Source organism: Nocardiopsis sp. B62 (genome assembly GCF_018070675.1).
Lineage (GTDB): Bacteria > Actinomycetota > Actinomycetes > Streptosporangiales > Streptosporangiaceae > Nocardiopsis > Nocardiopsis prasina.
The window spans coordinates 344,739-390,831 of the sequence record NZ_JAGPXK010000004.1 but is presented as its reverse complement, the minus strand read 5'-3'; the positions used below and the strand labels follow the sequence as shown (position 1 = coordinate 390,831).

Annotated in this window: 33 protein-coding genes (1 of these 33 running past the window's edge); 18 read left to right on the top strand and 15 right to left on the bottom strand. The window is 68.4% G+C overall.

Annotation, left to right across the window (positions count from 1 at the left end; genetic code table 11):
• Positions 1-115 precede the first annotated feature (115 nt).
• Positions 116-817 carry a FadR/GntR family transcriptional regulator gene (locus KBX21_RS07395; RefSeq protein ID WP_026129287.1) on the bottom strand — a complete coding sequence of 234 codons (702 nt, stop codon included), beginning with the start codon at positions 815-817 and terminating at the stop codon, positions 116-118.
• A 168-nt stretch (positions 818-985) separates the two neighbouring features.
• On the opposite strand from KBX21_RS07395, the gene KBX21_RS07390 reads away from it, so the two are divergent.
• The gene (locus KBX21_RS07390) at positions 986-2,257 is read left to right on the top strand and encodes an MFS transporter (protein ID WP_049567008.1); all 1,272 of its coding nucleotides are present in this window, start codon (positions 986-988) and stop codon (positions 2,255-2,257) included.
• A gap of 9 nt (positions 2,258-2,266) precedes the next feature.
• Here KBX21_RS07390 and KBX21_RS07385 read toward each other — a convergent pair whose 3' ends face one another.
• The 3 genes from KBX21_RS07385 to aceA all read right to left on the bottom strand — a co-directional run bounded on the left by KBX21_RS07385 (position 2,267) and on the right by aceA (position 5,085).
• On the bottom strand, positions 2,267-3,115 hold the full coding sequence (locus KBX21_RS07385) for a type II CAAX endopeptidase family protein (protein WP_210841419.1): 849 nt from the start codon (positions 3,113-3,115) through the stop codon (positions 2,267-2,269).
• A 111-nt stretch (positions 3,116-3,226) separates the two neighbouring features.
• Positions 3,227-3,490, bottom strand: a complete 264-nt coding sequence (locus tag KBX21_RS07380) for a hypothetical protein (protein WP_049567015.1) — start codon at positions 3,488-3,490, stop codon at positions 3,227-3,229.
• 296 nt (positions 3,491-3,786) lie between these two features.
• Entirely contained in the window at positions 3,787-5,085 is a 1,299-nt protein-coding gene (gene aceA / locus KBX21_RS07375) for an isocitrate lyase (RefSeq protein ID WP_210841418.1), read from the bottom strand.
• A gap of 217 nt (positions 5,086-5,302) precedes the next feature.
• On the opposite strand from aceA, the gene KBX21_RS07370 reads away from it, so the two are divergent.
• Positions 5,303-6,742 (top strand): helix-turn-helix domain-containing protein, encoded by a 1,440-nt coding sequence (locus tag KBX21_RS07370; protein WP_082206267.1) that lies wholly within the window; start codon positions 5,303-5,305, stop codon positions 6,740-6,742.
• 91 nt (positions 6,743-6,833) lie between these two features.
• Here the strand turns inward: KBX21_RS07370 and KBX21_RS07365 are convergent, their stop codons facing one another.
• Positions 6,834-7,994 carry an alpha-hydroxy-acid oxidizing protein gene (locus KBX21_RS07365; RefSeq protein ID WP_210841417.1) on the bottom strand — a complete coding sequence of 387 codons (1,161 nt, stop codon included), beginning with the start codon at positions 7,992-7,994 and terminating at the stop codon, positions 6,834-6,836.
• A gap of 160 nt (positions 7,995-8,154) precedes the next feature.
• Between KBX21_RS07365 and KBX21_RS07360 the strand changes: the two genes are divergently transcribed.
• Positions 8,155-9,105, top strand: coding sequence for an ATP-dependent DNA ligase (locus tag KBX21_RS07360; RefSeq protein WP_049567026.1), 951 nt, complete (start codon positions 8,155-8,157; stop codon positions 9,103-9,105).
• Positions 9,106-9,108: 3 nt separating this feature from the next.
• Here the strand turns inward: KBX21_RS07360 and KBX21_RS07355 are convergent, their stop codons facing one another.
• Positions 9,109-10,062 carry a Ku protein gene (locus KBX21_RS07355; protein ID WP_210841416.1) on the bottom strand — a complete coding sequence of 318 codons (954 nt, stop codon included), beginning with the start codon at positions 10,060-10,062 and terminating at the stop codon, positions 9,109-9,111.
• 182 nt (positions 10,063-10,244) lie between these two features.
• Here KBX21_RS07355 and KBX21_RS07350 point away from each other — a divergent pair, with 182 nt between their 5' ends.
• A complete protein-coding gene (locus tag KBX21_RS07350; protein ID WP_210841415.1) occupies positions 10,245-11,474 on the top strand; it encodes an acyl-CoA dehydrogenase family protein in 1,230 nt (409 codons plus the stop codon).
• A 62-nt stretch (positions 11,475-11,536) separates the two neighbouring features.
• Here the strand turns inward: KBX21_RS07350 and KBX21_RS07345 are convergent, their stop codons facing one another.
• From KBX21_RS07345 to KBX21_RS07325, 5 genes are all read right to left on the bottom strand, one after another.
• Positions 11,537-12,550: an ABC transporter ATP-binding protein gene (locus KBX21_RS07345; RefSeq protein ID WP_210841414.1), complete on the bottom strand. Its 1,014-nt coding sequence runs from the start codon at positions 12,548-12,550 to the stop codon at positions 11,537-11,539.
• On the bottom strand, positions 12,547-13,701 hold the full coding sequence (locus KBX21_RS07340; RefSeq protein ID WP_210841413.1) for an ABC transporter ATP-binding protein: 1,155 nt from the start codon (positions 13,699-13,701) through the stop codon (positions 12,547-12,549). Before KBX21_RS07340 ends, KBX21_RS07345 begins: the two co-directional genes overlap by 4 nt.
• Positions 13,701-14,717, bottom strand: coding sequence for an ABC transporter permease (locus tag KBX21_RS07335; protein WP_049567039.1), 1,017 nt, complete (start codon positions 14,715-14,717; stop codon positions 13,701-13,703). Before KBX21_RS07335 ends, KBX21_RS07340 begins: the two co-directional genes overlap by 1 nt.
• Positions 14,718-14,733: 16 nt before the next feature.
• Positions 14,734-16,245 carry an ABC transporter permease gene (locus KBX21_RS27080; protein ID WP_049567042.1) on the bottom strand — a complete coding sequence of 504 codons (1,512 nt, stop codon included), beginning with the start codon at positions 16,243-16,245 and terminating at the stop codon, positions 14,734-14,736.
• Between the two features lie 135 nt (positions 16,246-16,380).
• Complete coding sequence (locus tag KBX21_RS07325; RefSeq protein ID WP_049567044.1) at positions 16,381-18,108, bottom strand: ABC transporter family substrate-binding protein; 1,728 nt, start codon at positions 18,106-18,108, stop codon at positions 16,381-16,383.
• Between the two features lie 525 nt (positions 18,109-18,633).
• Here KBX21_RS07325 and KBX21_RS07320 point away from each other — a divergent pair.
• The 7 genes from KBX21_RS07320 (at position 18,634) to KBX21_RS07290 (ending at position 26,689) form a co-directional block, all read left to right on the top strand.
• A complete protein-coding gene (locus KBX21_RS07320) occupies positions 18,634-19,404 on the top strand; it encodes a hypothetical protein (RefSeq protein WP_210841412.1) in 771 nt (256 codons plus the stop codon).
• 56 nt (positions 19,405-19,460) lie between these two features.
• On the top strand, positions 19,461-20,114 hold the full coding sequence (locus tag KBX21_RS07315; protein WP_017544755.1) for a TetR/AcrR family transcriptional regulator: 654 nt from the start codon (positions 19,461-19,463) through the stop codon (positions 20,112-20,114).
• A 626-nt stretch (positions 20,115-20,740) separates the two neighbouring features.
• On the top strand, positions 20,741-21,148 hold the full coding sequence (locus KBX21_RS07310; RefSeq protein WP_210841411.1) for a MerR family transcriptional regulator: 408 nt from the start codon (positions 20,741-20,743) through the stop codon (positions 21,146-21,148).
• Complete coding sequence (locus KBX21_RS07305) at positions 21,148-22,119, top strand: aldo/keto reductase (RefSeq protein ID WP_210841410.1); 972 nt, start codon at positions 21,148-21,150, stop codon at positions 22,117-22,119. Before KBX21_RS07310 ends, KBX21_RS07305 begins: the two co-directional genes overlap by 1 nt.
• A gap of 141 nt (positions 22,120-22,260) precedes the next feature.
• Entirely contained in the window at positions 22,261-24,531 is a 2,271-nt protein-coding gene (locus KBX21_RS07300; RefSeq protein WP_210841409.1) for a hypothetical protein, read from the top strand.
• Positions 24,532-24,581: 50 nt separating this feature from the next.
• Positions 24,582-25,289: an SEC-C metal-binding domain-containing protein gene (locus KBX21_RS07295; protein WP_210841408.1), complete on the top strand. Its 708-nt coding sequence runs from the start codon at positions 24,582-24,584 to the stop codon at positions 25,287-25,289.
• Positions 25,290-25,384: 95 nt separating this feature from the next.
• Complete coding sequence (locus tag KBX21_RS07290; protein ID WP_210841407.1) at positions 25,385-26,689, top strand: DUF5685 family protein; 1,305 nt, start codon at positions 25,385-25,387, stop codon at positions 26,687-26,689.
• Positions 26,690-26,730: 41 nt separating this feature from the next.
• Here the strand turns inward: KBX21_RS07290 and KBX21_RS07285 are convergent, their stop codons facing one another.
• A complete protein-coding gene (locus tag KBX21_RS07285; protein WP_049567067.1) occupies positions 26,731-27,066 on the bottom strand; it encodes a hypothetical protein in 336 nt (111 codons plus the stop codon).
• A gap of 396 nt (positions 27,067-27,462) precedes the next feature.
• Here KBX21_RS07285 and KBX21_RS07280 point away from each other — a divergent pair, with 396 nt between their 5' ends.
• Positions 27,463-28,671 carry a PLP-dependent cysteine synthase family protein gene (locus tag KBX21_RS07280; protein ID WP_210841406.1) on the top strand — a complete coding sequence of 403 codons (1,209 nt, stop codon included), beginning with the start codon at positions 27,463-27,465 and terminating at the stop codon, positions 28,669-28,671.
• Positions 28,672-28,805: 134 nt separating this feature from the next.
• On the opposite strand, the gene KBX21_RS07275 is transcribed toward KBX21_RS07280, so the two are convergent.
• The gene (locus KBX21_RS07275; RefSeq protein ID WP_307869168.1) at positions 28,806-30,647 is read right to left on the bottom strand and encodes a DUF2075 domain-containing protein; all 1,842 of its coding nucleotides are present in this window, start codon (positions 30,645-30,647) and stop codon (positions 28,806-28,808) included.
• Between the two features lie 304 nt (positions 30,648-30,951).
• On the opposite strand from KBX21_RS07275, the gene KBX21_RS07270 reads away from it, so the two are divergent.
• The 4 genes from KBX21_RS07270 (at position 30,952) to KBX21_RS26535 (ending at position 39,618) form a co-directional block, all read left to right on the top strand.
• Positions 30,952-31,893: a hypothetical protein gene (locus KBX21_RS07270; protein WP_307869167.1), complete on the top strand. Its 942-nt coding sequence runs from the start codon at positions 30,952-30,954 to the stop codon at positions 31,891-31,893.
• On the top strand, positions 31,893-33,776 hold the full coding sequence (locus tag KBX21_RS07265) for a DNA/RNA helicase domain-containing protein (protein WP_210841404.1): 1,884 nt from the start codon (positions 31,893-31,895) through the stop codon (positions 33,774-33,776). Before KBX21_RS07270 ends, KBX21_RS07265 begins: the two co-directional genes overlap by 1 nt.
• Before the next feature lie 1,555 nt (positions 33,777-35,331).
• A complete protein-coding gene (pglW, locus tag KBX21_RS26540) occupies positions 35,332-37,812 on the top strand; it encodes a BREX system serine/threonine kinase PglW (protein ID WP_247665338.1) in 2,481 nt (826 codons plus the stop codon).
• 12 nt (positions 37,813-37,824) lie between these two features.
• Positions 37,825-39,618: a hypothetical protein gene (locus KBX21_RS26535; RefSeq protein ID WP_247665337.1), complete on the top strand. Its 1,794-nt coding sequence runs from the start codon at positions 37,825-37,827 to the stop codon at positions 39,616-39,618.
• A gap of 66 nt (positions 39,619-39,684) precedes the next feature.
• Here KBX21_RS26535 and KBX21_RS07255 read toward each other — a convergent pair whose 3' ends face one another.
• Positions 39,685-42,027 (bottom strand): AAA family ATPase, encoded by a 2,343-nt coding sequence (locus KBX21_RS07255; protein ID WP_210841403.1) that lies wholly within the window; start codon positions 42,025-42,027, stop codon positions 39,685-39,687.
• Positions 42,028-42,313: 286 nt separating this feature from the next.
• Between KBX21_RS07255 and KBX21_RS07250 the strand changes: the two genes are divergently transcribed.
• Positions 42,314-43,720 (top strand): ATP/GTP-binding protein, encoded by a 1,407-nt coding sequence (locus KBX21_RS07250; protein ID WP_210841402.1) that lies wholly within the window; start codon positions 42,314-42,316, stop codon positions 43,718-43,720.
• Complete coding sequence (locus tag KBX21_RS07245; RefSeq protein WP_210841401.1) at positions 43,629-44,273, top strand: RloB family protein; 645 nt, start codon at positions 43,629-43,631, stop codon at positions 44,271-44,273. The genes KBX21_RS07250 and KBX21_RS07245 overlap by 92 nt, the downstream gene beginning before the upstream one ends.
• A 36-nt stretch (positions 44,274-44,309) precedes the next feature.
• Here the strand turns inward: KBX21_RS07245 and KBX21_RS07240 are convergent, their stop codons facing one another.
• Positions 44,310-46,093, bottom strand: partial view of a tetratricopeptide repeat protein gene (locus KBX21_RS07240; RefSeq protein ID WP_210841400.1) — the 3' portion only. 580 nt of this gene lie beyond the right edge of the window; 1,784 of the gene's 2,364 nt are visible here — the last part of the coding sequence; its start codon lies off the right edge, out of view; it ends in the stop codon at positions 44,310-44,312.

Below are 46,093 nucleotides of genomic sequence, written 5' to 3'. Positions count from 1 at the left end.
GCCGGGGGAGCTGGGGGCCGGGGCGGGCCGCCCGCACGGCGCTCGACCCGACCCCGGGAGCGGGCCCGGACCCATCAGGGGTCCGGGCCCGCTCCCGTGTTCGTCCCCGGGTGACTCAGTCCTCGGTGAGGGAGAGGAGTTCGTCGAGGTAACAGGTGGCCTCACGGGCGGCGCGGACGGGGTCCGCCTCCCGGACGGCCTCGGTCAGGCCGCTGTGGTCGATGCCCTCGGTGGCGGAGGAGGGACCGTCGGAGGCTTCGGCGCTCTGCTCGTAGGCGGTGTGCGCGATGCTGGCGTAGACGACCTGCGCGATGTCGTCGTAGAGGTCGATGAGCAGGGTGTTGTGCGTGGCGTTGACCACGGCGCGGTGGAACGTGAAGTCGGCCTCCACGAAGGCACCCATGTCCTTGGTCCGCCAGGCCTCCTCGCGAAGGGCCATGGCGCGGTCGATGTCGGCCATGTCCTCCTCGCTGTGGCGCATGGCGGCAAGGCGCGCGGCCTCGACCTCCAGCGCGCGGCGCACCTCCAGGTTCTCCCGCAGGCGGGAGCGTTCCAGGCGGCGGCGGAGGGCTCCGCCGAGCTCGCTGGAGGCGCGGACGAAGGTCCCCGCTCCCTGGCGGATCTCCAGCAGGCCCGCGTGGGCGAGGGCCCTGACGGCCTCGCGGACGGTGTTGCGTCCGACCTCGAGTTGTTCGGAGAGCTCGGACTCGGTGGGGATGCGGTCGCCGACGCCCCACTCACCGGAGTCGATCTGGGCTCGTAGCTGACTGATGACCTGGTCGACGAGACCGGTCCGGCGTGTCGACGCGAGGGGCACGCTCATACCTCCTAGGGGCGGGTCGCCGGATGACAGGCCCAGCGCACGGGTAGGGAACGGTTAAGGAGGGAGCCTAGACCAGTTGGGCGCAGGAATAGGCCCCGAACGGCAATGCGTTATCCTCATGAAGTACATAGGGTCATCCTACGAATTTGTGAGCCACGTCCTATGAGCGTCACCCCCACGCGCGAGAACGCAGCGCAGGGCACCCCGCTTCCCGGTACCGACCAGCCCAGAGCCGCGACCCGCGCGGCTCTCGTTCTGATCGCCGTCGCCATCGCCCTCGCCGCGCTCAACCTGCGCACCGCGATCACGAGCGTGGGCCCCGTCCTCGGTGAGGTCACCCAGGGGCTGGGCATGACCGCGGTGGGCGCCGGTGTCCTCACTACGCTCCCCGTCCTGTGCTTCGCGGTCTTCGGCGGGCTCACCCCCATGCTCAGCCGCCGTCTCGGCTCCCACCGCCTGCTCGTCCTCGCGCTGACCGCCGTCACCCTCGGACTCGTCACGCGGGCCATGGCCCCCGAACCCTGGCTGTTCCTCACCCTGAGCGTCGTGGCGCTCGCCGGCGGCGCAGTCGGCAACGTCATCCTCCCGGCCCTGGTCAAGCAGCACTTCCCCCACCGTGTGGGTCTGATGACCACGGTGTACACCACCGGTCTGGCCGTGGGCACCGCGATCGCGGCCGCCGCCACCGTCCCCCTGGAACGGGCCACCGGTGACTGGCGGATCGCCCTGGGCGCCTACGCCCTGTTCGGTCTGGTCGCGGCGCTTCCGTGGCTCCTGGCCCTGCGCCACGAGCCCGCTCCCGGCGACGCCCGCGCGGCCCTCAGCGTCCGGCAGGTGCTCGGCACCGGGCTCGGATGGCAGGGCGTCCTGTACTTCGGAACCCAGTCCTCCATCGCCTACATCATGTTCGGCTGGTTCGCGCAGATGCTCCGCGACCAGGGACTGGACGCCCAGTCCGCCGGGGTGATGCTGGCCTACCTCACCGCGCTGGGCATCCCGATGTCACTCGTCATGCCCTCGCTCATCGTCCGCGTGCGCGACCAGCGCCCCTTCGTGTTGCTCTTCGTCGCCGCCTACCTGGTGGGCTTCACCGGTATGTGGGTGTCCCCGCTCAACGGCACCTGGGTGTGGACCACCTTCGTCGGGATCGGCCTCGGCAGCTTCGTCCTGGCGCTGACCGTCTTCGCCGTGCGCACCCGTACGGCCGAGGGCACCGCCGCCATGTCCGCCTCCAGCCAGAGCCTGGGCTACCTGCTCGGCGGTGCCGGGCCGTTCCTGTTCGGACTCCTGCACGAGACGAGCGGTGACTGGCACGCACCGATGGCGATGGTGATCGGCCTGGTGCTCGTCAACCTCGTCGTCGGCCTCCTCCTCGGCCGCCCCCGCTACCTGGAGGACGCGATCGCCGCGAAGGCGGCCCAGCGGGCGGCCTGAGACGACGGGTCAGACTGGCAGCCAGTCGATCCGGCCGATGAGGTACACCGCACCCACGAACGCCACGACGTCGATCACCGTGTGCGCGACCACCAGCGGCATCACCCGGCCGTAGCGCAGGTAGAACCAGCCGAACACCAGCCCCATGACCAGGTTGCCGAAGAACATCCCGACACCCTGGTACAGGTGGTAGAAGGCGCGCAGAACCGAACTGGCCAGCACCGCCTTCCACGGCGACCACCCCATCTGCCCCAGCCGGTGCAGCAGGTAGCCCACCACGATCACCTCCTCCAGGACGCCGTTCTTCAGCGCCTGGAGCAGCAGGACAGGGGTGTCCCACCAGTTGCCGTCCAGGGTGCTGGGCACGATGGTGCGTGTGAGTCCCAGCTGCCAGGAGACCAGGTACACGACCAGCCCGCCGGTGCCGATCAGTGCGGCCAGGGCCAGACCGCTCCAGGTGTCGAACCCCGGACGGCGCAGGTCGAACCCGACCGTGCGCGCGGACTCCCCGCCCCGGTGCAGCAGGTACACCACCAGTGCCACGGGGGCGAAGGCGAAGAGCACCGAGTACAGCTGGAAGGACAGGTCCAGCCACGGACGGTCCTCGGCCCGCGAGCGGATGAGGTTGGCGGTCTGGTCGGCCATCGACTCGGGAGCGGTGAGCACGCCCAGGAAGGAGATGGTCGCCGACACGGCGGCGGCGCCCAGAGACAGGGCGAGGACGCACAACACCTCCCAGCGCATCAGTGAGCGGCTGGCGAGCATGTGCGGGACGGTGGTTCCCGCGCGCGCCCCCTCGGCGGAGCCGTCGGGGAAGGGGCGGGGAGCGCGCGGGTCGGGGTCGGTTCTGTCGGTCACGCGTCGAATCTACGCGCTGTCGGCGCGGGAGGCCGCGACCCCCGGGAAGGACGGAAGGGCGTCGGGTCGGTGGCCGAGGCTCAAGGCCCCGGCCGGGAGAGGACGGCTGACCTAGTCGTCGTCACCCTCGTCGCCGTCACCGTCGCCTCCCTCGTCCCCGCCCTCGTCGCCGTCGCCGCCGCCGATGACGTCATCGATGCCCTCCTCGATGTTCTCCTCGACCTCCTGCTCGATCCCGTCCCTGACCTCCTGTTCGAGGTCGTCGGTGTTCTCGCAGGCGGCCGCGCCGAACACGGCGACGGCGGCGATCGCACCCGCCGCCACTACGCGGCGGGTCGTGGAGAGGGTCGCTCTGCTGGTGACATCGAATTTCACGTCGGCTCCGTGTGGTCGGCGAATGGGTGCCCCGGGTGGTCGGTCGAACGCTCCGGGGCCGTGGGGGCGGCCCGGAGGGGTCCGCGAGGGGCGGACTTGACTGTTCCGTTACCCGTTGCTTGGAGACACCGTATACGCGCCACACGCCCGCGCGCGGACTTCTCGGACACGCCGAAGAGCCGCCGGTCATGCGCGAGTGACACGGACCGCGCATGGCCGACGGCCAAGGGGAGGCCGTCCCGCCCCGCCCCAGCCACGAAAGCGGGGAGGGACGGCCTCAGGGACGAAGACCAGGGTCAGTGAGCCGCTGAGAACTGGTCTTCTTCGGTGGAACCGGTGAGAGCCGTGGTGCTGGCCTCGGGGGAGATGGTCGTGCTGATCGCGTCGAAGTAGCCGGTGCCGACCTCGCGCTGGTGGCGGGTCGCCGTGTAGCCGTCGGCCTCGGACGCGAACTCGGCCTCCTGCAGCTCGACGTACGACGTCATGCCGTTGCGGGCGTAACCCTTGGCCAGGTCGAACATCGAGTGGTTGAGCGAGTGGAAGCCCGCCAGGGTGATGAACTGGAACTTGTAGCCCATGTGGCCCAGCTCGCGCTGGAACTTCGCGATGGTCGCGTCGTCGAGGTGACGCTTCCAGTTGAAGGACGGCGAGCAGTTGTAGGCCAGCATCTGGTCCGGGTACTCGGCCTTGATGCGCTCGGCGAAGTCGCGGGCGACCTCGAGGTCGGGGGTCGCGGTCTCCATCCAGAGCAGGTCGGAGTGCGGGGCGTAGGCCAGGCCCCGGGCCACGCACGCCTCGACGCCGTTGCGGAAGCGGTAGAAGCCCTCGGCGGTGCGCTCACCGGTGGTGAAGGCCTGGTCGCGCTCGTCGATGTCGCTGGTGATCAGGGTCGCGGCCTGGGCGTCGGTCCGCGCGATGACCAGGGACGGGACACCGGCGACGTCCGCGGCGAGGCGGGCGGCGTTCAGGGTCTTGACGTGCTGGCTGGTCGGGATCAGGACCTTGCCGCCCAGGTGGCCGCACTTCTTCTCGGAGGCGAGCTGGTCCTCCCAGTGGACACCGGCCGCGCCCGAGGCGATCATGCCCTTCATGAGCTCGTAGGCGTTGAGGACGCCACCGAAACCGGCCTCGGCGTCGGCCACGATCGGGGCCAGCCACTCGGGTGCGCTGTCGTCACCCTCGGACCAGGTGATCTGGTCGGCGCGCATCAGCGCGTTGTTGATGCGGCGGACGACGGCCGGGACCGAGTTGGCCGGGTAGAGGCTCTGGTCCGGGTAGGTGCTGCCGGAGAGGTTGGCGTCGGCTGCCACCTGCCACCCGGAGAGGTAGATGGCCTTGAGACCGGCACGGACCTGCTGGACCGCCTGGTTGCCGGTGAGCGCGCCGAGGCTGTTGACGTAGTCCTCGGTGTGGAGCAGGTCCCACAGGCGCTCGGCGCCGCGCCGGGCCAGGGTGTGCTCCTCGGTGACCGAACCACGCAGCTTGACGACGTCGTCGGCGGAGTAGGTGCGCTCGATACCGGCCCACCGGGGGTTGGTCTCCCAGTCGCGCTGGAGTGCGGCGCTGGCTTCCTGACGTCGAGCGCTGGTGCTCATGTTCGATCCCGCCTTACGTGTAGTCCCCAAGGTCTTCGCACCGGTCGAGTGTCCTGCCAAGGGCCAGGGGGTGAGCCCCTGAGCGGTAAGTTCCCCGCCGGTAACTATGATTCTTGGGCAAGATCCAAGGGTTTTCCACTGGAAATCTGGTGAAGATCGTTGTTTCTTTCCGTAAGATGAAGCCATGGCGTACTTTGGTGCTGAAGAAATACCGTCTTTGACAGGTGACCTGGATCTCGTCACGTTTGGCCAGAGGCTCCGTCATCTGCGCAAGGCGCGCGGGATGACCCTGTCCGACCTGGGGGAACGCGTCGGTCGGGCGCCCTCGCAGCTCTCCCTTCTGGAGAACGGCAAACGTGAACCCAAGCTCTCCCTGCTCACGTCCCTGGCCTCCGCCCTCGACGTGTCCGTCGAGGAACTCCTGTCGAAGCAGCCCCCGAGCCGCCGCGCGCAGCTGGAGATCGCCGTCGAGGAGGCCCAGCGTGACTCCCTCTACCAAGGCCTCAACCTTCCGCACCTGAAGGTCGGCAAGCGGGTCCCCAACGACGTCCTCGAACACATCGTGGGGCTCTACGACGAGCTCAAGAGACGCAACGCCAAGCCGACCGCCACCCCCGAGGAGGCGCGCCGGGCCAACGCCGACCTGCGCCGCCAGATGCGCGAGCGGGGCAACTACTTCGAGACCATCGAGGCCGCGGCCGCCGACACCCTCTCGGCGGTCAACTACACGGCCGGTCCCCTCTCCCAGGGGCAGATACTCGCGATCGCCACCCACCACGGGTTCTCCCTGAAGTACGTGCAGGACCTTCCCCGCTCGGTGCGCTCCCTGACCGACCACGTCAACCGCCGCATCTACCTCAAGCGCGAGACCACGCTCGGCATGCACAGCCCGCGCACGATCCTCCTCCAGACGCTGGGCCACGTGATCCTCGGCCACAGCCAGCCCCGCGACTTCGGCGACTTCCTCCGCCAGCGCGTGGAGGCCAACTACTTCGCCGCGGCCGTCCTCATCCCCGAGAGCACGGCGGTCACCTACCTCCAGGAGGCCAAGAAGGCGCGCGACCTGTCCGTGGAGGACCTGAGGGACGTCTACTCCGTCTCCTACGAGATGGCGGCGCACCGGTTCACCAACCTGGCCCACCGCCACCTGGACCTGGTCTGCCACTTCATCCGCAACGACGAGACCGGCATCATCTACAAGGCCTACGAGAACGACGGTCTGGTCTTCCCCACGGACGACTCGGGCGCCATCGAGGGCCAGCGCATGTGCCGTCAGTGGTCGGGCCGCCAGGTCTTCCAGTCACCGGACCGGTACTCGATCTACTACCAGTACACGGACAAGCCCAACGGCACCCACTGGTGCGTGGCCCACGTGGACCCCAGCCGCGAGCGCAACTTCGCCATCACCCTGGGCGTGCCCTACAAGGAGTCCCGCTGGTTCCGCGGACGCGAGACCACCAACCGCACCAAGTCCAACTGCCCCAACGGCGAATGCTGTGTGCGGCCGCCCGCGCAGCTCGCCAGCCGGTGGGAGGGCAACGTGTGGCCCTCGGCCCGCGCCCACTCCCACGTGCTGTCGGCACTGCCCTCGGGCACCTTCCCCGGTGTGGACGAACACGACGTCTACACCTTCCTGGAGGGCCACAGCCAGGACTGACGCCCCACCCGCCCACCAACACGAGGGGGCCGACGCCCACGGCTTCGGCCCCCTCACGGTCGTCTCCGGGCCCTTCGGTTCCCGGAACCGATCAGGCCCGCAGGTCCCGCAGCGCCTCCGGGGTGAGGTCGGACAGCGAGGGGTAGCCGTCGACCGCCATGAGCAGGTCCGCCTCGGCCAGCATCGACCGCAGCACGTGCACGACCCCGTCCGCGCCGCCCAGGGCCAGCCCGTAGACGTAGGGACGGCCGACCGCCACCGCCGTCGCGCCCAGCGCCAGGGCCTTGACCGCGTCGGTGCCGGACCGCACCCCGGAGTCGAAGACCACCGGCAGGTCCGTGGCCGCGACCACGTCCGGCAGGCACTCCAGGGCCGGGATGCCGCCGTTGGCCTGGCGGCCGCCGTGGTTGGACACGTAGACGGCGTCCACGCCCCCGTCCGCCGCCCTACGGGCGTCGTCGGGGTGGCACACACCCTTCACGATCAGCGGCAGGTCGGTCAGGGACCGCAACCAGGGAAGGTCCTCCCAGGTCAGCGGATTGCCGAACACGCCGGCCCAGTGCGCCACCACGGCGTCGCCAGGGGCGTCGGAGCCCACCCGCTCCTGGAAGACGGGATCGGAGGTGTAGTTGGCCAGGCAGTGTCCGCGCAGCATCGGCATGTTGGCGGTGGCCAGGTCGCGCGGGCGCCAGCCGGTGACCCAGGTGTCCAGGGTGACGACGATCCCCGCGAACCCGGCCGCCTCGGCGCGACGTACCAGACTGGCCGCCAGTTCGCGGTCGGTCGGCGTGTACAGCTGGAAGAACCCCGGGGTGTCGCCGAACCGCGCGGCGACCTCCTCCAACGGGTCCTGGGACAGCGTGGAGGCGATCATCGGGACCCCGGTGCGCGCGGCGGCCTCAGCGGTGGCCAGGTCGCCGTGCCCGTCCTGGGAGCAGAGTCCGACCACCCCGACCGGGGCCATCATCAGCGGTGAGGCCAGGCGGACACCGCACAGGTCAACGCCGGTGTCGCGCTCCTTGGCGCCCACGAACATGCGCGGGTACAGGCCCCACCGGTGGAACGCGGCGGCGTTGGCCTCCTGGGTGTGCTCGTCGCCCGCGCCCCCCGCCACGTAGGACCACACCCACGGGGGGAGCGTCTCGGCGGCCCTGCGCTCCAGTTCGGCGAAGGTCACGGGGTGGGAGGGGACGACGCCGGTGAGGCCGTCGAGGTAGATCTCCAGCTGGTAGTCGCCGTAGTGCGAAGCCATGGTCGCCTCCGGGAAGGGGGTGGGGGGTGGGACCCGCATCATTCAGACGTGCGCGCGCGCGTGTCAAGCACCCCAGGGCGCGAGAGACCCGGGGCGGTGCCTTAGCTGGGAATTGGTCTCCCGATGAGCTGCTGCGGGGTAGGGGGCAGGCGTGGAACCGATGCTCGCAAGCGCCGTCGACCATCTCCCCACCGGTGAGAGCCTGCTCTACGAGCCGAAGTGGGACGGTTTCAGATGCCTGGCCGAGACCGGACCCGTCCGCCTGACCAGCAAACAGGGAAGGCTGCTGTCCCAGCGGTTCCCGGAGATCGTCGACGCCCTGGCCCAGCAGCTGCCCGAGGGGGTCCTGCTGGACGGGGAGATCATCCACTGGGCGCGGGACGGGCGGCTGGACTTCGGTGCCCTGCTCAGGCGCAACGGAGCCTCGGCCCGCCACGCCCGCGCCCTGGCCCGCACGGACCCGTGCCACCTCGTGGTGTTCGACCTGCTCAGAGCTGGCGGCCGGGACCTCGCGCACCGTGCGCTCTCCCACCGGCGTGAGGAACTCGAACACCTGATGGGACTGGTCGAGCAGCCCTCGCCGCTCACGCTCGGCTGGCAGACCGACAACCCCGAGGTGGCCATGCAGTGGTGGGAGGAGATGCCCGCCGTCGGTGTGGAGGGCGTGATGGTCAAGGACGCCCGCCGTTCCTACCGGCCGGGCCGCAGGGACTGGCGCAAGTGGAAGCACCGCGTCACCACCGAGGCGATCGTCGGCGGGATCGTCGGCCACGCACGAGCTCCACGCGCCCTCATCCTCGGGCGCGTGGACTCCGCGACCGGGGAGCTGAGGGTGGCGGGTCGGACCTCGGACCTCTCCCCGGACCAGTCCGAGGAGCTCGCGGGGCACGTCGTCAAGACCGACGACCACCCCTGGCCCCGGCTCCTCGCCGCGACATGGGGCGGGGACGAGTCCCGCCAGAGCTACACGCGGGTCGTCCCCGACCTGGTGGTGGAGGTGTGCCCGGACTCGGCGGAGGTGTCCGGCCGGTGGCGGCACGTCGTCCAGTACCTGCGCGCGCGCCCGGACCTGACGCCCGGTGACGTGCCACGGGACCTGGACGCGGAGTAGCGGTCAGCTGGCCTTGGAGATCGCGTCGGCCAGTTCGTCCTTGCTCATACGGGAGCGGCCGGGGATGTCGAGCTGCCTGGCCTGCTCCAGGAGCTCGCTCTTGGTGGGCTGGTGGTCCTCCGAGGACCTCGGAGCGGGGGCGCGTCCGCCCCGTCCGGACTTCGCCGCCCGGTCCTTCTTCCTCTGCTTCAGGGACGCGCGCAGTGCGTCGTCCAACGCGACGACCTTGCCCTCGCCCTTCTCCTCGGGCTCCCTGCCCTCGTAGCTGACCGTGCCCCCCCGCGCCTTCGTGGCGATGAGCTCCTCCAGCCGACGCTCGTACTCGTCGGAGTACTGCGACGGCTCCCACTCGGTGTTCATCGCGTCGATCAGCTGGGAGGCGAGCCGGAGTTCGCCCTTGTCGACCTCACCGCTGGGAGGCCGCATGACGTCCTCGGGGTCGCGGATCTCGTCCGGCCAGTACAGGGTGCTCGCCGTGAGGACACCCTGCTGTGGGGCGATCAGGGCCAGGTGCTGCCGGTTGCGCATGACCAGCGTCCCCAGGCCAGCCCTGCCGGACTCCTCCAAAGCGGCCAGGAGGAGCTGGTACGGCTTCGCGGAGCTCTTGTCCGGACCGAGGTAGTAGGTGGACGAGAACCACAGCGGGTCGACGTCCTCGGCCGAGATGAACCCTTCGATCTCCAGGGTCCTGCTCCGCCCGGGCTGGATCTGCTCCATGTCCGCGGGTTCGAGGAGCACGAAGGAGTCGGAGTCGTCGACCTCGGCGCCCTTGACGATGTCCTCGTTCGCCACACGCTCGCCGGTGTCCTCGTTGACGCGCTGGTAGCGGACGCGCGCGTTGGTCCCGCGCACGAACTGGTGGACGGTGGGCCCGTGTCTCTCACGTGCGGAGTACATGCGCACCCCGACCGACACCAGTCCGAAGCTGATCGTTCCGGTCCACACTGTTCCTGGCACTGCTGACACCCCCGTCTCCCAGTGTGTGAGCGGGGTGGCAAACACCGGACAGACGCACGTCACGACTCTTCCCCGTTCCGGCGTTCGCGATCCGTTGTGCCTGTCCAGACGGACTGTTACCGTTGGTAGCACTTAATGGTCGTCCCTCCGCCCCCGGAGGATCCAACAAAGGATGTAAGCGCATGAGTGAGGCCACCGCGCCCGTCTTCAGCCTGGAACCGAGCGAGGATGTTCGCGACGTCCGGGACTGGGCCCACGGGTTCGCCGCCGACGTCATCCGCCCAGCCGCCGCCGAGTGGGACGAGCGGGAGGAGACCCCCTGGCCGATCATCCAGGAGGCCGCCAAGATCGGGCTCTACTCCCTGGACTTCTTCGCCAACCAGTGGCTGGAGCCCAGCGGACTCGGTATCCCCGTCGCCTTCGAGGAGCTGTACTGGGGTGACCCGGGCATCGCCCTGGCGATCACCGGCACCGGCCTGGCGGCCGTGTCCGTCGCCTCCAACGGCACCCAGGAACAGCTCTTCGAGTGGGTGCCGCAGATGTTCGGATCCGCCGACGACATCAAGCTCGGGGCGTTCTGCTCCTCTGAGCCCGACGCCGGTTCGGACGTCTCCGCCATCCGCACCCGCGCCGTCTACGACCAGGCCAGGGACGAGTGGGTGATCAACGGCGTCAAGACCTGGGCCACCAACGGTGGCATCGCCGACGTCCACGTCGTCGTGGCCTCGGTGGAGCCCGAGCTGGGTTCGCGAGGGCAGGCCTCGTTCATCATCCCGCCCAACACCCCGGGCCTCTCCCAGGGGCAGAAGTTCGCCAAGCACGGCATCCGCGCCTCCCACACCGCCGAGGTCGTCCTCGACGAGGTCCGCGTCCCCGGCTCCTGCCTCCTGGGTGGGAAGGAGAAGCTGGACGAGCGGATCGCCCGGGCCAAGGAGGGCAAACGCTCCAAGGGCCAGGCCGCCATGAAGACCTTCGAGGCCTCCCGCCCGAGCGTGGGTGTCATGGCGGTGGGTTGCGCCCGGGCCGCCTACGAGTACGCCCGTGACTACTCAGTCCAGCGCGAGCAGTTCGGCAGGCCGATCGGTGACAACCAGGGAGTGGCCTTCCTCCTGGCGGACATGGCCACCCGCATCGACGCCGCGCGGTTGCTGGTGTGGCGAGCCGCGTGGATGGCCCGCAACGGCAAGGACTTCACCAACGCCGAGGGCTCCATGAGCAAGCTCTATGCCTCCGAGACGGCCACCTTCGTGACCCAGAACGCTCTGCGCATCCTGGGCGGCAACGGCTACACGCGGGACTACCCGGTGGAACGCTGGCACCGGGACGCCTCCATCTTCACCATCTTCGAGGGCGCCAGCGAGATCCAGCGGCTCATCATCGGCCGCACCGTCACCGGCCTGCCGATCCGCTAGGCACGGCCCACGGGCCAAGGAAGCGGCCGGGCGCGGGGCGAACACGCCCCGCGCCCCGCCCCCTACTCCGGGAAGTGGCAGGCCACCGGGTGGCCCGCTCCCCGGTCCACCAGCTCGGGGGCCTCCTCCGCGCACAGGTCCCGCGCCTTCCAACAGCGCGTACGGAACCGGCAGCCGCTGGGCGGGTTCACCGGGCTCGGCACGTCACCGGTGAGGACGATCCGTTCCCGCACCCGCTCCGTACGCGGGTCGGCCCAGGGCGCCGCGGACAACAGGGCGATCGTGTACGGGTGCGAGGCCCGGTCGTAGACGTCCTCGCGGGTGCCGGTCTCCACCACCCCGCCCAGGTACATCACCGCCACCCGGTCCGAGATGTGCCGCACCACCGACAGGTCGTGCGCGATGAACACGTAGGACAGGCCCAGCCGCTCCTGGAGCTCCGCCAACAGGTTCACCACCCCGGCCTGGACCGAGACGTCCAGCGCGGAGACGGGTTCGTCGAGCACCAGGAGGCTGGGTTCCAGCGCCAGAGCCCGGGCGATCCCGACCCTCTGCCGCTGACCGCCGGAGAACTCGTGCGGGTAGCGGTTCCCGTGCTCGGGGCTCAGACCCACCATCCGCAGCAGCTCGGCCACCCGGTCCGGTCCGCCGTCACGCCAGCGCCGGTGCACCTTGAGGGGTTCGGCGATGATGTCGTTGACCGGGAGCCGGGGGTTGAGCGAGGCGTAGGGGTCCTGGAAGACCATGCCCACCTCGCGGCGGACCCGCTGCATCCTCGCCGCCGACATCGTGGTGAGCTCCTCCCCGCGAAAGCGCACCGAACCGGCGGTGGGGGAGACCAGCTGGAGGATGGCCCGGCCGGTGGTGGACTTGCCGCAGCCCGACTCCCCGACCACGCCCAGGGTCTCGCGTTCGGCCAACCGCAGGTTGACCCCGTTGACCGCGTGCACCTGACCGACCACGCGGCGCAGGAGCCCGGAGCCGTGCACCGGGAAGCGCACCTCCAGGTCCCGGACGTCGAGCAGCGGGGTGTCCGGGTCCGTCTGGGTACCGGGTTCCTCTGGCGCGGTCGTCATCGCGTCCCCCCGTTGCGGAAGAAGGTCGTCGGGTCCGCCACGTCCACCAGCCGGTCACTGTGATGGCAGGCGGCCAGATGGCCGCTGTCGGGTCCGTCCACCTCGACCAGTTCGGGCTCGGCCGACCGGCAGGTGGCGTCGGCCAGCGGACAGCGCGGGGAGAACGGGCAGCCCCGAGGCAGGTTGATCAGGGACGGAGGGGTGCCGAGAATGGGCCGCAGGCGTTCGCGGCGCTCCGAGGTCATTGACGGGGTCGAGCCGAGCAGCCCCGCCGTGTACGGCATCCGGGTCCGGTAGAACACCTCGTCGGTCCCCCCGATCTCCACGGGGCGGCCCGCGTACATGACCAGGACCCGGTGGGCCAGGCCCGCCACCACCCCGAGGTCGTGCGTGATCAGCAGGATCGCCGCGTTGACGGTGTCCTTGACCTCCAGCAGCTTCTCCAGGATCTGGGCCTGCACGGTGACGTCCAGAGCCGTGGTCGGCTCGTCGGCGATGATCACGTCGGGGTCGTTGATGATCGCCATGGCGATCATGACCCTCTGCCGCATGCCGCCGGAGAACTCGTGCGGATAGCTGCGCAGGCGCTGCGCGGCCTGCGGGATGCCCACCAGGTCGAGCATCTCGCGGGCGCGTTCGAGCGCCTTGCGGGGCGGAACCAGGCTGTGCGCCCGGACCGCCTCGGCCAGTTGGTCCCCGACGGTGTGCACGGGGTTGAGCGCCGTCATGGGGTCCTGGAACACCATCGAGATCCGTCGGCCGCGCAGGGAGCGCAGGTCCTTCTGCCGCATCGCCAGCAGGTCCCGGCCCCGGTAGAGCACCCTGCCGCTGACGCGTGCGCTGCGGGGCAGCAGACCCAGCAGCGCCATCGAGGAGACCGACTTGCCCGAGCCGGACTCGCCGACGATGGACAGGACCTCGCGTTCCCGCAGGGTGTAGGAGACGTCGCGCACGGCTCTGACCACGCCGTCGTCGGTGGGGAACTCCACGGAGAGGTTCTCGACGCGCAGGACCTCGTGCTCGGTGGGGGCCTTGGCGTCGGAGAGGGTGCGGGCGGTGTGCACCTCCCCGGCTGCGTCGGTGACCGCCGCACCGAGGGCCGGGTCCGGCACGGGGCCGGGCGGCGGGGGGATGGCGGGTGTCTGGGTCATCAGTCACGCACCCTGTTCTGTCGTGGGTCGAAGGCGTCTCGCAGGCCGTCGCCGATGAAGTTCACCGACAGCGCGATCAGGATGATGAAGAGGCCGGGCCAGTAGAACAGCCAGGGGCGGGTGCCCATCGCGCTCCGGTAGTCGGTGATCAGCCGTCCCAGCGAGGTGTCCGGGGGCTGCACGCCCATCCCCAGGAAGGAGAGCGCGGACTCCAGCAGCACCGCTGCGGCGATGGCCAGGGTCACGCTGACGATGATCACGCCCACCGTGTTGGGCAGGATGTGCTTGAAGATGATGCGGACCGAGGAGGTGCCCACCGAACGGGCGGCCTCCACGAACTCCTTCTCCCGCAGGGACAGCACCGACCCCCGCACCAGGCGGGCGGTCTGGGTCCAGGTCACCAGCCCCAGGACGATCCCCAGGTAGACGATGCCGGCCTGCCCGGCGATCTTGGCGGCCGCCGCGGCGATCGCCAGCAGCGGGATCGCGATGAGGACGTCGGTGAGGCGCATCAGCACCGCCTCGGTCCAGCCCCGGAAGTAGCCCGCGCAGGCGCCGATCACCGTCGCCACGACCGTGGCCACGATCCCGACCAGGAAGGCCACGGTCAGGGAGACCTGGGTGCCCCGCATGGTCAGCGCGAAGTAGTCCTTGCCGACGTTGTCCTGCCCGAAGGGGTGCTCACCCAGGGCCAGCCCGGCGCCGCCGAGGAACCTGGGCACCAGGCTCAGGGTGGGGTCGCCGCCGTCGGTGAGGGGGCCGGTCGCGGAGGGCGACTTGTCCCACCAGCCCGGCACGGGACCGAACCCGATCGAGGTGAAGGACAGCAGGACCACCCCGGCGAGGAGAACCATGCCGAGCAGGGCCGCCCGGTGCCGGAAGAACCGCGAGCGGACCAGTTGCCACTGGGTGCGGGCGGCGATGTTCAGGCCCTCGGCGGCGTCGGGGTCCGGTTGCCCGGGCGCGGTCGTACCGTCCTCGGGGTCCGGAGGCGGGGCGTCGTGGTGCGTCGTCATCGAGTGTCTCCCTCGGTCATGACAGCCGAATCCGGGGGTCGAGGTAGGCGTAGGTGATGTCGGCGACCATGTTGAACAGGACGATCGCGCCGCCCGCCACCACGAAGAACGCCATGACGGGTGCCGGGTCGGCCTCGTTGAGCCCGGTGAGCAGCAGGTGCCCCATCGCGCGCCAACCGAAGACCGTCTCGGTGACCACCGCCCCGCCGATGACGGTTCCGAAGTCGTAGGCGGCCAGGGTCGTGATGGGGATGAGCCCGTTGCGGAGGGCGTGCCGGGTCATGACCGTGCGTTCGGGCAGGCCCTTGGCCCGAGCCGTGCGCACGTAGTCCTGGTTCATCACCTCCAGCATGCTGGCGCGGCTGTACCGGGTGTAGGTCGCCAGGGACACCAGGATCAGGGCCAGGGTGGGCAGGGCCAGGTGGCCCGCCGAGTCCAGTGACAGCTCCCAGAACGTGCCCTGGTAGTTGGGGGTGCGGGCACCCACGGTGGAGATGGGTCGGCCCTGCATGGAGGAGCTGTAGGAGGCGAAGGAGCGCAGCATCCGGTCGACGAAGATGACGCCGCCGGTGAACAGGCCCGTCCACAGAGCCGTCGCCACGGCCTCGCGCCGGTACAGCACACCGCCGATCCCGTAGCCGAGCGCCACGCACACGGCGACGGTGGCCAGGGCCAGGCCGCCGATGACGGCCAGGCCGGGGTCGGCCAGGACCGGAGACAGCGCGAAGTACATGACCGTGCCCACCGCGGCCGACGCCAACGCGGCGTACATCGGCCGGTTCGGACTCGGCCCCGAGATCAGCACGCTGAAGCCGACGGCGGCGCCGAAGGCGCTGACCGCCACCACCACCGGGCCCAGCCCGGGGTCGGTGAACCACCGGGTGACCGAGACGAACGTGAGGATCCCCGCCGTGGCGGCCGCGGCACCGGCGAAGGCGATGATCCGAGTGCGCCGGTCGCCCACGACCAACGAACTCCAGGCCAGCCCTGCGAGCAGAGCCACCACGGCGATGACCAGGGGAGGGATGGCCGGTTGCGCCAGCCAGTTGTTGAACTCGATGGCGCCGTACTGCTTGAGCAGGACCCCGACCCAGAAGATGGGCAGGGAGAAGGCGACGAAGGCACCGAAGGTCACCGAGTGGTCGAACCCGCTGTACTGGCGCAGCGCGGACACGACACCGATGGCGATGCCGATGATGATCGCGAGGAGGGTGGCGGCCACCACCAGCTGCATCGTGGCCGAGACGGCGTCGGTGAGCAGGACGTTGACGTCCTGGCCCTGCCGGTTCACCCCGAAGTCACCGGTGAGGGCGCCACCGAGCCAGAGGAAGTAGCGGGAGTAGACGGGGAGGTCGAGGCGCATCCGCTCGATCCGCTCCGCCATTGCGGCCTCGCGGGCGTTCTCCGGCAGTTCGCGGAGGTCGGCGAGCGGGTCCCCGGTGTTGGTCGCGAGGACGAACATCACGAAGGTCGCGGCGAAGAGCACGAAGACCGAGACGACGAGTCTTCGCGCGATGAAGACGAGCACGGGTGCTGACTCCTGGAGGCAGGGGGACGTTCACGCGCGGCCGACGGGTCGGCCCTCCCGGCCGGGCCGGGGCCCGTGCCGTCCGGGTGGGGACCGGACGGCACGGGTGTTCGCGCGCGTTGGGTGCGGTGCGGCCTACTGGACCGACCAGTCCCACACGTTCCAGACGATGTCGGTCTGTGCGGGGTTGGGGATGACGTTCTCCAGGTTGTCGCTCCACGCGGCGGTGCCGGGGTGGCTGAAGAGCGGGATCGTCACCAGGTCGTCCCAGAGGATCGTCTCGATCTCGTTGATGATCTCCAGCTGGGCGTCGGGGTCGGCCTCCTGGAGGACGTCGGCCAGCAGCCCGTCCAGTTCGTCGTTGGCGTAGCAGCCGTTGTTGTTGCCCTTGGCCTCGCCGGTGCACTCGTCGGGGGAGCGGAAGGTGGAGTTCCAGCTGCTCACCTGGGCCGAGCCGGACCACGCGTACATGGCCACGTCGTAGGTGTTCTGCGACAGTCCGCCGTCGGTGTCGAAGAACGTGTCCTCACCGTTGATCTGGACGTCGAACCCGGCCTGGTCGCAGGAGTCCTTGATCAGCTCCGCGGTCTGCTGGCGGCGGGGGTTGCCGCCGATGAAGCCGAGCCGCACCTCCTGGCCGACCATGTCGAGCTCCTCGAGGAGCTCCCGGGAGCGGTCGAGGTCGACCTCGGCCCACTGGTCGCCGCCGCTGGCGGCAACGGCCTCCGCGTAGCCCGGGTCGAAGGGCGCGATGTTGCGGACGTCCATGGTCTCGGCGTCGGGCTGGACCGGCTTGATGAGGTTGTCCACGATCAGCTGACGCGGCACGCACTCGGTGAAGGCCTCGCGCAGCTCGTACTCCTCGAAGGGGCTGGAGTCGAAGTTGAAGTCGAGGTGCTCGTAGATGTACTCGTCGTAGACCTGGTACTCCACGCCCTCCAGGGCCTCGACCTGGTTGATCAGGTCGACCGTGGGCTGGGGCCGCATGATGTTGATCTCGCGGTTCTCCAGGGCCTGGGTCTGCTCGTCGGAGGCGATCCAGCGCACGACGATGTTGGACGTGGCGGGGGCCTCACCCCACCAGCTCTCGTTCGGCTCCAGGGTCAGCGACTGCCCCGCCTCGTAACCGGCGAGCTGGTAGGGACCGGAGGAGGGGGTGAGGGAGGAGTCCGGCAGAGCGCCGCTGATGGTCCAGCCCTCGTTGAAGAACTCGACTGAGTCGGCGAGGGCGTCGTGGTCCTCGTCGCGGATGGCCTCCACGAGCTCCTCGACGGTGAGTCCGCCCTGCTCGGCGACCACGTGCGCGGGCATGAGGGTGTTGTTGCCGTTGCCCGGGCCGTTGCTCGCCCAGTCCGAGAAGGGGACCTCGTACTCCAGCGCGAAGTCCTTGTCACCGATCTCGCACTCGGGCATGAGGGTGTCCTCGACGCCCGCCGTGCCGTTGGAGGAGAACTCGAAGCGGCCGCTCTGCTGCGCCCACCAGAGCAGCGCGTCGGAGCAGTCGATGACCTCCCCGTCGGACCACACGGCGTCCGGGTGGATCGAGTACTCGACGATCTGCGGGTCGTCGGAGACCTGGTCGTAGGTCCCGAAGTCGGTGTTGGGGGCGACCGCGCCGCCTTCGCCGAAGTACCAGAAGCCGCTGGTCAACTGGTGGTTGATGATCGCGTTCTTGCTGGAGTTGGCTCCGGCGGTGGTGTTGTTGAAGCTGTCGTACTCCTGGTCCCACGCCAAGGTGATGGTGGAGGAGCCGGAGGAGGCGTCGCCGCCGTCGCCGGAGTCTGACGTCGAGCAGGCGGAGAGCACGAGCGCTCCCGCCGCGACCACAGCCGTGGCCTTGGTGATCTTCCCGGTGATTCTCACGCAGTGGTTCCTCTGCCGTTGGGGGACGAATCCAGGATCGAAGTAGAACGGATTCTGGGCAGAGCGTGAGCCCGTGGCAATAGTCCGCAACGGGCTGTTATCCACCTGAGGCGTATTTGGCCCCAAAGCTAGCCAAAAAAGGAACTTTGAGTAGGAAAGCGGACTTTGTGCCATCCTCTGGTCCGTTGATCACCTGCGCCTTCGCTGGGTCTCGGGCCCGCCACGTCATGGAGAAGGCCCATCGTCACGTCATCCCATGAAGGGATTCACGGATCGGATCGGAGGCGGCTGCTTTTCCCTTCGTGTTGGCCGGGTTGCGTGCGGGGTCGAAGTGAAGAAAGGAAACTCGGAGGCAATCAATCGAAACACGCGTGCGAGATTCCCGAAACAACACGTGCACCACCCCCGAGCCCCGTCCGCTGACGCCACACAGTCCCCCAGCACCATCCGTCGCCCGGCCCGAGGCCCGCACACCGGACGGGGCTGGCGGAGCCGCGACCCACCTCCCCGGTTAGCCTGTGGCCCATGACACCAGGCAACGGCGCCCCCACCCTCACCATCCCGGCGGCCTTCAACGGCCCGGACGGCTCTGGCAACGGCGGCTACAGTGCGGGACTGCTCGCCGCGCGGCTGACCGCCCCGGGCGGCCCCGCCGTCCAGGTCACCCTGCGCACCCCGCCGCCCCTGGACCGGCCGCTCGCGGTGGAGGAGTCCGCTGAGGGCCTGCGCCTGGTCGACCCCGCGGCCGAGGACCGCGCCCGCCTCGTGGCCGAGGCCGTCACCGCAGACCCCCTCGACCCCGGGCTGATCCCCGGCGGACCTGTGGGCGTCACCGAGGCCGAGGAGGCCCGCGGACGCTACGCCGGGTTGGACGACCACCCCTTTCCGCGTTGCTACAGCTGCGGCCCCGAACGCGCCGAGGGCGAGGGCCTGCGCCTGTTCGCGGGGCGGGTCCGCTCCGGCGATAGCCCCAACGGAGTCGGCAACACCGTCGCCTGCACGTGGGAGGTCCGCCCGGAGGTGGACGGCGGCGACGTAACGGCCGCCCTCGCCCAGGTCTGGGCCGCCCTGGACTGCCCCGGCGGCTGGTCCAGCGACATCTCCGGCCGCCCCATCGTCCTGGGCCGACTGACAGCCCAGGTCCTGGCGGTCCCGCCGGTCGGCTCCACACAGGTGGTGATGGGCCACCTGGAGTCCGTGGACGGTCGCAAGGTCCACACCGGCAGTGCCCTGTACGACGGTGACGGCCGCGTGCTCGCCCTGGCACGCGCGACCTGGATCGCCATCCCGACCTGAGGGGCGCGTCCGCGCTCCGGTTCGCGGCGCCGCGCCCTCCAGTACGGTGAACGCTTGTGGCCTTCGAAAACACTCAGCAGACCGCGCCCGACGACGACACTCCCGCAGCGGCACCCCGGCGGGGACGGAGCGGGCGCGGCCGCGACCCCGAGCGGCGGCGGACCATCCTGGACGCCGCCGACAGGGTGATCCAGCGTGACGGCCCCGACGCCTCCATGCTCGCCATCGCCACCGAGGCGGGAATCAGCAAACCCATCCTCTACCGGCACTTCGGCGACAAGGGCGGTCTCTACCAGGCGCTGGCCCAGCGCCACGTGGACCCGCTCATCGAGGCCATCCGCTCCGAGCTGTACCAGCACGCCGACTTCGACGTGCGCGCGCGGGCCACCGTCGGCGCGTACCTGTCGATGATCTCGCAGAACCTCAACCTCTACCGGTTCCTCATGGACCGCGCCACCTCCGAGGACGTGCGCACCCGCAGCGACCTCGGACTGATGGTGCGCCGCCTGGGGGAGGAGCTCGCGGACCTGTTGCTCACCGAGGGCCGGATCAGGGATCGGCTGCGGGCCCAGATCGCCGCGCACGCCGTCGTGGGCATGGTCCAGGCGGCGGGGGAGTGGTGGCTCGAACACCCCGAGGTGAGCGAACAGGAGATCATCGACGACCTCACCGGCGCCGTGGTCGGCGCCATCCGGGGCAGCGGCACCTGACTCGGCGCCCCGGTCTGGGCCGCCCCGACGAGGCAGCGCCGCTCGACCGCCCCGGGGCGTAGCATTCGGACCCCGTTCCACTCGTCGCTGACTGTTGGCCGCGCCCCGCGCCGCCCGGTCAGGAACAGTCGGCCGGACCGGTCCCCTCGTGGCCCGGCCGTCTCGCGACGTCCGGCCTCCTCCACGTCTCTTCAAGGCCGGTCGGCCGCCCGGGCCGTAACCCGGCCCCCGTTCCACTCGTGGCCGATCGCTGGCCGTGCGCCGCGCAGCCCCGGGCAAAGCTGTCGGCCGCACGGGTCTCCCCGTGGCCGGTCGGTTGTCTGGCGCCGCTCAGCCGGAGCCGTTCGTCCCCACCTGGGGCTCTCGTGGGCCGGTTGGTCATCTCGCGCCGATCGGGCCGGGGCCCTTCGGCCCCACGCGTGTCCTGCGTGGTCGGTCGGTTGCCTCACGCCCCTCCCCGGAGCCGTTCGATCCCACCCGGTGTCCTCGTGGTCGGTCGGCTGACTCGCGCAGCTACCGTTCACCCTCGTCCCTTCACCCCCACCCGTCCCTTTGCTCCCCTCTCCCGAGACGAACTTTCCACCGGTACTTGACCTGGAGCGCACTCCAGGTCCCATGCTTGCGGCATGAAGGACTACTACACCCCCGGTGAGGTCGCCGAGCGCTTCGGTCTCACCCTCGACACCCTGCGCTACTACGAGAGGGCTGGCCTGCTCCGGAGGGTCGAGCGCGCCCCCAGCGGCCACCGCCGCTACCGCACCGACGACGTCGACCTGCTCCACCTCGTCCGGTGTCTGCGCGACACCGACATGCCCATCGCCCGGTTGCGCGACTTCGCCGAGCTGGTCCGCGACGGCGACCACACCATCCCCGAACGCCTGGACGTGCTGCAGAGCCACCAGCGCGACCTGGACGCCCGCATCGCAGAGCTGTGCCAACGCCAGATCACGATCCAGCACAAGATCGACTACTACGCGGGGGTGCTCGCCGACGATGCCTCGGAAGCGGTCTCCGTGACCGGGGAGAGCGCCTGATGCGACACACCACGATCAACGGCCGCACCGTCAGCGCCCTGTGCCTGGGGGCGATGCAGTTCGGCAGCACTACGGACACCGCCACCTCCGCCGCCATCCTCGACCGTTTCGTCGAGGCCGGGGGCACCTTCGTCGACACCGCCGACTGCTACCAGTTCTGGATCGAGGGAGGCCAGGGACACGAGAGCGAGACCTTCCTCGGCCGTTGGCGGCGCGAGCGCGGCGTGACCGACGAGGTCGTGATCGCCACCAAGATCGGCGCACAGCCGACCGTGCCCGGGGCCGGCCTGGAGGCGGCGGAGGGGCTCTCGGCCGAAGCCGTGGCGACGGCCGCCGAGCGCAGCCGCGAACGCCTGGGGGTCGACACCCTCGACCTCCTGTACGCCCACAGGGAGGACCCCGCCACCCCGGTCGAGGAGACCATGGAGGCCTTCGCCCGGCTCGTCGCCGAGGGGACGGTCCGGGAGCTCGGACTCAGCAACCACCGCACCTGGCGGCTGGAGCGGGCCCGTTCCGCGGCGCAGGCCCACGGGTGGCCGCGCCCGCGGGTGCTCCAGTACCGCTACAGCTACCTCCAGCCCCGTGGCGACGTACCCCTGGAGTCCGCGGGTCACATGCACGCCACCCCCGAACTGTTCGACTTCGCCCGCGCCGAGGCGGCCCAGGGGCGCGAACACGTCCTGGTGGCGTACACGTCGCTGTTGAACGGCGCCTACACCCGTCCCGACCGGCCCCTGGAGTACGCCTACGACCACCCCGGCGCCGCCGCCCGCCTTGCCGTCCTGGACGACGTGGCCAAGGAGACCGGAGCGACCCGCAACCAGGTGGTGCTCTCCTGGCTCGCGGGCCACGATCCGGGCGTCATCCCGTTGGTCGGTGTCAGCAGCGTCGCCCAGCTGGACGAGGCGCTGGAGGCCATGGACCTGACCCTCACCTCCGATCAGCACTCCAGGCTCGCCGCCGCGCGCTGATTCGGACCCGACATAGCTCGCACATGTCCCTATAACTCCGCTTTCGCGGTTTCCTGACGCTTCCGGCGGATACCTTCCCTAGGTAGGCGTGCGGCGGATCCGCGCGCACCGCGGATCCGCGAACCAAGGGGGAGGGGCCAGTTGCCCGAGAGCACGACGGCGTTGGAAGCGGACTCCGGTGCCTATCACCAGATCCACTTCGCCTGGGCCGAACCCACCCTCCTCGGTCGCGTCGGCCCCGGACCGGCGGCCACCTCCCTCCCCGACCGGGACCAGCCGGTACTGCGCTCCTGGCGCGACCGCCTGATCCCCGCCCTCACCGCCGACTACCGTTCCGCGCTGCCCGGCACCGACCCGGCGGCCTACCCGGAGACCCTCTGGGCCCACCACTACCCCGACGGCCAGAGCGCCCTCCTCTACCGGTGGCCCGGCGACGTCCGCGAGGCGCACGCCTGGGCGATCGTCGGGCCCACCCGGGGGCTCACCTTCCCCCGTGTCCTCTCCCTGCACGAGAACCCCAACACCCGGCCCGCCGCGAGCAGGCCACCGACACCGGGCTGGGCGACCATGCGCAGCCTGTCCGCCCCGGCTCCCTGGGAGCGCACCGCAGCGCCGGGTGCCCTGCGTACCCGGGACCGGCGCGCCGCTGAGACCCAGATCGACGGCGACCCCATCCTCGTCGGGGCCGTCGCCCACGCGCTCGCGCACCCCGACCGCCCCGTCCACCTGGCTCTGGACCCCGACCGGGCCGATCTGTGGCAGGCCGTCCAGCTGCGCTTCCTGTGGGGCATGCACCGCACCCTGCACGACGTCCTCACTCCGCGCGCCGCCCTGCCCGCCGCAGGGTGGAGCTGGTCCTTCTCCACCTACGACCCGGTCCTGGGCGCGGAGGACGGCCCGCACCTGGCCTTCGCCCCACCCTCCGCGACCCACTCCACGGGGTCGCCCCACCTCTCACCGGTCCCGAGCGACCACCTGCGGATCGCCGAGGGCCTGGTCACCGTCCTGAGGGAGGAGGGCGGCGACGCGCTCGCCGACCACCTCAGGGAGCGCGGGATTCCCGAGGCCACCACCTTCGGCGAACGCCGCGACCTGCTCCGCGACTGGCTGGACCCGGCCCCCCGCTCCGAGCCGCAGGAGGAGCCCGACGAGCCCCAGACGCTGGAGCAGGTCCCCGAGAGCGGGGTGGCCGCCGAGGAGGACACCGCGGCCAACCCCGCCTTCGGCGCCTACCGTGAGCCATGGCCGCTGACTGAGACGGCACCCTCTCCGCGCTGGCCGCTGACCGGGGTCGAGTCCTCCCCGGAGCGCCTGCCGCTGACCGAGGTCGAACCCGCCCCGCGGCCCACACCGCTGCCGGAGGTCGACTCCTCCCCGGTGCGCTCCCAACTGACCGACGTCGATCCCTCCTCGGAGCGCTCGCCGCTGACCGAGCTCCGACAGGGCCCGACGCCTTCGCGGCTGACCGAGGGCGAACCCGCCCGAGGGCCCTCGCCACTGGTTGGAGCCGATTCCGCCCCCGACCCGGCGTCCGACCCCGAGAGTGACCTCGAGGAGGCCCCCGACCCCTTCGCCGACGACGACTCGGACACCGCCGAGCAGGAGACCTGGGCCGGACGCCTCGATGGTTCCACCGGAAGGCGGGGGCACACCTTCCTGGGAGTGGCGCGGCGCCAGCTCCCGCAGGAACCGGAACACGACCCCCTCTCGATCTTCGGCCGACAACCGCGCCTGGGAGAACCCGACACTGACACGGCCCGGCCCACCGAGCTGGAGGCCGCATCCGGCGACACGCGGCTCTCACCCGGGGCGGGTTTCTGGGACGAGGCGCCGCACACGACGGAGCCCGCCCCCGAGACCCCGGGGGCCGATCCCGAGCCCTGGACCATCTCCGCCTCCACGAGCGCCCCCGGACCCGTCCGGGTCGACCGGCCCGAACCACGCTCCCCCGAGGACGCCCCGCCCCTCGCTCTCCCCGAACCCTTCGACTACGCGGCCGAGACCGTGCCCGAGCCGGACGAGGACTTCGACGACCCTGACGACAACTGGCCCACCCAGTACGCGGACCTGCCCCTCTCCCGCCTGGAGCGGTGGCACTCCAAACGCGGCCCCGAGGGGGCGCACACCGACGTCGTCGACGCCCGCGCCGCGGTCCGGGCCGAACGCGCGGAACTCCAACGCGTCCGCGACGAGCGCGACCACTACCACACCGAGGTCCAGGAGCTCCGCAGGGAGATCGCCCGCCTGGACCAGTCATGGATCGACGCGCAACCCTTCTCCGAGACCCCCGAACGGAACCGGCGCTGGCCCCTGATCCTGCTCGTCCTGGGTCTGGCCGTGGCCGCCCTCGTCATCGGTCTGGAGGTCGGCTCCAGCACGGGGACGGGTCTCCTGGGCCTCCTCCCGTTCTGACCGCCCCGTGTGACGGGCAGCACCCACCCCACACGTCCTAACCTGGGAGGATGACCGACATTTCCCCGGCCCCCACGGCGGTCCCGCAGCCGTTGTGGGACGCGATCCGCGACCTCGACCTGCCCAAGCGACACCTCAGGGACCTGACGGCCTTCCCCGACGAGGCCGGTGAGATCCTCCTCGAGGCCGTGGACGTCCTGCGTGAGCGGGACGAACACGCGGCTCGGACGCTCGCCGAGGCCCTGCGCGAGCACGCGCCGAAGAGCGGGCACCGCCAGTTCGCGACCAACCAGATCGTCACGATGCTGCGCGCCGAGGGTCGGACCGACGAGGCCGACGCCCTGCTCAAGGAGCTCATGGACCCCGGCCTGGATCGCGGCGTGGCCGTGCTCCTCGCCGAGGACCTGGCGACGCGGGGCGACTATGACAAGGCCCTGCACTGCTACAACGTCGTCTGCCGGGGGATGCTCGCCCAGCCCCCGGAGACCGTCGCCGAACTCAACCGACTCGGCCTGCTGCCCCTGCTCGGCCGCGCCCGCATGCGCGAGGCGCTCGGCATGGCCCCGGACGCGCACGACCTGGCGACCCGCTCCACCGACGCCTACCTGCCCCCTCTGGAGAACGACCTCCGAGGCGCTCCGAGCGGGCACCTCCCCACGGACGAGCGTCCCGCCCCGTCGCCCGGGCGCAACGAACCGTGCTCCTGCGGGTCCGGGCGCAAGTTCAAGAAGTGCTGCGGTTCGCCCCTGGCCCGCTGACCAGTCACGAACCAGTGAGAACCGGACACCCCTTCCGGGAGTCACATCCCGCATCAGTGCGCGCTCGGCGCACCGGGAGAAGAGGTGTCGGTTTCGTGTTCGGAATCCTGCGGCCCTGTCGTCACAGTCTGTCCGAGGACCTCGCACGGGAGTGGATGTCCCACATGTGCGGGCTGTGCCTCGCCCTTCGGGACGACCACGGCCAGGCCTCCAGGGTCGCCACCAACTACGACGGCCTGGTCGTGTCGGTCCTGACCGCCGCGCAGTCCCGCGACCAGGCCGGAACCCGCGCGGCGGGACGCTGCCTCCTGCGCGGCATGCGCGGGGCCCACGTCGCCGACGGTTCCGGCGCCCACCTGGCCGCGGCGGTCTCCCTGATGCTCGCCTCGGCCAAGATCAGCGACCACATCGAGGACGGCGACGGTGCCTACGCCCGCCCCGGCGTGCGCGCCGTCGCCGGTCGCGTGGCGGCGCGCTGGCAGAACGGCGCCCAGCGGACCGGCAGCGGACTCGGGTTCGAAGGCAGGGCCCTGGCCTCAGTGGTGGACCGCCAACGCGAGGCGGAACTCTCCGCCCGCGAGGGCACGGACGTCCTGACCGTCACCCGGCCCACAGAGGAGGCCACCGGCGAGGCCTTCGCACACACGGCCGCCCTGGCGGGCATTCCCCGCAACGCCGCCCCGCTCCAGGAGGCGGGACGCCTCTTCGGCCGGGTGGCGCACCTGCTGGACGCGGTCGAGGACCGGGCGGAGGACCTGGCCAGCGGCGCCTGGAACCCGCTCACGGCCACCGGTACCCCGGTCAGCCGGGCGCGGGACCTCTGCGACGACGCTGTCCTGGGCGTCGACCTGGCCCTCCGGGAGGCCGTGTTCACCGACGACCGCCTGGTCCGCGTGCTCTTGGTCCAGGAGCTCCACCGCGCCGTCGAGCGCACCTTCGCCCACGGCGGCCACCCCGGGCACGGTCACCACCCGGGTCACGATCACTACCCCGGGCACGGTGACCGCCCGCGCCACGGCGGCCACGTTGACTACCCCGGCGACGGCGGACACCCCCACGACGCCGGACACGGGGACCACTCCGGTCACGGTGGAAAGGGCGCGAAGCGCTCCAGGAAGGGCGGTTGCTGCGGCGCCTGCTCCTGCGGCACCCCCGAACTCCAGGAGCCGCCCCGCAGCCGGGGCCTGCTCACCGGCTGCGCCGCGGCCCTGTTCATGTGCTGCACCTGCCAGTACTGCTGCCGCGACCCCCACCCCGGCCCGTGGTCGGGCGAACCCCAGGATTCCTGGTGCGACGCCTGCACGTGCGTGGCCGACACCTGCTCCACCTGCTGCGACGCGTGCAGCTGCTGTGGCAACTGCTCCTGCTGTGAGAACTGCGACTGCTGCAGTTGCGACTGACCGCGCCCGGGACGGTCTCACGGAGCCCGTCCCGGTGTCCGTCAGCGGTCGCAGCTCCGGCACCGGCGGGTGGCAGAACGCTTGACGTTGCCTCCGGTGGCCTGCAGAGGGGAGGTCTCACTGATCCGCTGCCACAGCCGGGGGTCCGGGTAGTTGATCCAGCCCCACAACGGGGCCCGGACGTCCGACTCGGACTGGTGGGTGCAGCCCAGCCGGTGGGCCACACCCCGCAGGGAGATGAGGATGGCGTCATTGGAGGGGTACGGCTTCACGGTGGAGAACGGAGTCCCCGTCCCACAGCTACCGATGTAGTCCCGGGGCAGCGCACAGGCGCACCCCTCACCGATGGGGAGTTCACAGAAATCGCAGCGCTTCATTCTCTAACAGTGCACCCGCATGGTGACGTTCAGGCAACTTTCGGTGCTCAACGCGCCACCAAATAAAAGAACCTGCCCCCGGGCCCGCTCCAGGCCCCGCCACGCGGGCGGGAACCGGGCCACCGCTTCCATGACCGCAGGGCTGCAGTGGATCGTGCTCCGCTCCTCACCTGATCCCTGCGGGAGCGGCTTCTTTCCGTGTCACCACCGGCCAGGCCCTCCCCAACCCGTATTCGACCCGGGATCGCGGCCTCGTCTGATCATTCGATGGGGAGGAGCCGAAAACACCTGAGCCGTCGAGGAGCAACCCAAGGAAACCAGGCGTAAGCGGGAGACTCGAGCGGTGATTTCGCGGTCATGCGGTCCGTGTCGCCGGTGCCTGGGTAGCGACGGCGCATGACCACGACACAGACCGAGCAGATCACAGAGCCCGTGACGACCCGGATCGTCGACTACTACGACGGCCGGAAACGGGCGTGGGTGAAGGAGGCCGTGCGCCTGCTGCACGCGGACGCCACGCGCTCGGCGGACACGCACGTGTTCCGCTTCCCCCTCCCCACCGACTGGGGCATCGACCTCTACGTCAAGGACGAGTCGGTGCATCCCTCCGGGAGCCTCAAGCACCGCATGGCGCGTGCGCTGTACCTGCACGCCCTGTGCACCGGCTGGATCGAGGCCGACACGCATGTGTTCGAGGCCTCCAGCGGGTCCACGGCGGTCTCCGAGGCCTATTTCGCCCAGCTTCTGGGGCTGAAGTTCACGGCCGTAGTGCCCAAGAACACCAGCGTGGAGAAGGTGGAACTCATCAAGGCCTACGGGGGCGAGGTGGAGAACCCCGGACCCGACGGCGACATCGAGAAGGAAGCCGCGCGGTTGGCCAAGGAGACCCCGAAGGGGCACTTCATGGACCAGTTCACCTACGCGGAGCGCGCCTACGACTACCGGGACGACCACAACGTCGCGGCGACCGTCTTCCAGCAGATCTCCGAGGAGCGCCACCCCGACCCCAAGTGGTTCGTGGTGGGAGCGGGCACCGGCGGCACCGGTGCGACCATCGGCCGACACATCCGCTTCAGTCGTCGCGACGCCCGCGTGTGCGTCGTGGACCCGCAGAACTCCGCGTTCTTCCCCAACTGGGTGGCCAACCAGGGCCACCCCAAGAGCCAGTGGCCAGAGGACCCCTCGACGTGGATCAAGGGGAGCCCCTCGCACATCGAGGGGATCGGGCGCCCTACGGTCGAGCCCTCGTTCCTGCCCGCCGTCGTCGACCGGATGATCTCAGTGCCCGACGCCGCCTCGATCGCCGCCATGCGCCTGCTTCTGTCACGCCTGCGTCACCGTGCGGGCCCCTCCACCGGGACCAACCTGTGGGGTGCGTTGCGGATCGTCGCGGAGATGCTCTCCGACGGTGAGCAGGGCAGCGTGGTCATGCTCATGTGCGACCAGGGCGAGCGGTACATGAAGAGCTACTACGACGACACATGGGTCGAGCAGACGCTCAAGCTGGATCTCGTGCCCTACACGAAGGCGCTGGAGGACTTCCTCGCGACCGGCCGCTGGAACGAGCCGGTGGCCGCCGCCGTGCCCGCCGCGAGGGATGCCTGAGCCGAGGTTCCGTGCGCAAGGCGCCGCGCGCACGGCGGGCGGGCCCTCGCGGTGTTGCGAGGGCCCGCCCGGCCATGGGCGCGGTCCGGGAGGACATCCGAGGAGAAAAGCGACTCCTGCTCTGCGCAGGCCGGTCAAACCGTTCTATTCACGAGCGCGGTGAGAAACTCCTGGGTCTCGGGGTCGGTCGAGTACAGAAGGGTGCCGCGCATGCCCCGGGTCAGCAGGACCTTGTAGGTGTTGCGGATCAACGACTCAGCCTCGGTGTCGGTCGCCTTCTTCCCCATCGCGGGATCCCTGTTGGCTGCACGGTCGATGACGAGGCGACCGCCACGGAACAACAGGTCCGGCCCCAGGATCACCCCAGACCAGTCGTACTCGAAGCCCTGGGCCGTGTACACGCATCCCACCTGGTCGAACCCGCCCGCTTCGGTCGCCCAGAGCGCGCTGGGAGGTACACCCGGCAGCCACCGCTCCAGACGGCTGTTCCAGGGGCGTTCCCACTCCCCGATACGGACGTCGTTCTCCAACGGGCGATCCTTCTCGGCTTTGCTCCAGACCCAGCAGTAGCCAGCGCTCAGGCGCGCTGAGTCCCCCTGCTCCGGAGTCGGTCGCAGGAGCTGCTCCATCTCGGCTGGTGAAGCGGCCGTGCTCAGGGAGAAGTTGTCGTCTCCGGCCCAAGAGACTGGACCGCCCGGGGCCAGGCCCAGAAGGCGGAGAACCCATGCCTCGTACAACTCGCTGCCGCCGCAGCGGAACTGGCCGGACAAGTCGATCTGGTGGACTTCGAGCCCCATGTCCTCGGCGTGCTGTCGGATGGTCTCCGCGGTACCCATTTCCCCTGGGCGAACGACCTGGTGCTCGTCGAGGAGGAATACGGGAACCCTGGCCGCCGACAGCAGTTCATCCACTTGGGGCCTTCCCGTGCGGAGTGTCGCCTTGGTGAACCGGTTCGCGGAGGACTCCCGGATGCGATGCGACTCATCGCAGATCAACACCTCGAACTGGTTCTTCGAGGCTTCCATGAAGCTGTTGAAGTACTTGAACAGCTCTTTCACCCTCGTGCTGCGCCTGCCCGCGACCTTGCGCATGGTCTCGGTGAAGGCCTTGGAGCCGGTGGCGTGCATCGTGCTGACGCCTTTGCGGGAGAGCTCGCCGAGCAGCGACAGGGCGATGACGCTCTTACCGCTTCCAGGTCCGCCTGTGATGATGACGGCGGTCTTGCGATCCTCCTCGTGTGCGCGTTCCACGGCGTGCATGACCATCTGGAAGGCGGTGCGCTGTTCGTCGAGCAAGGTGAACTGGGTCCGCTCCTTCACCTCGGTCGCGGCGACCTTCATGAGCTGCTTACTGGGTCTGGTCCTCCCACCCAGGAGGTGGTCGGCGGACTCGGCTCCCGAGAGCGGAGCGAGCCTTCCGCGGAGGAAGTCAAGGAACTCCCCGCGCCTCTGTGCGGTGAAGAGCCGGCCGTTGTCGTCCTGCGACAGGTCGAAGAGATCACATACTGCGGGGTCGTAGGCGTTGTGCAGGTAGGCGGCGCCCCGGAGCTGCTTCTCGGGATCGGTGACGGTTGAGACGAAGTCACCGATGTAGTCGCAGTAGCCTCGCACCTGCAGAACAGGGTGGAGTTTGGGGCCGCCCGGCTGCTGGGGGACCAGCACCATGGTCGGGTCCTCCTCCCAGGATTCGGCCTCGCTCCACTGCTTGAGCTCGACCACCACGTAACTGTGGTCGTTCGTCTCGGGGTGGTGGCCCGCGAGCAGCACATCCACTCGCTTGCCGGACAGGGGTAGCCGGTACTCCACGAGCATCTCGACCTCACCGAGCCCGGCATCCACCAGGTCGCTCGCGAGCACAGGCAGACTCCGGTTCCATGAACGGACCTCAGAGGGGCTCGCTGAGCGTCCGGTGGTGAAGCGGAGGTGCTCGGAGATGAGTTCGCCGAGCTGCTCCTCGAGCTCGGAGAAACGTGACACGGACGCGGCGGATCGGCGGAAGGCCGTCAAGAACACTCCAGGGCAGCACGATGGGGATCTCGTGCGGGTGGAGGCGTGTCCTACGGGGCGGGAAGCCTGTCGGGCCGCGAGACGTACCGGTCCAGGCTAGCGATGTCCGGCCACGAGGAACGAACCTTCATCGAACACGAGGGGGAGGTCCCGGCGGGCGGGGGATGTCACAGATGCTTTGTACTATAAGCGGCCTTGGTGGCATATATGGCCAAGGCTCCCCTCATGTAGTTCCCTGGTGCGCTGACAGCTGCCCGGGACGCAATTCGTGGAGGTGATTGCTGTTACCACTGCCTTCGTCTACGTCGGCGCCGACGGGAAGCACAACCTGGATATCGCCATCGACCTTTCGGTCTGGGGGTGGAAGGCGTCCACCGCTGAGACACCTCAGAACCAAGGAGTCCTTCAATCCCTCAAGGAGGGAGACCGGCTCATCCTCGGACATCTGGGGCTGGGGAGGATCTCACTGGAAGAGGCGCAGACCAGGACGGTGTCCGAACTGGTGGTGACCCGCCTGACGAGTTCTCCGTACCAGGACACGTCCACCGTGTGGCCCGACGACGACTACCCGTACCGGGTGCGTCTCGACATCCTCGAAATCAGGGAGAACGTCACCAAGGACGACATCGGAGCCGAGTCCATCGAGGCGCTGCGCCAGTCGGCCAGCACCCAAGGTTCTCCGCGTCTGCCTGGAGGCCAGGGGTCCGAGCTGGAGGCCTTCCTGGAGCAGGAGATCGAGAAGTACAAGCAGGAGCTCCCCGATCCGGAGGACCCGGCCGACAGTACGAACCTCGAGCTGCCTCCGGTCCTGGACCTGCCCGCCTACGTTCTCGCTCGCGCGGAACAGAAGAAACTGCGCAAGGCCAAGCTCAAGGGCAGGACCCAGGTCCACTGCGACCTGTGCCACCTGCTTCTTCCGGCACGGCTGGTCCATACGGCGCACGTGAAGAAGCGCAGCAAGAGTTCCTACCAGGAGCGGTGCGATCCCGCCAACCTGATGCTGGCCTGTGTTCTCGGGTGCGACTCCCTGTTCGAGCACGGCTACGTCTACGTTGCCGCCGACGGATCCATTCACCCCTCCGTACATGCGAAGACAGCCTCGGGGCTCGGCGCCGCGGTGGAGCGTGTCGGCCGGACATGCTCTGCCCACACCGACGCCAGCGCCGGGTACTTCGAGTGGCACCGCCACAACATCGCCAGCATGAATGAGAGCTGATGCCGGAAACCTCCCCCAACCCCCTCAGGTACGTCCATGCCGGCCGTGTCGGTGACACGGACAAGGAGGTGAGCCGACCGGACTTCGTCGACCGCTGTGTCCGCGCTTATCAGGCTGCAGGGTTCGGTCAGCCCGGAGAGTCCGAAATCCGGAGCTGGCGCAACAGTTGGCCTCCGCTCTTGCGCTCCCTGGTCCGAGCGGGCCTGCAAGACCTGTGGATCTATCTGGAGTTCAGTGCGGCGGACGGTGCAAGCCGGTTCGATGCGCTGGTGCTTGGAGAGGACCCGGAGACGGGCCTCACCGCGGTTGTCGTTGAGCTGAAGCAGTGGTCGCGCGCCAAGCCGCTCTCCCACCACAGGGCGCGTGTCTCGCTCGGTGGAGAGCTCATGGAAGTGCTGAACCCCGCGGTGCAGGTGAGGGCCTACGTTCAACTCGTTCGCCGACGTCATGCCTCTGAGGATGCCCCGCTCACTGTCAGAGGGGTGTCCTTCCTGCACAACGCCTCCGAGGACCTCGCTCGGAGCCTGAGATTCGACCTGAACGGTGATTACCCCATCATCAGCAGGGGCCAAGTCGAAGCCGCGCGGGACGGATGCGAGCTCGCCCGGCTCATGCGGATGGACGATCTGGAGCTACCATCGGAGGCGCTGGTCCATGCGTTCGAGCACGCGGACTGGTCGATCTCGCAGAGCTTGCTCACCAATCTGGGCGACACCCTGGAGAACAACTCAGACTTCGTGCTCGTGGGAGGCCAGCAGCACGCCTTCGTAAGTATCCGTGACCGCGTCGCCAATGCGCTCTCCGAGAGGCAGCAGCACGTCGTCCTGGTCAAGGGCGGTCCCGGAAGCGGCAAGACCGTACTCGCGGTCCGCCTCCTCGCCCACTACCTGAAACGCGATGGTGCTCGGCCCCGTTACTTCACCCCTTCTGGCACCTTGGTCAAGCAGCTCAGGGAAATGTCGGGGGATAACACCTACCACGACTGCTTCCAAACCCCGGGAAAGGTCGTCAGAGACTCACAGATCGTGTTTCTCGACGAGGCACACCGGCTCAAGCTCAACGGCAACGACTTCGCCACCCTTCTCTCCAACCACTTTCGGGATGTTCCGGTTGTGGTCGTCTTCCTCGACGAACGGCAGGTGATCAGACCTGACGAATGGATCACCGAAGACGAGGTGCGGTCCGTGGCGGAGCGATTCGGAGCTCAGATCGTCGAGCACAGCCTCACCGGCAACTTCCGCTGTGGTGGCTCGCGATCCTTCGGGTCCTGGGTGGACGGCCTCCTCTACGGGGAGCCCCGCGCCTGGGTAGGGTCGGACTACGATCTCGGGGTAGTGGCAAATCCCTCGGAGATGGAGCGCTGGCTCGAGGAGTGCCTGGAGAACCAGAGCGTACCCAGGATCAGTGCCGGTTTCTGCTGGCCATGGAAGAAGACGCGCGTGCGACCTCCGCTGCCCGAGGTCCGGATCGAGTGGGGCCATGGCGACGGTGTTCGACAAGTCTGGCAACGCCCATGGAATCTCAACGCGGCGATAATCGACGAATACGGTGAGGTGGTCGCCCCTGAGAGCCAGATGTGGGCGACTCAGCCAGGAGGCGAGTACCAGGTCGGCTGTGTCTACACCGCGCAGGGCTTGGAGTACGACCACGCTGGTGTGATCCTGGGTCCCGATCTTGTCCGGCGAGGTGGTCGGTGGGTGGCGAATGCCAGTGAGAACAGAGACTGGGTGATGAAGAACATGAAGGACGAGGAGTACCTGCCCTTCGCCCTGAATATCTACCACGTCCTCATGACACGGGGGATGCGTTCATGCCGCCTCTACTCCACGGACGAGGAGACCCAGGCGTTCCTGTCCTCCCTGGTGTCTAGCGACACCAGATAGACGTCGGGTGGCGGTCGTCCACGCCCGCCACCCGGCCCTCGGTGAACCTGATATAGGGGGTTCTCTGCGGTCATCGAGATGGAACCGGTCTCTTTTTCACTGCGGCTAGTTAGTGCTACCAGTTTCTCCTTCTCTTCCACCTGGATTCGAGTTCGTTGAAATCCGGTGAGACCGCTATCTTGGTAGTGTTTATTGGCGGCCATGACTCATCTTTGACAAATGGTGAGAGGCAATAGCGAACGGCGGCTGAGTGGCGCCATAGGTCAGGGCAGGTTGCGGCGCCAACGAGCCGTAGGTAGTCAATTTTTGCAGACGATGATAGATCACGGGTCGTCTCGAACGCTACTGATAGGAGCTGCAGGCCCTGATCTCGGACGCCCTGCAGGGAGCTAGGGTTTCCGCCTCTGCTTTTTCGTGGATAGCAGATGCTCGAAAATGTTGTGGGAGCTGGCGTCGAGACACTGGGCTTGCTGAATCCGGATAGAAACTCTGACACGATGCTGCACCAGACATGTGCCTCAGTGATGCTTTTCAGATCAACGCTTGATCTGACGACGGAGATAGCATCTTCTGTGATCTTCTTGACGAATGCTTCTTGCGCTTTTCTTGTTCCTGCATCACTGTGGATGCTCGCTTTCGCCAACTTGATGAACACGGCGTGTAAAGCCTCGTCGACCAGGAGGGTCTCCAGCCAGGTAGCACCCTTCCTCTTGTCGAGTGGTAGCAGAGATATCTCGTTTTGACTGGGCGCGCTTCGTGCTGGTCGAGCTCGTGTGTGCACATCGCGTGCGTGCTTATGGAATCCCCCGAAGACTGTATAAAGACTTTCGCGTAGAGACTCATATTCTCCGGAGTCTGGGCATTTCGCTGTTCGTTCGATTAGGCCTTTTTGGTGCCCCGCCCCGCGGCAGTGGCAATGGCAGTTCGCCTGCTCGGCGTTCTCGCATGGGGTGTTGTGTTTTGGAAAATTTGGGGAATTATTCTTTGTCATAGTTTCCCTTGTTTTATTCTGGGGGTGATGGGTGTCGGCCGGTGGGCATGAGGGTGTTTCTGTAACGACGCCATGACCCAACGTCCCTTGCTCGCGTTCGATCGTTCTTGGTTATTCACGGGCTTGGGGGTGGGGCGGTGTCCTTCTTGTGGCGGAGTATCCGGCCGCGGAGGTCCTGCACAACGTTGGTGTGGGCTGGGGTGGCCATGGGGAATGGTTGCTGCCCGGGGGTGTGGGCACAGCTTCACCTCATGGGGTTCCGCTTCTGTGGGCGTTGTTGATCTTCCCTCGCGCCCTTCCCCGTGCACGGGAATGGCCGGTAGTGGTCACGCAGAGAAGCCGTCCCTCGTTCTGGAGTGACGGTGTGCCTCTCGTGTTGCTGCTGAGCTCAGAAGAGGCGTGAGTTGCCCGTGGAGCAGGAGTCACCGGAGCGCCCCGTGAGACCGTCGCGAGGTAGAGATGCGTGGATTGTCGGAGTCGTCCAGGACAACCCCTCCTGTCTCACGGGAGTCCTATGCTGGGCGGGCAGTCGCGCGTCGCAGAACTGGACAGGGAGCGGATCGGATGTCGAACCGGTGGTGGGGCAAACCCTCGGAGTTCCCCTGGGAGCAGGCCGCACTCGAACACATCCGGGAACGCTTCCCGACCACCGGCAACTACCGTGCCTGGGCCGGCTTCACCTTCACCGCGCGCAACGAGCGCATCCGCGAGTGTGACCTGTTCGCGGTCACGCCCACCGGTGCCTACCTCATCGAGATCAAGAGCCACCCCGGGCACGCCACCAACCAGGGCAGCGAGTGGACGTTCGTCGACCGCGACCGGCGTCGTCGGACCATCAGCAACCCCCTGCACCTGAACGACCTCAAGGCCAAGGAGCTCAAGAACCGCCTGCAGTGGGCGGTGAACAAGCTCGGTCTGCGCAACGTGCGGATCCCCTTCATCGAGGCCGGGGTCTTCCTCTCCGACCCGGACCTGCGCTGTGAGTTCGACGAGGTCCAGGCCGCCCACGTCTACGGTCGCGACGGACTCGAGAAGCAGACCGGCCTGCCCGGGGTGTCGGACGGACTGATCAACACCCCCCACAGCAGGGTCGACCCGGGTTTCCTCAAACACGTCACGCGGCTGATGGAGACCATCGGCATCACGCCCATGGACCGCGCCCTGAGCCTGGGGGAGTACACCCTGGAGAAGCGGTCCTTCGACAGCGGACCCACCTGGACCGACTTCAAGGCCAAGCACGAGCGCCTGGGCGGACTCAGCCGCGTGCGCCTGTACCACTACGGTGAGGACGCGAGCGAGGACGAACGCCGCTCCGTCGAACGCGCGGCCAAACGCGAGTACATGTCCCTGGAGGGCATCTCGCACGAGGGCATCGTCAAGGCCGAGTATTACGGGCTCATCGAGGAGGGCGGCACTGACCTCGGTCCGGCCATCGCCTTCCGGCACCACAAGTCCTGGCAGCGCCTGGACCACTTCATGGCCGAACACGGCGAGGGCCTGGATGTCGACACCCGCATGGTGATGGTGCGCCAACTCGCGGAGGCGGTCAACCACGCCCACCGCAACCGGCTCTACCACCGGGCGCTGGCGGCCCGTAGCGTGTGGGTGGAGATGGACGGCAGCTATCCCCGCCTGTACATCGCCGACTGGCAGGTGGCCTCCAGAGAGAGTCTTCGCCTACGCGGCAACCGCACCTCGCACGCCGCCTCCAGCACTGGAGCCACCGAGCACCTGGACGCCGCGCTGGGAGGCCGGGCCCTCGCCGCGCACGTGGAGAAGGCCGCTGCCGCGTACCTGGCCCCCGAGTTCCCCGATTATGCGGGCCGGGCCGCCGCCCAGGACCTGTTCGGCCTGGGAGCCCTGACCTACCTCGTCTTCACCGGGCGGCCGCCCGCCAGGGACCGTGCCGAACTCAGCCAGACCATCCAGCAGCACGAGTGCCTCACCCCGGCGGCGGTCAGCGACGACATCGTCCCGCAGCTGGACACCCTGGTGCGTGAGTCGACCCAGCGGTCCCCGAACGACCGGCTGGCGACCGTGCAGGCGTTCCTACGTGGACTCGACGAGGTCGAGGAACGCCTGACCCTGCCCGAGGTCACCACCGACCCGCTCGAAGCTCGGACGGGGGACGAGGTCACCCCGGGGTGGGAGGTCCGCGAGATCCTGGGCAAGGGCGCCACCTCCCGGGCCCTGCTGATGCGCAACCAGGCCGCGGGACGCGAGATCGTCTACAAGGTGGCGCTGAACACCGGGTCCGCGGCGGCCGCTCTGCGCAGTGAGGCCGAGACCCTGCGCGAGGTGGGCGCGCATCCGCGGATCGTGGACATGGCCGCCACCGAGAAGGGGGCCGACCCCGGTCTGGAGGAGATCGGGGAACGCACCGTCCTGGTTCTGGAGCGCGCCGGACAGAAGACGCTTTCCGACTTCCTGGGTGAGGAGGGAGCGCTCACCAGCGGTGAACTCCACACCTTCGGTCAGCACCTGTTCGAGGCGCTGGAGCACCTGGAGGAGAGGGCCGTCCTGCACCGGGACATCAAACCCGCCAACCTGGGGGTGGCGCAGACCCGTAAGAAGGCGCGTGCCCTGGTGCTGTTCGACTTCTCGCTGTCCAAGGCCCCGCTGACCCACACCTCGGCCGGGACCCGGGGCTACCTGGACCCCTTCCTCGGTGAGAGCCGCTCCTACGACGACTACGCCGAGCGCTACGCGGCGGCGGTGACCCTGCACGAGATGGCCACCGGTGAACTGCCGCTCTGGGACGAGGACGGCGTCTCTCCGGAGTTCCTCGGCGAGGACGTCGAGGTCCCCCGTCTCACGGAGGAGGCCTTCCCTAAACAGAGCCGTGCCGCGCTGGTGGACTTCTTCCACCGTGCCCTGCACCGGGACCTCGGCAAGCGCTTCGCCTCCCTCGCGGACATGCGCACCGCCTGGCAGGCCTCCTTTCACGCCGCGCCCCCTCTGAAGCGGCGCAGGACACGGAGGAGACCCGTAGGCGCAACATGGAGAGCGCCACGGTGGAGACCCCCCTCCACCTCGCGGGTCTGACCCCCCCTCGCCGTGGACACCGCCCAGCGGATCCTGCGCTGCGAGACCGTGGGTCAGCTCCTGCGCACCCCGGTTCGGGACATCACGCACATGCGGGGCAGTACCCGGGGGATCCGCAACGAACTCAGCAGTGCGACGGCCTACTGGCGCAAGAGTCTGGACGTGGCTGAGTACGCGGTCCCGGCCAAGGCCAAGCTGCCCAGCGGTGCCGACGACGAGACCAAACGCAACGCCCTGCTCGACCAGGTGATCCGCCAGCTGCTGCCGAACACGACCGAGGCCAACCGCTGGTGGGTCCGGGTTGCGCGCGAGCTGCTGGGCACGCCCGAGGGCAAGAAGGGCCTCCTGGACTGGTGGCCCACCCGGCGCGAGATCGCCAACCGCCTTTCCCTGCCCCAGGAGCGGGTCGAGGAGGCGCTGCAGGAGGCCTTCGCCTACTGGGCGAAGAACGCCTCCCTGATGGGTTCGGTCCGCGACGACGTCACGGACATCCTGGACCGCAACAATCGGCTCCGCGAGGTGCGCCAGATCGCCTCCGAACTGCTGTCCATGCGCGGTTCCACCCTGGAGACCGAGGAGCGCTCGGTGTACGCGCTCGCCGCGGTGCGCGCGGTGGTGGAGTACGAGGAGCAGCGGACCGAACAGCGATTCGTGGCGCGGCGCTACCCCCGCAGGGTGATCGTCGCCCAGGTCATCGACAACGACCCCTTGGTGCCGGTCGAGGGCGACCTGTTCGACTACGCCGAATCGCTCGGCGAGCGCGCTGACGAACTCGTGGCCTTGGGCGGCTCCGATGCCCTGCCCGGTCCCGGAACGGTGCGTGAGGCCCTGCGCGGAACGGAGTCGCCGGAGGGAATGAAGTCCCTGTCGGACACCGCCCTGGTGCAGCTCGCCGCAGCAGCATCGGAACGCGCGGCGGCGACCCCGCGACTGGAGCTGTACCCGGTCGACCTCGATCTCGACCGTGCACTGCGCATCACCCAGGCCATCGGTTACCTGGGCAAACCCGGGATCACCCCGGAGCAGATCAGTGACCGGGTGCGTTCGCGTTTCCCAGCCCTGCCCGCGCCAAGCCGTAAGCAACTCCACGCGCTGCTCAAGGACCGCCACCCCAAGCTCCGGGAGGAGCGGGTCGGCAACACCGTCTGCTGGTACCTGGAGCCGGAGTTCACCACCTACCAGCCCTCGACCCACACCGGACACCACCATGAGTTGGACCAGGTGGGCACCGCCTCCCTGCAGGCATGGCAGCGACTGGAGCAGGCGGTCCAGCGGGGCGGCTACCGGGCGCTCAAGACCTGGCTGCCCGACACCGAGCGCTCCGCTCGGATGCTCACCCGTATGCCCGGCACCGTTCCCTTCGACGTCTCTACCGAATTCGTCCGAGTGGTCGACGAGGTCATGGAGGCCAAGGGCAGGGGCCTGACTTGGGAGCACCTGGCTAAGGCCGACAACAGCGAGCCCCGGCCCCGGCCCTTCGAGACCCTGCTCCAAGAGGTGTTCCAGCGTCTGGGAGAGAGGGTGCGCACCGCGAGCTCGGAGTCGCCCGCCGGTAGCGGTGTGGTGGTGCTGTACCGGGCGACTCCGCTGGCCCGCTACGAGGCGGGCCGGTCCCTACTGGGCCGCCTCATCCAGGAGGCCCGCGAGGCAGATCGTGCCCCGTACGGCCTGTGGCTGCTGTGCCCCATGCGGGGCCCGCAGACCCCCGCCACTCTGGACGGCCAGCCCGCCGGCATCATCGCTGACTCGGAGCAGGTGTTGCTCCCCAGGGGTTTCACCGCCCCGGAGGCCGTGCTGGTGGGGTAAGTGTCCGTGCTGCCCCTCCGACTCCGACCACAGGAGGGGCAGCATGGAAGCCCGTCAACCGGTTACTCACTGGCCAGTCAGCAAGGGCACGTCGTGCGTGAGGTCCAGCCGGGCGCACATCCCGTTGAAGTGCTCAGGGTCCAGCTGCTGGATCAGGGCGAACACGTCGACGAGCGCGTCCCTTCGCTCTTGGTCAAGGAGCTGCCAGTCGTCTCCCTTGGGGCTGCGGTGCGAGTTGTTGTGCACGTACGCCTTCAGTCGATCCCGGCGGAGGGAGTCGAGCTTGTTCTTCTTGTCCTTGAGCGCCTCGTTGAGCCCCGCCGTCACGTCCTCCCCCTGTTTGGGGAACCTGTACTGGAAGAAGTGCTCGAGGATCTTACGCGCGTGGTTGGGCGTGGAGGTGGCCAGCTGAACGTCGTCGTCCACCGACGTCGACGTGAGCGACGCCAGCAGGTCGCGTGCCGCGCGGTGGAAGACGAGTGCGTACTCGGTGCTGAGGGCGTTGAGTTGGGGGCCGTCCAGCTTGATCGGATCAAGTACGGGAACCCTGATACCGCGGCTCGCGTCGCGTGGATCTGTGACACGCCTTGACTTCATGAAGTGCAGCGTGCCCCTCTCCTGCCACTTCTTCCGATCCTTCCCGGCGGTCAGGGAGTCTCGCCAACAGCGGAGGAAGGTCGTGCTGTGCGTGAGCACGAAGAGCTGCCGACACAGGAACCCCGGATCCAGGCGGGTGATCAGGGTGGAGTGGACCGCCTTCATCAGGTCGTCGTCCAGGCTGGAAACCGGATCGTCCACCACGACGATGGTGCGTTCCAACTCGCGCCCCTTCTCTTCCAGACTCTTGAGGAAGTAGAGGAGGGCGATGGCTGTCTTCTCCCCCTCGCTCAGGTGTCGCGCCGGCTCGCCATCCCGTAGGACCCGGTAGTTGCCGTCGACGTGGGCGAAGCTCAGTTCCTTGCGCCTGAGCAGGTGGGCGATGTCGTCGTTGAGCCTCGAAAGGAAGTGTTCGGGGTTCATGCCCTCGACGGGGGATTCCTTGAGGACCTCCCTGCACTCGTGGAGTTCGTCCGCGCAGGCCTTGAGCTGATCGTCGTACGAGGCCCGCTCGTTGCAGTATTCCTGCCAGACTCCCCTGACGTCGTACAGCATCTGGTGGAAGCGGCGTTCGGCGGCCTGAGCACGGTCGCGGTCCTGATTGCTGACCCCTTCGTTGTGCTCGGCGATGAGACTGCTGACCGCACTGAGATCCAGGGAACTCAGGACTTCTGTTCCCAGAGGGGCGAGAGGGAGAACCATCGATCCCTTCTTCTCGTCCAGGCCACCCGCGAGCTGCTCCAGTAGGAGGAGAAACTCCTGGATGTTCCCCCGCACCTGCTTGACCGCGGTCTCGTAGTAGCCCTGCAGGTGCTCGAAGAACTGGACCTCCTGGGGAAGGTCGTTGATGATGCGCTCGGCCCGGCGGCGCAGGTTGGTGATGAGTTCGTGAAGTGCGGTGATCTCCGAGTCGAGGCGGGTGAAGCCCTCGTCGAAGTGTTCCTCCAACCGGCGGATCCGTGCGCTCTCGATCGGTGAGTCGCAGAACAGGCAGCTGTTGCGGCCATCGTGCAGGGTGAGGCCGGTCTGTGCCCATGTGGAGTAGGAGCGGTTGCTGTCCAGCTCTTCGATCACGTTCGAAGTCACTGTGCGCCCACGCACCTCGTTGACCCTCTCCCAGAGGTCCTGTGTGGCCAGACCGGGGTCGGCGAGTTCGGGGACCGGTTTCCACGCCTGACTCACGAGCAGGGTGCGGTCCTGTTCCGCGAACCGCGCCAGCTCATCCCACGGAGTGAGTGCCTCACGCAGCGCCGGTTCCACATGACGTGCGTCAAAGCCCCTCCTGAACCGCGGATTGAACGCGGAGAGTTCGTTCACCGCCCTCGCACCGACCTCCCGGAGGGTCTTTTTGCGTCCGTTTTCGGCCCTGTTGTACTGCTTCTGGAGGTCCTTGCTCCGTGTGGTCAGTTCCTGGATGCGTTCCAGGGTCTGCTCGCGCCGTTGCTTCTGCTCGACGTTCGGTGCACCGAAGTACATCAATGCCGGTGCACCGGTCTCGGCGTCCAACGAGTCGAACCTCAGGTTCCTCCGGACGTAGTCGGCGCCGAAGACGCGCACGTCTTCCCAGATCCAATGACCGGGGGCCGCGACCGCCTCGGGTTTCTCGCTGCCTTCGGGCTGGATGAGCACCTTCAACCCGTGTGACCACTCGGTGTCCTCCGGAACCCCGCTGAGCAGCGTGGCCAGAGTGCTCTTCCCCGTGCCGTTCGGCGCGTAGATGACGTTCAGCCTCTGGAAGTCGATGGCCTGGGGGTGCTGCTTCCAACTCTGGTAGCAGCGAAAGTCCTTGACGTAGGTGATGCGCTTGATCACAGGGGGTCCTTGGTACCAATGGGCAGGGGGTTTCAGCATGCCAGAGCGGTTGGTGAGCTGGGTGGGCTTTGTGTGAGTAAAGGCGTGCTGGAGGCGTCCTCGGAGAGTGGCGGTCAGGTGGACGTGAGCTGGTCCCTCTCATAGTCGGGAGTGAACGCTCTGCGTGCTTTTCAATTGATCTTTGGGAAAAATCCTCCCGGATCCGTGTCGAAAGTTATACGAGTGTGAGGCTCGCGGACTACGTTGGGTAGTGATCTTGTCGGGGTGAGCTGGAGGGGTGGTTGTCGTGCTGCTGCGGTTCCGTGTCGCGAACTGGGCGTCCATTCGGGAAGAGCAGGAGCTGAGCCTGGTAGCCGCGGACGAGCACGATGATCTCGTTATGCGAGACGTCCCCGGCACCGTTTTGAAAGTCCTGCCCGTGGTCGGGGTCCTGGGTACGAACGCCTCGGGCAAGTCCAATCTGATGACGGCGATGGCCTATGCCCGCGACGCCGTCCGGCACTCACACAGTCGGTGGAACCCGCGCGGCGGGACCCTCCGCGTGCCTTTCGCGCTCGACGAGGACTCAGCCTCCGCGCCGTCGGAGTTCGCCTTCGACTTCGTGGAGGACGGCGTTCGCTACGAGTACGGTTTCGCTGTGGACGACAAGTCGGTGACCACCGAGTGGTTGCACAGCTGGCCGCGCGGCCGGGTTCGGACGCTCTTCGAGCGTGTCGGGCCACAGGAAATCGAGCTTGGCCCTGGTTTGCGCAGGGGATTCGGCAATCGCACCCAGATGGTCAAGGAATCCGTGCGGCCCAACAGCCTCTTTGTGTCCGCTGGAGCCGCGGGGAACCATCCGCTGCTCACTCGTGTATACGACTGGGTCAATCGGATGGCGATGGCCTTCGACGAGAACGCGCACGTGCGTCTGGAACTCACCTTGCGGATGCTGGCAGGGGCGCAGCGAGAGCTCTGTACTCTTCTGCTGCGATATGCGGACCTGGGGATCTCCGGCATTCGTTCCGAAGAGCGGGAGATGCCGAAGGAAGCTGCGGCCCATTTCGCGGCGGGCTTCAAGGTGCTGCACCCTGATGGTCTGCCGACAGACCTGGAGGACTGGCGGCGATCAGAGATCGTCGTCGCACACCGAACGGCTGGCGACGACGTGGAACTGCCGTATGAAGCGGAGTCGCACGGAACCCAGACCTGGTTGGCGCTGGTCGGTGTGACGGTTCGGGCTCTGCAGGAGGGCCGGGTGCTCGTCATCGACGAGCTGGACGCTCGGCTGCACCCCAACCTCGCTGGCCAGTTGGTTCGGCTCTTCTCCGAACCGGAGACCAATCCGCATGGTGCTCAACTGGTGTTCAACACGCATGACGTCACACTGCTGAGCCGGCATTCCTACGGATACCTGACCAGGGACCAGACGTGGTTCACGGAGAAGGGCGCGGGTGGAGCCACTGAGCTTACTTCTCTGCGAGAGTACAAGGTGCGCGATGATCGTGATGATGTACTGAAAAAATACCTTTTGGGCGCTTTTTCGGCCGTGCCCGTCTTCGATGACGGTATCAGTGACAAACTGGGCCGTATTCTGTCTGATCGTGCGGTAGCGTTCGAGGGTGGCGCTGAAGAAGGCGAAGGGAAACACATCCCTCAATCCGAAACGGGTCGGCACGAGGAAGCCCAAGCGGAGGTATCTGATCTTCTGTGAGGACACCTACGGCGGCACGACCTATTTCTCCCGGATGAAAGAGGAGCATCGCTTCTCGAACGTGTCGATCAAGGTCGGTGACGAGCACGGGGAGCCGTACAAGCTGGTTCGGGCTGCCCAGAAGCGTCAGAACTCCACACACAGGCGTCGTTCGGACCAGGGCACCGAGTACGACGAGGTGTGGTGTGTGGTCGATGTCGAGGCGCCCAAGTCCCATGAGTCACTGGACCGGGCGGCACAGCTGGCCCGTGACAACGGGATCAAAATCGCCTATGCGAATCCGTGCTTCGAACTCTGGCTCTTACTGCACCAGGGTGACGTCGGCGGGTATCTGACCTCAAGCCAGGCAGCCGCGAAAATGAAGGCGCTGAAGTGCTGTTACACCGAGGGCAAGGACTTCGACCCGTCGCACTTCGTCGGACAACCCCAGCAGGACGCGATAGAGCGTGCTGAACGGTTGGCCAGGCGTCATGAGGGCGCTGCGCAGCCATGGGGCAAGAATCCCTGGACGGATATTCATGTCCTGGTTCGTCAGCTACTGAAGGACGCCTGACTCGCCCAAGGTGTCGGGGCCGCCACTCGATGGATGTCATCTGCTCGTATCACCGAGATGGTCGATGATCGCTTGGCGGAGGCGCTCGGCCCTGGGATCGGTGAAGTCCCGGAGGGCCTCCAACGCCTCGTGCCAGTGAGCCTGGGCGGGTTCGGGGGCGCCATCGTCGGCCATGACTGTGGCCAGGCGGTCCAGGCAGACCGCCAGGTTCCAGTGGGCGCCGTCACGGCGGTAGCCGTTGGCGGCCTGGCGGTAGAAGCGGGCCGCCTCGTCCAGACGGCCGAGGGACTGGTAGACGGCGCCCACGCCCTCGAAGGACTCGGATTCGCGGACGTGTTCACCAATCGATCGGTGCAGGTTGGCCGCCTCATGGAAATGGGCGAGTGCTTCCTCCGGGCGGTCGAGCATCGAGTAGGCGCGGCCGAGCTCCAGGTGAGCGAAACCCTCGTACGTGGTGAGGTCGAGATCGTGGGCGATCGCCAGGGTTCTCTGCGTCAGGGACAGGGCCAGATCGGCCTGACCCGCTTCCCGCCTGGCCGTGCTCAGGGCGGTGAGACAGGCGAACTCACTGGCCCGGTCCCGGGTCTCCCGATGGATCGCAAGAGCGTGGTCGGCCAGCGCCACCGCTTCCTCCCATCGCCCGAGTTCCAGGAGGCAGCGGACCAGGTTCCCCATGGCGATCCCCTCCCACAGCCGGTTTCCGAGTCCTCGGGCCGCATCGAGGGAACGCTCGAAGTTCTCGCGCGCATGGACGAGCCTGCGGCCGCGTTGCTGAGCCAGGGCGAGGGCGTTCAGGGACATGAGAACCCCGTGTTCGTCCCCCAGTTCACGCCTCAGTTCCAGGGCGCGAGTGTGGTGCTCGATACCTGCCTCGAACCGGTTGGCCTGGAGGTGGGCTATGCCGAGGTTCTCCCAGAGGTCGGATTCGGCCCGGGGGTGGTGTTCTGTTCGTAGTGCCCTCAAGCCGTGGTCGAGCATCCTGATCCAGGGTTCGCCGTAGACGGGGAAGTGCCCCAGCACGTGGGGGAACCGCCAAGTGAGGTGAGTGAAGTCGTGCTCGGCAGCCGTCTGTGCCGCAGCTCTCAGGTTCGGTTCCTCCAGCTCGAACCAGCGGAGCGCGTCCGAGTTGTCGGTGAGAACCGGCCCCGAGGACGGAGCGGTGAGGACCTCGTCCGGCTCCGGGCGGCGCAGGTTGGAGTCCACAGTGAGAGCTGCGGAGTAGGCGGTGCGCAGATACCAGGTCAGGAGGCGTTTCAGGGCTGCTGTTCGGTCTTCGGTGGCTTCCTCGTCGCGTACCTGGTCCATCGCGTAGGAGCGAATCAGGTCGTGGAACCGGTAGCGGTCCGTGCCGGTCTGCTCCAGCAGGTGGGCACCGACGAGCGTGTCCAGCGAGCGTCGGGCCCGGCGCACCGGAAGGTCGGCGAGTGCGGCCGCGGCGTCGGTGCCGAAGTCCCTTCCGGGGTGCAGGCCCAGGAGCCGGAACAGGCGTGCCGCGTCCTGGGGCAGGACCCGGTAGGACCAGGCGAAGACGGAACGGACGGTGTCCGCCTCCTCCTCGTCATCGGTGGCCAATGCGTCCCACAGCCCGGACTCGTCGCGCAGGTCCTGGATGAGGTCGGCCAGGGGCATGTGCGGACGGCTAGCCGCGCGTTCGGCTGCGATGCGCAGGGCCAACGGAAGTTGTCCGCACAGGCGTGCGAGTTCGGCGATCTCGCTCGGGTCGTCCTTGGGGCGGTGGTGCACGGTCACGTACTCGAGGAGCTCCACGGCCTGATCCGTGTCCAGGGTGCGTACGGTGAGTCGCCGTGCCCCGTCCCTGG

What these genes read in the sequence shown, in the direction of transcription:
- KBX21_RS07280 (WP_210841406.1), top strand. Translation starts at nt 27,463, where the DNA reads ATGACCACGACACAGACCGAGCAGATCACAGAGCCCGTGACGACCCGG.
- KBX21_RS07305 (WP_210841410.1), top strand. Translation starts at nt 21,148, where the DNA reads ATGCGACACACCACGATCAACGGCCGCACCGTCAGCGCCCTGTGCCTG.
- KBX21_RS07285 (WP_049567067.1), bottom strand. Translation starts at nt 27,066, where the DNA reads ATGAAGCGCTGCGATTTCTGTGAACTCCCCATCGGTGAGGGGTGCGCC.
- KBX21_RS07335 (WP_049567039.1), bottom strand. Translation starts at nt 14,717, where the DNA reads ATGACGACGCACCACGACGCCCCGCCTCCGGACCCCGAGGACGGTACG.
- KBX21_RS07295 (WP_210841408.1), top strand. Translation starts at nt 24,582, where the DNA reads ATGACCGACATTTCCCCGGCCCCCACGGCGGTCCCGCAGCCGTTGTGG.
- KBX21_RS07345 (WP_210841414.1), bottom strand. Translation starts at nt 12,550, where the DNA reads ATGACGACCGCGCCAGAGGAACCCGGTACCCAGACGGACCCGGACACC.
- aceA (WP_210841418.1), bottom strand. Translation starts at nt 5,085, where the DNA reads ATGAGCACCAGCGCTCGACGTCAGGAAGCCAGCGCCGCACTCCAGCGC.
- KBX21_RS07365 (WP_210841417.1), bottom strand. Translation starts at nt 7,994, where the DNA reads ATGGCTTCGCACTACGGCGACTACCAGCTGGAGATCTACCTCGACGGC.
- KBX21_RS07350 (WP_210841415.1), top strand. Translation starts at nt 10,245, where the DNA reads ATGAGTGAGGCCACCGCGCCCGTCTTCAGCCTGGAACCGAGCGAGGAT.
- KBX21_RS07320 (WP_210841412.1), top strand. Translation starts at nt 18,634, where the DNA reads ATGACACCAGGCAACGGCGCCCCCACCCTCACCATCCCGGCGGCCTTC.
- KBX21_RS07310 (WP_210841411.1), top strand. Translation starts at nt 20,741, where the DNA reads ATGAAGGACTACTACACCCCCGGTGAGGTCGCCGAGCGCTTCGGTCTC.
- KBX21_RS07360 (WP_049567026.1), top strand. Translation starts at nt 8,155, where the DNA reads ATGCTCGCAAGCGCCGTCGACCATCTCCCCACCGGTGAGAGCCTGCTC.
- KBX21_RS07390 (WP_049567008.1), top strand. Translation starts at nt 986, where the DNA reads ATGAGCGTCACCCCCACGCGCGAGAACGCAGCGCAGGGCACCCCGCTT.
- pglW (WP_247665338.1), top strand. Translation starts at nt 35,332, where the DNA reads ATGTCGAACCGGTGGTGGGGCAAACCCTCGGAGTTCCCCTGGGAGCAG.
- KBX21_RS07340 (WP_210841413.1), bottom strand. Translation starts at nt 13,701, where the DNA reads ATGACCCAGACACCCGCCATCCCCCCGCCGCCCGGCCCCGTGCCGGAC.
- KBX21_RS07265 (WP_210841404.1), top strand. Translation starts at nt 31,893, where the DNA reads ATGCCGGAAACCTCCCCCAACCCCCTCAGGTACGTCCATGCCGGCCGT.